Genomic DNA, 54,780 nt, shown 5'->3' on the forward strand with positions numbered 1-54,780 from the left:
CGCCCGGCGGTCAAGCTCTACTGCGAGCCGGAAATCCATGCGGCCCAGGCCGGGCAGTCCGTCCTGACCCGTTCGGCGCGGCTGCCGCGGGAGGTCGGTCGCCTGGAGTTCAAGGCCTTCGACGCCATGCCCTCGGTGGAGCTGCTGACCGCCTGCTGTCACCTGCTGACCGGCATCTGCCTGGCCGACGACCTGCGCGGTCGCAGCGAGCAGCCGGATCTGGCCCTGTACCGGCGGGCCGCGCTGGCCGCCTTCGACGACCGCGGGATTCGCGATGGCGCGCGCCGGCTGCTGGACTCCGCCGCCGCCGCCCTCGACCGCGCCGGCGACGACACCGCGGTGATGTCTCTGCTGCCCCTGGCGCATCTGCTCGCCAGCCGCAGCACCCCGGCCCACGCCCTGCGCGCCAGCGGCCGGATGTACCACCCGGGCGGGCTGTCGAGCACCCTGGAGCGACCGCGGGCTTCGGCGTGATGGCCATGGCGAGCACGGCGGATCGACCGGTCGCCGTTGTCGCGGCCGGGCAGGATGGGAAGAGGTTCTACGGGCGGAATCGAAAGCGCTCCCCGCCGGACGGCGGGGAGCTGGCGGGAATCAGGCTGCGGAGGCCTTCCTGAGGATATCGGCCATCTGGTCTTTGAGGCCCAGCTTTTCCTTCTTCAGCTTTTCGATCTCCTCCGGCGTACCCGGCTCGATATGGGCCTCCATGTTCTTGATGCGCTGATCGAGTTCGTTGTGCGCGTCGAACAGGCGGGTGAAATGCGCATCTTCGGTCTTCAGACGGGTGATCAGATCGCGGTATTCGGGAAACATCGGAACTCCTGGATTCTTGGCTGTTGCTGACAAGGCAGATGCATGGGCTATCCATGCCGGAGAGCACCGCGGCGCCGGGTGAACGGTGACACAGGTCTCAATCGCATCCTGACAGCCGGGAGCCTGGGGGCTATTGATCGGCGTCATGCCGCCGGGGGAATCGGAGCGGCCCGCCCGGTGGCGCACGATCGCCCCGCCGTACCGGCACGGGCTATCCCGCGACGTGCCATACGAGCGAGGCGACAAACGAACCCCAGCCCAGCCATTTGAACGCCTTCGCGAACGCCCGGTATTTCTGCTCGTTGTTCCGTTCGTCGTAGTGATCCACCACGACGGAGAGCATGACAAGGCAGCCGCAGACGAACGCCGCATACATCAGCAGTGCCGGTTCATCGTGCAGGTGCACGCCCGACGTTCTTTTGCCCGGGATATAGAGATCGTTCACCTGGAGTCCGTAGCCGCCATACAAGAGCAGGCCCGAGGACAGAACGATATTTATCAGTCTTTCCCCGAGCGGGATTCTATTTGGCAAGTAATCCATTCGCGCTCCCTGCGTATCTCAAGTGACCGAATCCAAACTATTCCCGCGCTCGCCCCGACCGACCGTCAGCTGGAAAACACATATTGTCCCTTGATCTTCTTCGGCGAAATGAAAGAGAAGTCGGGGAATATCTTCTGGCGGACATACCAGACATAGCCCAGCATGCCGACGCTCATCGCCAAAGCCACGGACGTCACGGCGGGACTCGACGAGAATCCTTCGAGCTGCCGGGGAAGATTGATGATGGCGAGCAGGATGTAGGCGTTGTAGGCGCCGGCCATGTGCTTGTAGAAGCCGAATGCGAACAGCAATGGCACGAGAGCGCACAGTGCGGCGAAGATCAGCTGGGCGTTGGGCCCGATCTGCGCGCCGATGCCGAAGCCGGCGAGCAGGGCGAACACGGCCTGGATGAACATGAGGGTGATCAATACGTTGATCTTGCGATCGTGCAGATCGCAGAGATAGGGGTCGGCGTATGACGCGATGAGATGGGCGAGCTGATTGTCCTTGAGCCCTTTGCCCGAAAGTTTGGCGAATACTTCCGGCTTGGGAACGCCCGATGAAATCAGTTCTTTCACCTGGGCTTTGATTTCTTTCTTGTTCATTGCAAGCGATGCCTCCGTGGCAGAAGAGCGAACTCCGAAAAAGCGGACTTTTCCGGGAAAAATCGAATTCGGCGCTATCCGTATAAGTTGCTAAGGAAGATTCATCCGCCCAAAGAGGAAGTGCGCATCCTCGTTATAGGGCGAAGACGATGTTCAATTGGACACGGATCGATAATGGCATTTTGCCAAAACATTGAAGCCCAACCCGTTCACATCTCGACCGATAACCACTGCCGGCCGGCTCCGCAGATACGGCCGCAGCGGGCAGGTCATCCACAGAGCGACGCCGGCAGCGTCGGGGGAACGGAAAGCTGGACGAGTGGACCCGACGAGCCGCAGCCGCCGGGTCCGCCAGCGGCCCTATTTCAACAGCGTCATGTATTCGACATCGCTGCCGTAGCTGGCCAGCTTCGTGCGGATGGAGTCGCACGCCTCGACCGCCTGGAAACCGTACTGCCGCCAGTAGGGCATGGAGCCCTGCACGGCGATCAGGCTGGCGCGCTCGACCTTCAGGCGCTCGAAGGTCTCCAGGAAGGCCGCGACCAGGGCCTGGCCGACGCCGCTCCCGCGCGCCACGGGGGCGATGGCCAGGTCGTGGAGATAGAGGCAGTCGGGGCTTTCCGGCAGTTCGCAGACCTGCATGTCCAGGCGCGGCGGCGTGGAGAAATGCCAGGGGATGGAGAACAGGTAGCCGACGACTTCGCCGCCGCGCGAGGCGACGAAGCAGGTGGCGGGCGAGGCCCGCAATTTGGCGACGAACGAGGATTCCGACTCGGGGACCAGTTCCGTGTAACAGACGGACTGGATTCTCAGCACATCCGCCAGGTCCGAATATTCCATGGACCTGACGACGACATCATTTGCAAAGCTAGGCATTACCGACCACTTGAACCGACAAATCCACTCATTATATCCCGGCGGAAGCGGTCGGCGCCGCGCCTCCTAGCCCATCGCCCCCCGATGCCGCCGCTCCGTACTGCGCGGCCGCCGCGCCTGGCCGTAGAAGCGGCGCTTCACCGCCTCGGAAGCGGCCGCGTAGAGCAGGGTGATCAGCAGGATGGTGGCCAGTAGCGGGGCCGGCAGGGGCACCAGATCGAACCAGGCGCCGGCCGGCGTGTAGGGCAGGAGCACGGTCGCCAGCATCACCGCCACCGTGCTCGAGAGCAGCAGGCGGCCGGGGCGGCTACGGTAGAACGGCTTGTAGGTGCGCACCACGAAGATGATGGCCAGCTCGGTGAGCAGGGACTCGATGAACCAGCCGCTGCGGAACAGCTCCGGCCGCTCGCCGACGAAGTAGAACAGCACGCCGAAGGTCAGCACGTCGAAGGCCGAGCTGACCAGGCCGAACACCACCATGAAGTTGCGCACCTCGCGGATGTTCCAGTGGTGCGGGGTGCGTTCCCATTCGCGGTCGACGTTGTCGCCGGCGATGCCCATGGCCGGGACGTCGGAGAGGAAGTTGTTGAGCAGTATCTGCTTGGCCAGGAGCGGCAGGAACGGCAGGAACATCGAGGCCAGGGCCATGCTGATCATGTTGCCGAAGTTGGCGCTGGTGGTGATGAAGATGTACTTGAGGGTGTTGGCGAAGGTGTGCCGGCCCTCGTCGATACCCTGACGCAGCAGGTCCAGATCGTGGCGCAGGAGGACGAAGTCGGCGGCCTCCTTGGCCACGTCCACCGCCTGGTCCACCGAGACGCCGACGTCCGCCGCGTGCAGCGCCGGAGCGTCGTTGATGCCGTCGCCGAGGAAGCCGACCACGTGGCCGGTCTTCTGCAGGGCGAGGATGATGCGCTCCTTCTGGTTCGGATCGACCTCGGCGAACAGCGCCACCTGCGGCACCAGGTTGAACAGCTCGTCGTCCTTCATCTGCAGCAGTTCGCCGCCGGTGATCACCCGCTCGACCGGGATGCCCACCGCCTCGGCCACGTGCCGGGCGACCAGGCGGTTGTCGCCGGTGATGATCTTCACCGCCACGCCCTGCCGGCCGAGGGCCTGCAGGGTGTCGCGCACGCCGGGCTCCGGCGGGTCGAAGAACAGCAGGAAGCCGGCGAAGGCCAGTTCGCTCTCGTCGGCCTCGGCGTAGCGCGGCTTGGCCGCCACCCGCCGGCTGGCCAGGCCGAGCACGCGGTAGCCCTGCTCGCTCCAGCGGGCGAAGCGGGCCTGGATGTCGGCCAGCGCCGCCTCGTCCAGCGGCGCCGCGGCGTCCGCCTCGCCGATCCGCGTGCAGCGCTCCAGCACCTTGTCCAGGGCGCCCTTGACGATCATCAGCGGCGCGCCGTCCGCGCCCTCGACGACCACGCCGAGGCGCTTGCGCACGAAGTCGTAGGGGATCTCGTCGAGCTTGCGCCAGGCGCCCAGGTCCAGACGCTCCTCCTCGGCCTTGGCCACCAGCGCGGCGTCGAGGGCGTTGGCCAGCCCGCTCTGCAGGCGGGCGTTGAGGCTGGCCAGCAGCAGGCAACCGGCCGAAGGTTGTCCCCGGGCGTCCAGCGCCCCGTCCAGCTGCACCACGCCGCGGGTCAGGGTGCCGGTCTTGTCGGTGCAGAGCACGTCCATGGCGCCGAGGTTCTCGATGGCATTCAGATGGCGCACGATCACCCCGCGCTCGGCCATGCGCTGCGCGCCCTTGGCCAGGGTGATGCCGAGGATCGCCGGCAGCAACTCGGGGGACAGGCCGACGGCCAGGGCGATGGCGAACAACAGGGTGTCCACGGTCGGCCGGCCGAGCAGGATGTTCGCCGCCAGCACGCCGACCACGATCAGCAGCATGACCTGCAGCAGCAGCGTGCCGAAGTGGCGCAGGCCGCGCTCGAACTCGGTTTCCGGCGGGCGCAGGCTCAGGCTGCGGGCGATCCGCCCGTACTCGCTGGCGCTGCCGGTCGCCACCGCCAGCAGGGTCGCCGTGCCGCTGCGCAGGGAGCTGCCGGTGAACAGGCAGTTGCGCCGCTCGGCCAGACTGGCGTCGGCGGCGGCCAGCCCCGGCTCCTTCTCCACCGGAAAGGTCTCGCCGGTGAGCAGACCCTGGCTGACGAAGCAGTCGCGGGCCTCCAGCACCAGCCCGTCGGCGGGGATCAGGCTGCCGGCGGCCAGCTCGACCACGTCGCCCGGCACCACCTCGCTGGCCGGGATCTCCAGCGTCCGGCCGTCGCGGCGCACCCGGGCGGTGATCGCCACGCGCCGGCGCAGCCGCTCCAGGGCATGGGAGGCGCGGTATTCCTGAACGGCGCCGAGCAGCGCGCTGACCAGCACGATGGCCAGCACGATGCCCGCGTCCAGCCAGTCGCGGACCACCAGGGAAACGACGCTGGCGAAGATCAGGATCAGCACCAGCGGGCTGCGCAGCTGCTCGAGGAACATCCGCGGCATGCCCTGCGCGTGGCGCTCGAGGCGCTCCTCGTCGACGCCCTGGCGGCTCGCCGCGGCCTCGCCGGAAAGACCCTCCGGGCCGCTCTCCAGGGCAGCGAAGGCCTGCGCCGGCGTCCAACTCCACCAGGCCCCGGCCGGCGCGCTGCGCCGCTCGACCGCCTGGCCGCGCAGTGCGCGGCGGGAGATCAGCATGCCGGGCAGCATCGGCGCCCAGAAGCTCAGTCCGCGGAACAGCAGGGTGGCCGACAGCGCCACCGGCAGCGGCACCCCGGCCCAGCTCAGGGTGGTCACCGCCGCCGCCTCGAACACGCCGAGGCCGCCCGGGGTCACGCCGATGCTGCGCAGCACGCTGGCCAGCATGAAGCCGGCGAACACCCCGCTCCAGGGCACCGCCTCGCCCAGCGAGCGCACCAGCGCCCAGAGCGTGCTGCCGTCGAGCAGGATGATGCTCAGGTCGAGGCTGGCGGTCAGGGCCAGCAGACGCGGATTGCGGGTCAGCCGGGGATCGGCCTGCTCCAGCTGGGCCAGGCCGCGCTCGACCCAGGCGCGCCCGGCGAAGCGCCGCAGACCGGCCGGCAGGCGGCGCCCGGCGAGCAGCGCGGCGGCCAGCGCCACGCTCAGGCTACCCAGGGCGAACAGAGTGCAGGCGATGACCAGCAGGGGCGTGGCGTGCCCCTCGACGACCACGATGCCGAGCGCCGCGGCCAGCGCCAGCACGTAGGCGAGCAGGTAGGAGCATAGGCTGACCACCAGACAGGCCATCACCACCGGGCGCGAGATGCCCTGGCGCTGGAAGGCCGCGGTGGCCGCCAGGGTGCCGCTCAGCCCGTAGGTGGGCAGGGCCTGGTCGACGAACAGCTTCATCAGGCCCAGCTTGCAGGCGCGCAGCAGCGGCAGGCGGGCCCGGCCGGCATGCGCCACGCTCCGGTAGATCTGTCCCTGGGCCAGATAGGTCAGCGCCTGCAGCACCAGGGCGAGGACGAACCAGCGCGGTTCGACCTGGCCGAGCAGCCGGGCGAAGGATTCGGCCTCGGTCAGATGCAGGGCCACCGCCACCACGGCCGCCAGGGTGGCCGCGCCGAACAGCCAGGAAACCCAGAGCAGCCGTTGCGGGTGCCGCGAACCCTGGCCGAAAACGCCGGCGGACGCATCCATGATGTCGGAACTGGGCATGACTTCCTCGCTGCGGATGAAGAGCGGGCGGCGCACCGCTTCGCGCCGGCCTGCGCTCGAACGTGCCGGCTGCCGGCCCCGGCGGGGCAGGCGGCAGCGGGCTCGGCTAGACTAGCACGCCGCGCCGGCCCGGTTCAGACGCGGCCCGCGGGCACGTCGGTAGCTAACCGCCATCACCCGCGCTACTCTGTGGCGCCCCGCAGTCGACCAAGCCGTTTTCCGATGCTGCCCCCCGAATCCCGGCCCGCCACCGCCCCAGAGCGCAACGCCATCCGCGCCCTCATCGTCGACGACGACGAACCGCTCCAGCAACTGCTCTGCGGCTATCTCGAACGCTACAACATCGACAGTCGCGGCGTGGCCGGGGGCGAGGCCATGCGCGCGGCGCTGGCCGAGGGAGACATCGACATCGTCGTGCTCGACCTGATGCTGCCGGGCGAAGACGGCCTGTCGCTGTGCCGCTGGCTGCGCCGCGAATCGAAGATTCCGATCCTCATGCTGACCGCCCGCTGCGAGCCGGCCGACCGGGTGCTCGGCCTGGAGCTGGGCGCCGACGACTACATGTCCAAGCCGTTCGAGCCGCGCGAGCTGGTGGCGCGCATCCACTCCATCCTGCGCCGGGTGCGCCACGGCCATCAGCCGGCGCCCCACGACCGCACTTACCAGCGCATCCGTTTCGACGGCTGGGTGCTCGACGGCGTGCTGCGCCAGCTGCACTCGCCGGAGGGCGTCCTGGTGCCGCTGTCGAACGCCGAGTTCCGCCTGCTCTGGGTCTTCCTCGAACGGCCGCGGCGGGTGCTCAACCGCGAGCAGTTGCTGGACGCGGCCCGCGGGCGCGCCATCGAGGCCTTCGACCGCAGCATCGACCTGCTGGTCTCGCGCATCCGCCAGAAGCTCGGCGACGACCCGCGCACGCCGCGCCTGATCAAGACCGTGCGCGGCGAAGGCTACCTGTTCGACGCCCGGGACATCGGCTGATGAAACGCCTGGACACGCTGTTCGCGCGGCTGTTCCTGGTCTTTCTCGGCCTGATCGTGCTGGCCCATGCCCTCGCCTTCGTCTGGCTCGAACATTACGGCCCCCAGCGCCACCCGCATCCCCATCCGCCGCCCCCGCCGGCCATGCTGCCGCCCGGCGCGCTGCCCTTCGGCCCGCCGCCTCCCGGCGAACCGCCGCCCCCGCACAAGCCGCCGGGCCTGCCGCTGCCGCGCGGCGCGCCCCTGGTGTTCCAGCTGATCGCGCTGGTGGCCGCTGCCTGGATCGGCGCACGCCTGCTGGCCCGCCCGGTGAGCCGGCTGGGCGAGGCCGCCCGCGGCCTGAGCGACGACCTGGACAGCCCGCCGCTGGCCGAGAGCGGCCCGGCCGAGGCGCGCCAGGCGGCCTCCGCCTTCAACCGCATGCGCGAGCGCATCCGCGAGCAGATGCAGGAACGCAGCCGCATGCTAATGGCGGTCTCCCACGACCTGCGCACGCCCCTGGCGCGCCTGCGCCTGCGCGCGGAGGAGATCGACAACCCGGCGCTGCGCGAACGCTTCCTCCTGGATCTGGGGGAGATGCGCGGCCTGCTGGACGCCACCCTGCGCTATCTGCACCAGGAACGCGGCGAGGAGCCGCTGCAGCGGCTGGACGTGCAGGCGCTGGCCGAGTCCCTGGCGGAGAACGCCCGCGAGGACGGCGCCCAGGCGAGCGTCGAGGGCCGCTGCGCGCCCATCGAGGCGCGTCCGCTGGCCCTGACCTCGGCCCTGACCAACCTGCTGGAGAACGCCCTGCGCTATGCCGGCGAGGCGTGCATCCGCCTGGAGGACGACGACCGGCGGCTGCGCATCCTGGTCGTCGACCACGGCCCGGGCATCCCGCCCGAGGCGCGCGAGCGGGTGTTCGAGCCGTTCTTCCGCCTCGAACAGTCGCGCAACCGCAACTCCGGCGGCGTCGGCCTCGGGCTCGCCATCGCCCGGGCCGCTCTGCGCCGACAGGGCGGCGAGTTGCACGTCGAGGAAACCCCGGGCGGCGGCCTGACCGCCGTGCTGGAACTGCCCAGGCGCTCCGTGTAAGCGATTCGATACAAAGCCGCCAAGCCCAGGACACAATCGCCGTCGAGGCTGCACGAACCGGAATCCGTCATTCCGGTTCAGCCAACCTCAGAGGTGAAAACGATGAGCATCAGCGGGGTAAACAGCAGTTACTCCAACTACTACAGCGGTCTCGACAGCCTGAGATCGCTGACCAAGAGCGCCACTTCCGCCACCGAGAGCGACAATCCGCTGCAGCAGCTGTTCAGCAAGCTGGACAGCGACGGCGACGGCAGCATCAGCAGCGACGAACTGAACAGCGCCCTCTCCAGCGCCAGCTCCGGTTCGGATTCCGACAGCGACGGCGACGACATCGACGTCGGCGCCCTGCTCAGCATGATCGACAGCAACCGCGACGGCAGCCTCAGCCTGAACGAGCTGGGCGACGCCATGGCCGCCGGCGGACAGCCGCCGCAGGGCGCCCCGCTCGATTCGAGCGCACTGGTCAGCGCCCTGGACAGCGACGGCGATGGCAGCATCAGCAGCGACGAACTGGCCAGCGCCACCTCCAGCAGCGGGCTGAGCGACACCAGCAGCAGCGATCTGTTCAGCGCCCTGGACGCCAACGGCGACGGCAGTATCAGCAGCGACGAGCTGGACAGCGTCCTGCAGGCCAGTGCACCGCCGAAACCCGACGATCAGGACAGCGGCCAGGCCTACCGGCAACTGGCCGAGGCCCTGCAGCAGTACCAGAGCGTCGGCTCGTACCTCACGCAGAGCACCGGCAGCACCATCAGCATCGCCGCCTGACGAGGATGGCAGCCGGAGTCCGCGGCAGCGGGCCCCGGCCTTGGGCGCGTCCTGGCGGCGCGCCCGGTCGGACGCTCAGGTCCGGTCGATGCCCTTCTTCAGCGAGTCCTTCACGTCGCCTTTCACCTGCTGGGTTTCGCCCTTGATCTCCTGGGCCTCGCCCTCGCGCTGCATGCTCGCGTCATCGGTGGCTCCGCCGATGCCCTTCTTCATCTTGCCGACGGCCTCGTTGGCGCCGCCCTTCATCTTGTCCGAGGTACTGCCCATTTTTCCTCTCCTGCTCGAAATGAGTGGCACTTGGGTTGACGGCAACGGGAGGCAGGAGTTCGGGGCCAGTGGGACGAGCGGTAGCGGGATTCCCGGCGGGGTCGTTTTAAGCCTGGATTCAGCAGGTCGCCCTACCCTGACGCCATTATCCCGAGATTACGGAGCCGCTTCGATGAAACCCCTTTTCCTCGCCCTGCTGATCGCCTCGCTGCCGGCCTCCGCCGCGCTGGCCGCGGGAGGCTACACCGGGCCGGGCGCCGCCCGGCCGGCCACCACGGTGGCGGCCGCCCGCGGAGCCGCCGACGAAACCCCGGTGGTGCTGGAGGGCGAGATCGTGCAGCGCCTGAAGGGCGACACCTACGAGTTCCGCGACGCCACCGGCACCGTCAAGGTCGAGATCGACGACGAGGACTGGCCGGACCGGGCGGTCGACGACCAGACCCGGGTCAGGCTGACCGGCGAAATGGAGAGCGAGCTGCTGCAGCACGTGATCGACGTCGAGCGCGTCGAGGTGCTGGATTGAGCGGCCCTCCGCCCTCCCCTCCGCTTCAGGCGATCACGTCGGTGGCCAGCAGGGTGGTCACGCCGGTGAGCTCGATGGCCAGCTCGGGGGTGCTGTCGCCGTCCACGTTGCCGTAGAGCACCTCGTCGACGAACTGCAGCTGGCCGGGGGCGCCGAACTGCTGGCCGGGCGGGATGAGGGTGGTGAAAGCGTCGTCGCCCGGGGCGGTCAGGTTGGCATCCAGTTGCGACAGGTCGAGCTTGTCGCTGCCCGAAACGAAGTCGGTGATGACGTCGCCGGTGGCGCGATCCGCCCCGGTCTCGGCAAGGTCGTAGAAGACGAACAGGTCCTTACCGGCGCCGCCGCTCATCACGTCGCGGCCGACCTGACCGCGCAGGGTGTCGTCGCCGTCGCCGCCGTAGAGCCGGTCGTCGCCCGGCCAGCCGTTCAGGTAGTCGTTGCCCGGCCCGCCCTGGAGGATGTCGTTGTCCACGTCGCCGAACAGGGTGTCGTCGTCCTCGCCGCCGTCCAGCCAGCCGACGCCGGGGCCGCCGTCCAGCCAGTCCTTGCCCGGGCCGCCGGAGAGGTAGTCGTTGCCCGCATCGCCGTAGAGCTGGTCGATGCCGGGACCGCCTTCCAGCCAGTCGTCGCCGTCGCCGCCGCTGATCGTATCGAGCCCGTCGTAGCCGCTGATCCAATCGGGACGGATGGTGCCGTTGAGGGTGTTGTTGCCGCTGGTGCCGCGAATGTCAGCCATCGTTCAACTCTCCCTACTGCAAGGAATGGTCGCTGGCAGCCACGGGCGGAACCCGCGCCGGCCGTTCGCTGCCGCTGGCAGCAAGCATAGTCGGGCAGCGGTGGCCCGTGGCGGCGCCTACACTTGGCGGTCAGACGTCCCCTGGGACGCAGGCGCGGCTCGCGGAGCTCGGGCGCGGTCCGGGCGGCATCGGGAGGAATGGAGGATGAGCCGGCAAGATCGCGCCCTGCGCCGCTGGCTGTCGCCGAAAGGCCTGCTCCTGGCCGGTGCGCTCTACGCCCTGGCGAGCGTCTTGGCGCAGCTCCTCGCCGGCGCCCTGGGCCGGCCCGGCGACGCCGCGCTGCGGGCGTCGGCCGATCTGCTGGTGCTGCTCGGCCTGGCCTTCGCCCTGCTGCAGACCGCCACCCGCTGGGACAACCGCCTGGTGCGCTACCGCTGGCTGTCCGGCGTCCTCGGCATGGCGGCGATCGGCCTCGTCCGCGGCATCGCCGGGCCCGCGCCGGCCGGCGCCCCGCTGTCGGTCGCCGTCTGGGCCGCGGCCGCCGCCCTGCTGTTGCACTGCGTCGGGCCGTACTTCACCACCGCGCTGGTCGCCCGGGTCGTGTGGGCCAGCGTGGCGGCCCAGGCGCTCGCCCACCTGGCCTGGCTGGCCGACCGCCCCGGCCTGCGGCCTTTGACCGACGGCGGCGAGTTGCTCGCCCTGCTCTGCTACGGCCTGGGCATGCTGCTGGCACGCCTGTCGCACCTGGACCAGCGCGCCGCCCGCCATGACCGCCTGCAGTGCTGGGCCGCCGGGGCGGCGGTACGGCCGCGGGTATGCTTTCCCTACAACGCGCAGATCCATCAGATCTGGCATTCCCTGCCGATCGCCGTGGCCCTGGCCCGGCGCCATCCGGAGATCGAGGTGCACGTCGCCGGCTCGCGGCGCAATCTGGCCGTCGCCCGCCGCCTGGTGCGCGAGCGGGCGGGCGACGCGCCGCTGCGCTTCGACCGGCTGTACCATCCCCTGTTCGTCCGCCTGCGCCACCCGAGCGGCGCCGTCGGCGGCAAGACGCTGATCCTCTGGGCGAACCGCCTGTACTTCTCCGGCTTCGACGCCATCGTCACGCCGGAACACACCTCGACCCACCTGCGCAAGTTCTGCCCGGCCCACCTGCAGTTCATCGGCACCAAGCACGGCGCCGGCGACCGCGAGGCCGGCTTCTCGCCGGAGACCGCGCTGTTCGACTTCCTCCTGCTGGGCGGGGAGAAGCAGGCCGAGCGCCTGCTCGAACTGGGCTATGCCGCGCCCGGGCGTTACGTCACCGGCATCTACGCCAAGCTCGACTGGGCCCTGCAGCACGAGCCGAAGATCCGGCTGTTCGACAACGACCGGCCGACCGTGCTCTACAACCCCCACTTCGACCCGAGCCTGTCCTCCTGGCCGCTGATCGGCCGCCGGGTGCTCGACCACTTCGCCCGCAGCACCCGCTACAACCTGGTGTTCGCCCCACACATCCGCCTGTTCGACGCACCGACCCGGGCCAAGTACGCGGCTTTCCGCGACTACTGCAAGCTCGCGCACATGCGCATCGACCTGGGCAGCGAGCGCTGCGTGGACATGACCTACACCCTGGGCGCGGACCTCTACCTGGGCGACGTCAGCAGCCAGGTGGTCGAGTTCCTGACCCGGCCGCGGCCCTGCCTGTTCCTCAACCCGCGCCGCCTCGCCTGGCAGGACGATCCCAGCTTCCGCTTCTGGCACCTGGGGCTGGTGCTGGAGGAGGTCGGCGAGCTGGACGCGGCCCTGGAGCGTGCGGTGCGCATCCATCCCGAACTCGCCCGGCGCCAGCGCGACTATCTGCGCGACAGCCTCGGTCTGGTGGAGCCGGGACAGAGCGGAGCCAGGGGCGCCGATGCTATAGTGGCGTATCTACGCCAGACAGGAGCCGGGAGGCTCGTGGATCAGGAGACGACGGGGGACCGATGAAGACCGAGAAGGACAAGATGCTGGGGGGCGAACTGTACGATCCGCAGGACCCGCAGCTGACCGCCGCGCGTCGGCGCGCCCGGCTCCTGCTCAAGGAGCTCAACGACAGCCGCGACGACCCGCGCGAAGAGCGCACCGGCCTGATCCGGGAGCTCATTCCCGACTGCGGCAAGGGCGTCTGGATCGAACCGCCGTTCTTCTGCGACTACGGCAGCAACATCAGCCTCGGCGACCAGGTCTACTTCAACTTCAACTGCGTCGTCCTCGACGTGGCGCCGGTGCGCATCGGCGCGCGGGTGCTGTTCGGCCCGGCGGTGCAGATCTACGCCGCCACCCACCCGCTGAGCGCCGCCGAGCGCCGCACCGGGCTGGAGCTCGGCCGTCCCATCGAGATCGGCGATGACGCCTGGATCGGCGGCGGCACCGTCATCTGCCCCGGCGTGCGCATCGGCGCGCGGGCGGTGATCGGCGCCGGCAGCGTGGTGACCCGGGACATCCCGGCGGACGTGGTCGCCGCCGGCAACCCCTGCCGGGTCCTGCGCGCCCTCGACGAATAACCGCCGCGCGGCGCTCAGTCGTCGCGGGTCAGCACTTCCAGCAGCTCGATCTCGAAGATCAGGTTCGAGTTCGGTTTGATGTGCGCGCCGATCTGCCGCTCGCCGTAGGCCAGGTGGGCCGGCACGAAGAGCTTGCGCTTGCCGCCCACCTTCATGCCCATCAGCCCCTGGTCCCAGCCCTTGATCACCCTTCCGGTGCCGATGACGCACTGGAAGGGCTTGCCGCGGTCGTAGGAGGAATCGAACTGGGTGCCGTCCTCCAGATAGCCCGCGTACTGGGTGGTGATCAGGGCGCCCTTGACCGCTTCCTTGCCGTCGCCCAGCCGGATGTCCACAACCTGCAATTCGCTGCTCATCGCTCTCTCTCGTTCATGCGGCGACCGTCGAGCGCCGCCGGGGCGTGGTTTTTCTCAGGAAATCCCCGCCCTGGCAAGCCGATTGCGCGCCGCGGCTCACCAGCGGTCGCGGTGGCGCTGCTCGCGGGCCTCGAGCCGGCGCTCGTAGGCCATCTCCCGCTCGGCGGCGCGGCGCCGCTCCATGTCCCAGTGGCGCTCCATGGCGCGGTGACGTTCCATGGCCCGATGGCGCTCGGCGGCCTCCCACTCGGCGCGGCGGTACTCGCGACCCCGGTAATGCTGGTAATGGCCGAAGTCGCGGCGGTCGTGGTCCCAGTCGCGGTCGCGGTCGCGGTCGCGGTCGCGGTCACGCTCCCAGCGGCGGTCATGATCGCGGTCACGGTCGTGATCGTAGGCCAGCAGGTTGCCCTCCGGGGTGCCCACCGCCCAGGGATTGCCGGCGCGCGGCGCGGCGGCCTCGGCAGCGGCGAGCGGGGTGTTGCGGCTTTCCAGTGCGGCCGATGCGGAGCCGGCGGCGAAAGCGAACAAGCCAACGAGCACCATCCTGGAAATACGGCGTTTCATCTTCTAGGCAACCCCTATCGAAATGACGGACACGGCCCGCGGGGGCCCTGTCCGGCCGCCTCGCTGCCGTACCGCTTATGACCGCCGCCTGGTACGGAAGTTCTGGTTTTTTAATGGCTTGGCGCCAAGAAATTGCCATTACTGACGCAGCGGCGCCGGATGGCGTCGAGGCGGGACGCTATTCACAGGGCAAGGACACGATGGCGCGTCCGGTTGCGCCTGCTGCCCGGCCGGGTGGAATTTGCTATGGTGCGCCGCCGTTCCGCCCCGTCCCCGAGAAACCAGCCATGCCCGCCGAGCATCCCCGCAGCGCGCCAGCGGCGCGCCCCCTGAGCCGCAGCGACTTCAAGACCCTCTCGCTCTCCGCCCTGGGCGGCGCGCTGGAGTTCTACGACTTCATCATCTTCGTGTTCTTCGCGGCGGTGGTCGGCAAGCTGTTCTTCCCCGCCGAGATGCCCGACTGGCTGCGCCAGCTGCAGACCTTCGGCATCTTCGCCGCCGGCTACCTGGCGCGGCCCCTGGGCGGCATCGTCATGGCCCACTTCGGCGACCTGCTCGGGCGCAAGCGCATGTTCAGCCTGAGCATCTTCATGATGGCCGTGCCGACCCTGTGCATGGGCCTCCTGCCGACCTACGCGCAGATCGGCGTCTGGGCGCCGCTGGCATTGCTGGCGCTGCGCGTGGTGCAGGGCGCGGCGATCGGCGGCGAGGTGCCGGGGGCCTGGGTGTTCGTCGCCGAGCACGTGCCCGAGCGGCGCATCGGCTTCGCCTGCAGCACCCTGACCGCCGGCCTCACCGCCGGCATCCTGCTCGGCTCGCTGACCGCCAGCGCGATCAACCGCGCCTTCAGCGCCGAGGAGCTGGCAGCCTGGGCCTGGCGCGTGCCTTTCCTGCTCGGTGGGGTGTTCGGCCTGGTCTCGGTCTACCTGCGCCGCTGGCTGCACGAGACCCCGGTGTTCGCCGAGCTGCAGCTGCGCCAGTCGCTGGCCGAGGAGCTGCCGCTCAAGGCGGTGATGCGCGCGCACCGCCCGGCGGTGCTGCTGTCGATGCTGCTGACCTGGGTGCTGTCGGCCGGCATCGTGGTGGTGATCCTGATGACCCCGACCCTGCTGCAGACCCAGCACGGCTTCGCTCCCGCCGAGGCGCTGGAGGCCAACGGCCTGGCCATTGTCGGCCTGTCCCTCGGCTGCATCCTCGCCGGCCTGGCGGCGGACCGCTTCGGCGCCGGGCCGACCTTCGTGGTCGGCGGCCTGGCGCTGCTGGCCAGCTCCGCAGCCTTCTACGCCGGCATCGGCGAGCACCGCGACCTGCTGCTGCCGCTCTACGGCCTGGCCGGCCTGTGCGTCGGCACCATCGGCGCCATCCCCATGGTGATGGTCAAGGCGTTCCCGGCGGCGGTGCGCTTCTCCGGGCTGTCCTTCTCCTACAACCTGGCCTACGCCATCTGCGGCGGTCTGACGCCGATCCTGGTCAGCCTGCTGCTGAAGTGGAGCCCGCTGGGCCCGGCCTACTACGTCGGCGCGCTGTGCCTGCTGTTCGTCGTCACCGGCGCCGGGCTGTGGCGGCGCGATGCGGCGGCGCTGGCACCGGCCGGCTGATCCGGGGCGACCGCCCGGCCCGCGGCGCTGAACTTTGCCGGCGGCGCCTTCTCAGAGCAGACAGGGGCAGCACAGCCCAACGCCCTGCCGGGAGGGAGGTCGCATGAGACCCAGCATTGCCGAGAGCGTGGTCGTCGTCACCGGCGCGTCGAGCGGGATCGGCCGGGCCACGGCCCACGCCTTCGCCGAGCAGGGCGCCCGGCTGCTGCTCGCCGCGCGACGTTCGGAGATGCTCGAGGAGGTGGCGGCGGAATGCCGCGATCTGGGCGCCACCGCCCTGGCCGTGCCCACCGACGTGACCCGCGAGGAGGAGGTGGAGCACCTGGCGCACCTGGCCGTGGAGCGCTTCGGCCATCTCGACGTGTGGTTCAACAACGCCGGGGTCGGCGTCTTCGGCCGGCTGGAGGAGATCCCCACGGAGGTCTGGCGGCGAGTCATCGAGACCAACGTCTTCGGCTACCTGTACGGCGCCAGGGCGGCGATCCGCCAGTTCCGCGCCCAGGGCCACGGCGTGCTGATCAACAACGCCTCCATCGTCGGGCGCCTGGCCAAGCCGGACTCGACCGCCTACGCCACCAGCAAGTTCGCCGTGCGCGGCTTCTCCGAGAGCCTGCGCCAGGAATTGCTGAACCAGCCGGACATCCGCGTCTGCACCCTGCTGCCGGCGGTGATCGACACCCCCTTCTTCGAGCACGCCGGCAACTTCAGCCACCAGCGGGTGCGCGCCGCGCCGCCGGTCTACGCCCCGGAGAAGGTCGCCCGCACCGTGCTCGGCCTGGTCCGCCGGCCGCGCGCCGAAGTCATCGTCGGCGGCGCCGGCCATCTGGGCAGCCTGCTCAAGCGCCTCGCCCCGTCGCTGATGACCCGCCTCAACGCCAGGACGCTGCATCGCGGCTTCCTCGCCGAGGAGCCGAGCGAGCCGACCCCCGGCACGCTGTTCGAGCCGATGCGCGACGGGCACACGGTCTACGGCGGCTGGCGCCGGGGGCTGAACCGCGGCGGCGTGCCGTCGCTGCTGGCACTGGCGCTGATCGGCATTCCGCTCGGCCTGCTGGCCTGGCGCCGCTACGGCGCCGGTCGCCGGCGCTAGTGGGGGAGTCCGCCATGGGCGAACGGCTGACGCTGATCCTGTCCGGGGGCAACGCCCTCGGCGCCTACCAGGCCGGCGCCTACGAGACGCTGCACGCGGAGGGCCTGCATCCCGCGGAGATCGTCGCCGTCTCCACCGGGGCGATCAACGCCGCCCTGATCGCCGGCAGCCCGCCGCAGGAACGGCTGGAGCGCCTGCGCCGCTTCTGGGCCGCCGCCGCCCAGGACGCGCCGCTCTGGGCCCTGGGGCTGGGCTACTGGTCCGCGGCCTGGGACCTGAGCCGGATGCGCGCCCTGCAGGCCTCCCTGCTCGGCAGCCCGGCGGCCTACCGTCCGCGCTTTCCCGGCGCCGTCTCGATACTGCCCGGCATGCACGGGGACTGCAGCCTCTACGACATGACCCCGCTGCGCGAGAGCCTCAAGCGGGCGGTCGACTTCGGCCGGCTGAACAGCGGGGAGGTGCGGGTGACCGTGGTCACCGCGGACGTCGACAGCGGCGAAGAGGTGCGCTTCGACTCCTACGAGACGCCGATCGGAATCGACCATCTGGTCGCCAGCTGCGGCTTCATCCCCTTCTTCCCGCCGCAGCGGATCGACGGCCGCCTGCTGGGCGACGGCGGCCTGGCGGCGAACCTGCCGCTGCAGGCGGCCCTGGAGGAGCCCGCGGCGGACGACCGGCTGTGCATCGCGCTGGACCTGTTCCATCGCCGGCACCCGCGCGACGAGCCCCTGCCGAGCGTCACCCAGGCCCTCGACCGGCAGCTGGAGCTGATCCTGTCCAATCAGTCGTGGCAGGCGCTGGACGACCTGCGCCGGCGCCACGCTTTGCGCCGCCAGCTGCGTCTGCTCACCGAGTGGGTGCCGGCGGAGCAGCGTGAGGCCGCCACCCTGGCGCCGGCCCTGGCGGAGGCGGCGAAGTCCGACGGCGCCGTCACTCTGCTGCTGCTCAGCCATGCCGGCGTGCCGCACGATGCCGGGCTGCGCGCCTTCGACTTCTCCCGGCCGGTGCTGGCCGAACGCTGGGCCAGCGGCCGGGCGGACATGGCCAGCGCCCTGCGCCACCTAGGCGGGCAGCGCGCCGCCGCCGGCGAGTTCGTGGTGCATGCCTTCAACGGCAGCCAACCGGAAGCGGCCGGCGACCGGGGCGCGGCCTGAGCGTGGCTCTCAGCCCTCTTCCGCCGTCTTGCCGTCCAGCAGATCCGCCAGCACCTCCGGCTTCTTGCCGAACGCCTTGGCGAAGACCTCCCGGTGCCGGGCCACGTAGATGCCCAACTCCTCCGCCTGCTCCTCCTTCAGGGAGGGCACCGCCTTGTGGAAGACCGCCGTCAGGTGCTCGGCCAGTTCCAGCATCTTGTCGTAGGCATCCGCCTCTGCTTTATCCATGAACAAGCGCTCCAGATCCCGGCTGCTGCGGTACAGCGTCTCTACTGCCATTCACTTCACTCCTACCTCTAGATGGGCGCGCGGGCGGCGGCCCGCTCGAATGCTGGGGCCGCCGGCCGGCGGATACTGGTTATATATACAGATCAAGTATAGGGCGGATGCAAGCCAGACGCCATCCCCGCAGGGGAAATCGCGGCCGGGAAGGTGGCGCCGGCTCCCGCGCAGCGGAGCGGGAGCCGGTCGGTCGGATGGGAATCAGCGTGGGTTGGGTTGGTCGTCCCGCTCGGCGTGGTCGGGATCGACGTCGGTCATGTCGCGCTCGACCACCGACTCGTCGCCGGAGTCCAGCGGGATGTGGTCATCACTGGACGGCAGCTCGTCGATGCCCGGCTCGTGCTCGGGGTTCAGGTCGGTGCGCCCCGGGCTCAGCGGGCCGGGCGAGCCCGGATAGGGGGTCACTTTTTCCTCGCGTTCGCTGTTCATAGGCACCTCTCGCAGCCGTACGGAACAAAGGCCTCGAGAGGTTGGAGGCCGGCGGCCCCCGGGCGTTCGGGCTACGCGCGACCGACCGTCCGGACGCCGCGCACCGTTCGTCCGCGACCCGGGCGAAGCGGAGGAACCGCCCCCTGCCGCTTCGACTCGAACGATTATTTACACGTCAGAGAAGTAATCCATGACGAATCACATCATCCACTTCACCGGCCCCATCAACTCCTCCACCTGCGGCCAGCTGATCGGCAAGTGCACCCAGGCCATCAAGCAGGATGCCACCGAGATCACCCTGAAGATCGCCACCATGGGCGGCGAATGCAGCTACGGGTTCTCCCTGTACAACTTCCTGATGTCGCTGCCCATCCCGGTGAACACCCACAACCTCGGCACCGTCGAGTCCATGGGCAACATCATCTTCCTCGCCGGCCGACGACGCACCGCCTGCCGCTACAGCAAGTTCCTCTTCCATCCCTTCCACTGGACCATCCACGGCGCGGTGGACCACGCCCGGATGTCCGAGTACGCCATGAGCCTGGACCTCGACCGGGAGCTCTACACGGACATCGTCAACGAGCGCACCCAGGGCTCGGCCGAGTGCCTGCACGTCTCCGAGTACCTGACGGCCTCCCCGCGCATCGTCCATTCCGACGAAGCCATCGCCTGCGGACTGATCCACGCGGTGGACGAGCTGATCATGCCGGCGGACGCGATCAACTGGTGCGTGCACTCCTGAGGCGCCGCCGGCCGGGGCGACGGGCGGAACCGATGGCGCGGCGCCCGGCGATCTAGAGTTACCCCCATCGCGGCGGCATGGCCTGCCGCTGCCGGATCTCCCGAACCGATTAGACGAGGTATTCCCTTGGCCAACCGGATCGATCCCCGCCGCCGCCGCCTGCTGCAAGGCACGGCCGCCGCCCTGACCGTGCTCGGCGCGGGCCGGCTCGCCGAATCCATGGGGCTCTTCCACAAGGACGAGGGCGAGCCGGACAAAGGCCGCTTCCCGCCGCCCGGCCGCGTCCCGTCCAAGGACACCGAGCTGACGCCGCAGATGTTCGGCGCCGCGGGCGACGGCGAGCACGACGACACCGCAGCGCTGCAGGCCTGGGCCGATGCCATCTGCGGGCGCGGCGCCGACGTGCCGGTGGCGGCGCGCATCGACGGCCGCTACAAGACCAGCGCCACCATCACCTTCAGCGCCCGCAAGAACGCCCCGCAGCTCACCCTGCGCAGCGCCTGCGACATCCGCCCGACTCCGGCGGTGACCGGCGACTGCCTGGTGTTCGACGGGCTGAACTTCATGACCCAGGTCGGCCACCTGCGGGTGACCTGCTCCGGGCGCCCGGCCTACGGGACCCGGGCCACGCGCCACGGCGTGGTGATCGTCGCCGCCCGCTCGACCTGGGACGTGCTCGACGTGGGCTACGCCCGGCTGGACGGCATCCGCATCCAGGACGGCTCCAGCCTGACCAGCATCAAGAAGGCCCTGGTCCACTACTGCGGCTCGTCGCCGCTGCCGCCCATCGGCTACAGCCTGGACTTCGACTCCCGCAGCGACGCCGGCAGCAACGGCAATCCGGGCCAGACCAGCACGCTGCACATCGCCTCCGGCGACATCGACCAGCTGATCCCCGACGAGAGCTTCCTGACCTACGGCACCCCGCCGCGCGCCCATCAGGTGGCCGCCGTCGACGCCAAGGCGCGCACCGTCACGGTCAAGCCCTGGCTGCCCATCGGGGTCGATAGCGGTACCGTCGGCGTAGTCTGCGGCGCCGGGGTGCGCCTGACCGGCGGCAACGCCTCCAAGTGCCAGCTCGACCTGGTCGACGCCATGGGCGTCGGCATCGGCATCCACCAGAGCGCGCTCTACCCGGCCACGGTCACCAACCTGGTGGCCCAGTCCTGCGGCATCGGCTACCTGATCGGCACCATCGGTCGGGCCAGCCTCGGCGGGGTGCTCAGCTCCTCCTACTACGAGGGCAACGTGCTCGATCTGGTCTGCGCCACCCTGGCCGGCAACTGCAGCCACGCCATCGGCGAGTACGTCAGCCTGGATTTCGGCAAGGTCGTGCAGATCTCCGCGAAGAACAAGGCGGTGCCCCAGCAGATCGATTCCGCACCGCTGAACGCCGGAGTGAAGCTGTGGATAGATGACCTCGGCGGCTACGTCAGCGTGATCAACCCGTACCTGAACGACAAGCGCTTCAACAACGCCCCGACCATCGACCTGAACATCCCGGACAACTACCACCGGCTGTTCTACTGGGACACCCGCCACATCACCGTGATCGGCACCGGCGCCAACGGCGCGCCCACCGGGGCCGTCACCCTCAAGGCGCCGGAGGGCCAACGCATCAACGGCGGCGGCAACAGCCAGCAGTTCGCCGGCCCCTTCAGCCGCTCGCCGAGCTTCGCCTGCGTGCTGCGCGGCAACGACTGGACGGTGACCAAGATCGAATAGGCTAGCGCGGCGCCGGGAAAAGCTGTGGACAACTCCGTGGATAACTCAGCGGACCCGACGCCGGAGCACCAGCACGCCCTCGACGACCAGCACCAGGATCGCCGCCCAGATCGCCCCGTAGGTGAGCCACTTGTCCCGGGCGATGCTCTCGCCGATCAGCAGCGATACGCCGACCAGCATCACCGGCTCGGCGTAGGACAGCAGGCCGAACAGCGTCAGGTTCAGCTTGCGCGCGGCGAGCATCATCAGGGCCAGGGCCAGGGCGCTGAGGGCGCCCAGACCGAGGATCAGCAGCAGCGGCCTCGGCGTCGCCACCACCCAGTGCAGGGTCTGCGCGTCGCGCAGGACGAAGGCCAGGCTCACGGGGAGGCTCAGGGTCATGTCGAACCACAGCCCGCCCAGGTTGTCGGTGCCGTTCCGGCGCCGCAGGCAGAAATACAGCGGATAGCCCAGGGCCACGACGAAGGCCGGCCAGGACAGCGTCTGCGCCATCGCCAGCTCGTTGCCCACCCCGACGGCGGCGAGCAGGCAGGCGACGGCCTGGAAACGGCTGATCGGCTCCCCGAACACCAGCCGCCCGGACAGCACCAGGGTCAGCGGCAGCAGGAAGTAACCGAGGGAAACGTCCAGCCCCTTGCCGTTGACCGGCGCCCAGAGGAACAGCCAGAGCTGCACGCCCAGTAGCGCCGAGGTGAGCGGCAGCTGGCCGGCGAACCAGGGAGTCCTCAGGGCGCGACCGGCGATCGCCGCGACCTCGCGCCACTTGCCGCCGGCGATCAGCAGCAGCGTCAGGCAGGGCACGGTCAGCAGGATGCGCCAGCCGTAGATCTGCTCGCCGTTCAACGGCTGCAGCAGCGTGGAGTAGTAGTACAGGGCCGCGAACAGCGCCGAGGCCGTCAGCGAATAGCAGAAGTCCAGATTTCTCGTGCCGGATGGGCGCATGGGGTATTCCGGTTGAAACGGCGAAAACCGCCTGACTGCAGGAGGGGGATGGGAGGCTCGGATGGCCGCCGGCCGATCCGCCGGGAAGGGGCGGCGGCCGCGGCCCCGTCACGCCTGCAGGTTTCGGGCCATCGGCCGGACCCGGTGGAATCTAACTGCCGATCGTATCGACGGAGTCCGCCTTCCGATCGGCCGTCCCCTGCGCCGCCACGACGCGGTTGCGGCCGCTGCGCTTGGCCTCGTAGAGCATCTCGTCCGCCACCTTGAGCGCCTGCCCGACGTCGCCGCCGTGCTCCGGCCAGCGCGCGACCCCGAGGGAAACGGTGATGTGCCCGACCGGCTCCATGGCGGCCTGTTCGACCCCACGGCGCAGACGCTCGGCGACCTGGCGGGCGATGTCCAGCTCGGCACCGGGCAGCAGGACGACGAACTCCTCTCCCCCCATACGGCAGAGCACATCGCCCTCCCGCGAATTGGCCCGCATGATGCCTGCGAGCAGCTTCAGCACCTCGTCGCCGACATCGTGCCCGTAGGTGTCGTTGACGTTCTTGAAGTGGTCGATATCCAGCGCCACGATCGCGAACGGCTGCCGCTCCGCCTTCCAGGCCGAGAGGGCCATCTCCATGCCGCGGCGATTGTTCAGGCCGGTCAGCGGATCGACCTGCGCATCCTGGCGCAGCTTGCTGATGTTCCGGTTGATCAGGCCGATCCCGATCAGCAGGGCGCGCTTCAGCTCGGAGGACTCGAAATACCAGGAACGGATGCGCTGGATCTGCACGGCGCTGTCCGGGCGGTCGATGCCCCGGGCCCCTTCGGCGAGTTGCCGCAACGGCCGGGAAATCAGCCTGGCGAACACCCAGATGAACAGCACGATGATCACCGCCAGCGGCAGCGTATTGAGCACCACGTTTTCCATCAGCACGTCCAGAGCCGCCAGCGTGGCCAGCGTGGGCCGCTGGGCGACGACGCCCCAGCCGGTGGAGGGCACGATGGCATAGCCGGCCAGCATGTCGACGCCCTGGCTGTTGTGCAGACGCATCTGCCCCGACTCGCGGCGGAGCACGGCATCGATGACGGGGTTCGCGCCCACCTGCGTGCCGACCCGGTCGCCCTCCTGGTGATAGAGCAGACGGCGCTGATCGTCCACGACGTAGAGATAGGAGCCGTCGCGGTAGTAATGCTCGCCCAGCAGGCTGTTCAGGATGCTCTTCTGCTTCAGGTAGATGGAGCCGCCCACGTAGCCCAGGTATTGCCCGGCGGCGTCGAAGACCGGAGTCGAGATGAAGACGATCAGGTTCCCGGCCGCCGAGACGTAGGGCTGGCTGATCAGCGGGCGGCGTTCGCGCAGGGCCGCCACGGCGCCCGGAGAGTCCAGCTGCCGGCCCACCAAGGCCAGACTGTTGGGCGAGGTGGCGCGAACGATGCCCTGCCCGTCGACGACGGCCACCGAGTTGAAACTGTCCGTCTGCAGCCGGATGCGCTCCGATTCGTCGAACAGCAGGGCGTCGTCGGCGAAGCGATTCGCCAGGCGCGCCGCGCTGTATTGCAGCTGCTGCACCGCGGAGTGGATGAAGTTCTCCGTGCTGGCGGCCAGCTTGGTGGCGTAGGCGTGATTGCTCTCGAGGGTGTTGTCGATCAGCTGCTGGCGCTGGACTTTGTAGCTGGCATGGAAGCCATTCACCATGGCGAAGATGGCGCTGGCCAGGGCCAGAGCAATGATCAGCAGGCGCAAGTCCACGCACATCGTGCGCGAATCGCCTTTCGAGTCCCGAACTTCCACACGCTCCCCCAAGAGTCCGACCACGGCGAGCCGCGCACTCTACACACAAAGGATCGGGCCATACAGCCTTTGCCCGTGCGAGGCCCTGTCGCCGGCTCTTGCATGGCCGCGACATCGATAATGGAACCACGTTCGACTATCTTTCCGCCCGATATCCCCGGCGATGGCGGATTCGACAGGCGTCGCCGGAGGGTCGGATATCGGCGGGGAAGCGGCGGGCCGGATCGCCGCGCAGCCTGCGCGACCCGGCCCGTCGAAGGCGAAGCTAGAGCTCCATGAAACGCAGCAGGCGCCGCTTCAGGCGCTCGTTCTCGGCGCGCAGGCGGTTCACCTCGTCGAGCAGGTCGAGGGCCACGGCCACCGCCTGCCAATCCAGCTCCAGCTCGCGCTGCAGGCGCAGGGCCTGACGCAGCCGGCCCAGGGCGGCATCGTCGAAGCGCCAGGCGTCGGGGCTGCCGCCGCCCGGTTCGACGATGCCGTGTTCGACGATCTCGATCAGGCTGTCGGCGGGCACTTCCACCAGCTGGCAGCATTCTTCCAGGGTCAGTTGCACGGTCAGGGTCGTCGTCATGCTTGCTTGCTCCATTGGCTACGCGGGTCGAAGCCCGCCGCATCGCGCAGCTGCGCCCAGAGTTGACGGGCGTTCTCGTCGCTGCGCGGCGGCATCACCACCTTCAGCACGGCATACAGGTCGCCGGCCGCGTGCTTGCTCTGCAGCCCCTTGCCCTTGATGCGCAGGCGCTGGCCGGTCTGGCTGTCCGCCGGGATGGTCAGGTTGATGCGCCCGGACAGAGTCGGCACCTCGACCCGCGCGCCCAGCGCCGCCTCCCAGGGCGCCAGGGGCACGGTGACGATCAGGTCGTGGCCGTCGACGTCGAACACCGGGTGCGGCACTAGGCGGACGACCAGGTACAGGTCGCCGTTCGGCCCGCCGGCACTGCCCTGCCCGCCCTGGCCCTTGACCCGGATGCGCTCGCCGTCGGCGACGCCCGCGGGAATCTTCACGTTGAGGCTCTTGTGCTGGTCCGGCTGGCGCCGTCCGTGCTCGTCGTAGTTCGGCAGCACGTACTCCACCGGCTTGGTCTGCTCGGCCAGGGTCTCCTCGAGGAAGACCGGCATCTCCAGCTCGATGTCCCGCCCCCGGCGCGGCGGCCGCGCGCGGTGGTGGGCGCCCGGCTGACCGCCGAAGATCGACTCGAAGAAATCCGAGAAGTCGCTGCCGCCGAAATGCTCGTGCTGGCCGCCGAAGCCGCCCGCGTGCTGCCAGCCCGGCGGCACCTCGAAGTTCTCCCCGGCGCGACCGTACTGGCGCAACTGGTCGTACTCGGCGCGCTTCTTGGCGTCGCCGAGCACCTCGTAGGCCTCGGCCACCTCCTTGAACTTGTCCTCCGCCCCGGCCTCCTTGTTCATGTCCGGGTGGTACTTGCGCGCCAGCCGGCGGTAGGCCGTCTTGATCGTCTTCTCGTCGGCGGTGGGCTCCACCCCGAGCATCGCGTAATAGTCCTTGAACTCCATGGAAGCTACCTTGGTGTTGGGTTGCTATCAGTCTAGGCCGCCGGGCGGACCGAGTGTTGATCCAGATGGGGAGCGCAGGCCGATCGAGCCGTCTCCGTCCTATCACTCCCGCCGAATATCACTATCGGCGACAGACATTGTTCGTCTTCCGATCGTGCCAGTAGCCTCCGAAGCCATTGGAAAATCAATGCCGAAATGGAAGCTGGAAGTGAAACCGTCTTATCTGCCATTGCTATCCGTGCTGCTGCCCGCACTCTGTGCCACCGCCGCCGTGGCCGCCCCCGAAGCCCAGACCGCCGCTGAAAACGAGCCGGACATCGCCAGGGTCATCTCCGTCGAGGAGGAAACGCCGCACCCGCTGGCTCCGCCCGTCTGCGAAGTCATCGACGTCAAGATGACCTACCTGGATTCCTCCGGCCAGACCCGAATCCACACCTACCGCAAGCTCGCCCCGGCCTGCAGCAGGAGCTGAACCGCTCGCCCAAAGGCGTCGGCGCCCGGCCGCCGGAGCGGCTGGACACGATCAAGCCGCCCCGCTTTTGCCGTTTCTTGGCCCGCGACCTAGACTGGCGCTGTCCAGTTGCCAGTTCGTTTGGGGTAGGGAATGCCCAGGCTCGCTCAGATTGCCCTTGTGGCCATGCTGCTCGCCGGCTGCGCCGGCCAATCCGTGCCCGTACCGCGACCGGAGACGGCGCAGAGCGCCGGCGTGGGCATGGAGCTGAAAGTGCGCCTGTACGGTCTGGCCACCTATCGGGCAGACGGTGCGTTTTTCGTCAGAAGCTGCCCGGACGCCAGCGCGGCATGCGAGGAGCGACCGATCGGCTCGAACTACGGCAAGGATGGGCGCCTCTATCTGCTGAACGCCGAGCCCGGCGAATACCGGGCGGTCGCCGCGGCCTTTCGCTCGGGCGCGCCGGGCGATCAGAGCCTGTATTTCGCCTACTTTCCCAGCGCCATGGCAGAGGCCTCGAAAGTGCAGGTCCGGCCCGGACAGCTCGCCTACGCAGGAAGCTACCTGCTGTCCGCCGCTCCCGGACTATGCCCCGACAAGGCCGAGCCGTCCCAGTTGAAGTACGCGGAGATGATCGAGCCGGGCACCCCGAAGTGCGGATTCTTCAAGACGCTGCTGCACAAGATGGCGACCGGCGACTACCTATTCATCGGCGGCACGGCCTATCCGGTCGGCACCCAAACCTTTCACTATCGGGGCACCACCTTCGAAAGACGGGCCGAGCCCGCCGATGCGAGCGAATTCAGGAATGCAGCCCGGAGCGACCTGACAGGCGCAGGATGGGATATCGACAACTGAGCCCGGACTGGGCCGGGACAAGAGAAAAGCAGCGGCTGCATTCCGATAGCAGGCGCGGCTTGTAGCGCGACAAAGTTGAAGCCTGGCGTAGGGTGGAAAACTGCGAAGCGTTTTCCACCGGTGCCCTCCGGGCTGCCTGGCAGATCGGTGGACAAGGCTGCGCCGTTATCCACCCTACTTGCTGGACTCCCTACATGCGCCGCAGGAGCGACTCGATCAAAGCGGCGCGACGCAAGCTGTCGCCGCGCAGGGCGATAGTGGGCCCACGCAACGACCGAGGAGACGAACCATGCAGGCCGCACTGCTACAACAACTGAGCGAACGCTACCCGGAGGTCTACGGCGAACTCCAGGAAGCCGACTGCGGCGACGGCTGGTTCGCCATCCTCGACGCCCTGGGCGAAGCGCTCGCCTACTGCGCCGAGGTCGATAACCGCCACCCGCCGCAGGTGCTGTCGTGCAAGCAGAAGTTCGGCCGACTGGTCTTCGGCAAGCTGCATCTACCACTCCAGGACCGCCGCACCTTCGAGATCGCCACGGCCATGAGCCTCAGAACTTGCGAACACTGCGGCGGCCCGCTGGGCACGGCCCAGGTCCATGCGCGCTGCGTATGCTCTGCCTAGACGGGCACAATGTTCTGAAACCGAGCCTGTCGACACCCGGCAGTAGGAAACAGAGGCTGCCGAGTCATGAGCCCCATGCGGGAGCGTGGAAACGATCACAACCGCGAAGCGTTTTCCACCGGTGGCCTCCGGACTGCCTGGCAGATTGGTGGGCAAGGCTACGCCGTTGTCCACCCTACTTGCTGAGGCTTCTGGCGTCACTGGTCATCGGGAAAAATCCCGATCATGCCTATTGTATTGCCGGATTAATAACAAGACACACTAGAACTTGTAAGTAACCTGGACGCGATTATATGTAAACGCTTGATTCCCAGGGTTTAGACCGTTTTTCCCGCCGCTAGAGCGCTCCCAGCGATCACGAATGGATAGTCCATTGAGAACTCCACGGAAGTTATATGTCAAGTCAGCATGAACGTCGTGACTATCGCCAAAATAGTCAGTCACATATTTTGCGTAGGCCGTGGTAAATTGCAGCTTATTATCGAGCATATTATAGGTAAATTTTGCTTTCCATGCATGCCCTGGACCCATCTCAACCAAGCCACGAATCATCGAGGTTGTATATAGCGGATCCGATGCATAGCCCACAGTAAACGGAGAAACCAAAGCCCCACCGCCAACGGCATTACGACTCCCCTCCAACTTGTTGTAATAAATATCGAATCGGCCATTTGGTATCAACAAGCCAGCATCCAAGCCCCAAGCATTGGCTTTAACCTTATCACCACCGACTACAGTATTAACCCTTGCGGTGGAATCCGTTAAATAGTTATTTGCCCCACCGGTTTCATGTGCGTACTGGGCACCAATTACAGGATCGAAGCCCGCTCCTGTTTTAAACGTATAGGACCCATCGATATAACCCAGGTGAGCAAAGTTCTGGAAATCATAAAGCCAAGCTTGCGTTTTGAGTCCGCCAATTGCGTAGGTAGTTCCTGCCGCATAAGTTCCATTATCATGCCTTGCATTTGAGGGCAGAGTACCATTCCCTCCGAACATATGATTATCTTCGTATCCAGCAGGATAATAAAGGTTATCGCGCTCGTATGAGCTCGATGTACGACTACGCCAAGAGAACTCTCTTAGCAAGGTAATGTTCCAATCCTTGACTGGTGTAAACGTAGCTGTAACAGCATTATATGACGCTGGAACCACCCGGATGTCGCTACCCGACATCCACGGAGTATTTAAATATTGGTACCCCCCTTTCAAAGTCAACCAATCCCGCTTGTATTGCAAATAAGCCTGGGTTACAGCGGCATAAGAGCTTCTATCCCCCATCAGGGTAGTATCAACCTTGGTGGGGTTATCGTCTTTAGAACCTAAGTCACTCACTCCCGCCAGAGACGCACCGATACTAAACCCATGGAACGATCCGGTAGTTCCATTTAGCAGCAATGCACTTGACAGCGCATGCTGATCGGGTCTGTTGTCTTTCCCGTCGTAAATCCTATTAAAGTTATACAGACGCAACTCACCGTCCACATGACCTTTCGTGATGACATCTGAAATAGCCCCTTCCTCGCTTTGAGCACCAGCCTCAGCAGTTACTCCAAGAAAGATTAAAGACAAGGCAAAATACTTAGAAAAACTTAAATTCATGAATTCTCCCTTGAAAGGCATGCGGCTGGATGAACTTAAGCATGCTGTCTATCTATTTGTGCTTTCGTATTGCCGGATTAACGGCAGCTGTAGATGGCAGGAGGGGCTATCCAATTGCGTACAGTTAATACTACAGCACACAAGGAAGCTCAACATTATTCCTTATGAACATGAACTCCCAACATCATCTCCATCAATTCCCGACACCATCTCCACAAAATCTCAACAATTGTGAAAACAGCTTTAGTCAGAGCTTTCTGAAACCCCATCAAGTACCTAAACAAGATTAATCGATATGTTTCACCGTAGCCGGACAACACCTGATGTATATGGCTACAGAGTGACCGGACGCTCTGGTAGGCGCTCAGTGGCAGCCATTCGTACTTGATCTTCCGCCACAACATCTCGATCGGATTGAGCTCCGGCGAGTAGGTGGGCAGGAAAACCACATGGATGCGCAGTGCCCTTCATTCCAGTCGTTTGCGTTGAAACAAGGCCGGGCGGTGAATACGGGCATTGTCGAGCACGACAATCGCAAAGGCCTCGGACGACTTCTGCTCGACCGACCACCTCGGTCGTCACGGTCGCAGTCGTTGTGTAATGGATCAGCCGAACCTGACGACTCAGAAACCCCAACACCGTAAGTATCTCCCGGCAAAGCCGGGGCTTTATTCTGTTAGCCCCTCAAAGGGGAAAAGTACTGGTGGTCGGGGTTTATGGAGCGCTTACGATTATTCCGATGGCTTCCACGCTCCTGAGTAGAAACCAAACCTTCGGACGCTCCGCGCCCGGCGGCAGGAGCGGCTTGTAATGCGGCAAAGTTGAAGCCTGGCGTAGGATGGAAAACCGCGAAGCGTTTTCCACCGATGACCTCCGGGCTGCCTGACAGATTGGTGGACAAGGCTGCGCCGTTGTCCACCCTACTTGCTGCTCTGCGCCGCACTGCTCGGCCTTGAGGGCTGAGGTCGCCGAGAAGTAACTCCCGTTCCGATGGCTCCCATGCTTCTGCGTAGGAGCCAAACCTCTGGCTGCTCCGCCCCCGGCGGCGGGAGCGGCTTGTAACGCGACAAAGCTGAAGCCTGCTGTAGGGTGGAAAACCGCGAAGCGTTTTCCACCAGTGACCGCCGCGCTGCCTGACAGATTGATGGACAAGGCTGCGCCGTTGTCCATCCTACTTGCTTGCTGAACCTTAGACGCTCCCCATCCAGCCGCAGGAGCAGCCTGGAGTACGTGCCCACGCGGGAGCGTAGGCACGATCAAACTCGTGCTCGTTACGTATGCGCCATTGAAGGATAATGGCAAAGTGGGGCGGGCGACTCATGGGGCGACTTTCCACCTTTCCCGAGATGGGGTGGTGGACAAGGTCGCTCCTTTGTTCGTCTTATTGCGTTTTCTTGTTGGACGACACTGAGGGTTTAAATGAAAAAAATAGAAGTGATCTTTGATGCCGTTAGGTCTCTTGGGCTTAATCCGGTAATTGATACTGACGGAGACATCGAATTTAAAAATAATTTTGGAACGTTTTATATATATTATGATGAAGAAGATGGATTCTTTAGCTTGGTTTTCCCCTCTTTTTATGAGACCGATAGTCTAGCAAAGAAAAATGAGGCTCTTCTTGCATGCAACGAAGTCAATGAAAAGATAAAGGTGGTAAAACTTTACATCTATAAGGATGACGTTTTTGCCTCGGCCGAGGCTTTTTATCCTGGAGATCAAGGCGTTAAGAATTTAATAGACAAATACCTGAAGGCAACCTATGCCGCATTGAAATTATTCTCTGAAAATATAAGTGCGTTCGGTAATGCTCCGGAGAAATAGCCATGTCCGATGCACAAAAGGAAAAGACTAGCGGTAGCGCCATTGGTGGTGGAGCTACGGCAGCAAGCAGCGGAACATTGATTATCATGATTGCTAATAGCCTACCCCAAGACTCCCTATATAAAATAGCACTGCTGCATGCTGCGCCAACGATCACGGTGATTATAGGAGCGATCGCCACTTACTTAATAAGCTGGGTAAAGCAACATCTTGCGAGGAGGGAGTTAGAGGACGCCGTCAGCGACGCAAAGAGTTATATGGTTGAGATGTTGAAGAATCCAGAGACATCTGATGGCCATAAAAACAACATACGGCAAAAATTGGAGCAACTTGAGTCTGTTACTGTGGAATCCAAGTTGTCCGCAGTGAAAAAGTTTGCTGACGGAAGCAAGATTACAAATTATTGACCTAATATTAAATTCAGCTTTGTCTTGGCGAGATGTAGGTTTTTATTTTTATGGTTTTTTTTTGCAACCATAGGTGGTTGATCCTGGAAAAAGTCCCGACCGATCTGCTGAAATGTCATCCCCTACTGAACCTAAGCCCCGCCGCATGCCCCAGATGAGCTTTTCTGATGCCGAGTACGCCGGCAAACGCAAACAGACTCGGCGCGAGCACTTTCTGGTGGAGATGGAGCAAGTGGTGCCATGGGGCGGACTGCTGTTGCTGATCAAGCCGTACTACCCCAAGGCCGACAATGGGCGTCCACCGTATCCGCTGGAAACCATGCTGCGCATCCATCTGTTGCAGAACTGGTTCGCCCTCAGCGACCGGGCGATGGAGGAAGCGCTGTACGAGATTACCTCGCAGCGTCAGTTCGCCAAGCTATCGCTGACCCAGGACAGCATTCCGGAAGACACGGCGATCATGAACTTCCGCCAACTGCTGGAGAAGCATGGTCTGGTGGTAGGTATCTTGGCCGTGATCAACGGGCACCTGGATGACCAGTGGCTTTCACTGCGCCAAGGCACCTTCGTCGATGCCACCATCATTCATGCGCCGAGTTCGACCAAAACCAAGAAGGCAAACGCGCCCCGGAAAGGCACCCGACGAAGAAGGTCAGCCGCTACCATTTCGGCATGAAGGCGCACATCGGTGTGGATGCTGACTCCGGTCTAGTGCACAGCGTAGAGGGTACAGCAGCCAACGTGGCCGATGTCACCCAGGTCGACCGACTGCTGCACGGTGAGGAGAACGGGGTCTGTGCCGAGGCGGGCTATACCGGCGTGGAGAAGCGTCCCGAGCATGGAGGGCGTGAGGTTATCTGGCAGATCGCAAGCACTTGAGTAAAAGCAGCGCCCTGTACAAGCGCGAGATCGAAAAGGCCAAGGCGCAGGTGCGGGCCAGGTCGAGCACCCGTTCCGAGTGATCAAGCGCCAGTTTGGCCACACCAAGGTGCGTTTCTGCAGCCTGGCCAAGAACACGGAGCAACTGGTCACCTTGTTCGCCCTGTCGAATCCATGGATAGTGCATCGACAGTTGCTGGCTGATGATGTAGGAAAGGTACGCCTGTAAAACGCAGAAACCAGGGCGAAACCCTGGTTTCTTGTGAATGTCTGCCTCGTGGATTGGGCTGAAAAACGATCAGATCTCCAATCGGCTGCTCGTGACTGACTTGTTCGGAGTTTCCCTAGTGATAGGGAACTATCTCCTCGCCCCCCTCACCCCATCCGCCAATTCCCGACACAACCCCAGCACGCCGTCGATGGCCTGCTCGCCGGAGTCGGCCTTGGCGATGCGGTCGATCAGGGCGGAGCCGACCACCACGCCATCGGCCAGGCGGGCGATGGTGGCGGCGTGTTCCGGGCTGCGGATGCCGAAGCCGACGCAGACCGGCAGGTCGGTGTGGCGCTTGAGGCGGGCGACGGCCTGTTCGACGTGCTCGACGGTGGCCGAGCCGGCCCCGGTGACGCCGGCCACGGAGACGTAGTAGACGAAGCCGGAGCTGCCTTCGAGCACGGTGGGCAGGCGGGCGTCGCCGGTGGTCGGGGTGGTCAGGCGGATGAAGTCGATGCCGGCGGCCTGGGCCGGGTCGCAGAGGTCTTCGTTGTGCTCCGGCGGCAGGTCGACCACGATCAGGCCGTCGACGCCGGCGGCCTTGGCGTCCTCGACGAAGCGCGCTACGCCGTAGTGGTGGATGGGGTTGAAGTAGCCCATCAGCACCAGCGGGGTGTGCGCGTCGTCCCGGCGGAACTCGCGGACCATCTGCAGGGTTTTCAGCATGTTCTGCTTGCCGGCCAGGGCGCGCAGGTTGGCCAGCTGGATCGCCGGGCCGTCGGCCATCGGGTCGGTGAAGGGCATGCCCAGTTCGATCACGTCGGCACCGGCCTTGGGCAGGCCCTTGAGGATCGCCAGCGAGGTGTCGTAGCTCGGGTCGCCGGCGGTGACGAAGGTGACCAGGGCGGCGCGGCCCTCTTGCTTCAGCTCGGCGAAGCGGGTCTGCAGACGGCTCATATTCTTTCCTCCTGTTCGGCAAAGTGGTGCATGACGGTCTGCATGTCCTTGTCGCCGCGGCCGGAGAGGTTGACCACCAGCAGGTGGTCCTGCGGCAGGCCGGGGGCGCGCTTGAACACTTCGGCCAGGGCGTGGGACGACTCCAGCGCCGGGATGATGCCTTCCAGGCGGCAGCACTGGTGGAAGGCGTCAAGGGCTTCCTGGTCGGTGATCGAGGTGTACTCGACGCGGCCGACGTCGTGCAGCCAGGCGTGCTCCGGGCCGATGCCGGGGTAGTCGAGGCCGGCGGAGATGGAGTGGGCGTCGATGATCTGGCCGTCGTCGTCCTGCAGCAGGAAGGTGCGGTTGCCGTGCAGCACGCCCGGCTCGCCGCCGTTCAGGCTGGCGGCGTGCTTGCCGGTGGCGATGCCCAGACCCGCGGCCTCGACGCCGACGATCTTGACGCTCGGCTCGTCGAGGAACGGGTGGAACAGGCCCATGGCGTTGGAGCCGCCGCCGATGCAGGCGACCAGGGAGTCGGGCAGGCGCCCCTCCTTCTCCAGCATCTGCTCGCGGGTTTCCTTGCCGATCACCGCCTGGAAGTCGCGGACCATGGCCGGGTACGGGTGCGGGCCGGCGACGGTGCCGATCAGGTAGAAGGTGGAGTCGACGTTGGTCACCCAGTCGCGCAGGGCTTCGTTCATGGCGTCCTTGAGGGTGCCGGTGCCGGCGGTGACCGGGATCACCTCGGCGCCGAGCAGCTTCATGCGGAAGACGTTGGCCTGCTGCCGGTCGATGTCGGTGGTGCCCATGTAGATCACGCACTGCAGGCCGAAGCGCGCGGCCACGGTGGCGGTGGCCACGCCGTGCATGCCGGCGCCGGTCTCGGCGATGATGCGCTTCTTGCCCATGCGCCGGGCCAGGAGGATCTGGCCGATGCAGTTGTTGATCTTGTGCGCGCCGGTGTGGTTCAGCTCCTCGCGCTTGAGGTAGATCTTCGCGCCGCCGCAGAACTCGGTGAGGCGCTCGGCGAAATACAGCGGGCTCGGCCGACCGACGTAGTCGCGCTGGAAGTAGGCCAGCTCTTCGAGGAACTGCGGATCGTTCTTGGCCTTCTCGTATTCGGCGGCCAGAGCGTGGATCAGCGGCATCAGGGTTTCGGCGACGTACTGGCCGCCGAAACGGCCGAACAGCCCTTTGGCGTCCGGGCCGGTGCGGTATGAGGTCATGGTGGGCTCCTGGGATGGATCGTGCGGCGGGGGCCGGCCGGGCCGGCGTGCCGCGATACTGGCAGGTTAGGCCATCCCCCGGGCGCCGAAAAGCGATAAGATCGCCGCAATCCGTCAGAAAAACTCACAGATGCCATGAGCCGCGACCTGCCCTCCCTGAATGCCCTGCGCGCCTTCGAGGCGACCGCCCGTCTGAACGGCGTAAGCCAGGCGGCGAAGGAGCTGAACGTGACCCACGGGGCGATCAGCCGGCAGCTCAAGAGCCTCGAAGCCGAGCTCGGCACGGCCCTGTTCGTCAAGGAAGGACGCGGCCTAAAACTCACCGATGCCGGGATGCTGCTGCGCGAGGCGGCCGGCGAGGCCTTCGCCCGCCTGCAAAGCGCCTGCGCCGAACTGAAGCGCCGCACCGGCGAGGCGCCGTTCGTCCTCGGCTGCCCCGGCAGCTTGCTGGTGCGCTGGTTCATCCCGCGCCTGGATCGCCTCAACCGCGAGCTGCCGGAGCTGCGCCTGCAGCTCTCCACCGGCGAGGGCGACCTCGACCCGCGCCGACCGGGGCTGGACGCCAGCCTGCTGTTCGCCGAGCCGCCATGGCCGGCGGACATGCGCGTGCACGAGCTGGCGGTGGAGCGCATCGGCCCGGTGCTCAGCCCGCGCTATGGCGGCTTCGGGGCGCTCAGCCGGGCCGCGCCCGAGGCCCTGCTCGGCGAGGCGCTGCTGTACCCGGAATCGCGCCCGCAGGCCTGGCCCGCCTGGGCCGCCAGCCAGGGCCTGGCGCCCGATGCGCTCGCCTACGGCGCCGGCTTCGAGCACCTCTATTACCTGCTGGAGGCGGCGCTGGCCGGCCTCGGCGTGGCCATCGCGCCGCAGCAGCTGGTGGCCGACGACCTGGCCGCCGGCCGGCTGGTGGCGCCCTGGGGCTTCGCCGAGACCCCGGCGCGCCTGGCCCTGTGGGTGCCGGCACGGCTGGCCGACCGCCGCGCCGAACGCCTGGCCGAGTGGCTGAGGAAAGAGCTGTAGGAGCGAATCCGTTTGCGACCGGGAGCATCCGGCGTCGCCGATATCGCGGATGAATCCGCTCCTGCGCGGCAGCCGCGGCTCCGGCAGTCATCCGGCCGTGCAGTCTGCCCGGGGCTGTGCCTTACTTGTCGCCAGCAATCCTCGGCGAAGGTGCGGACCATGAACATATCCAGGCGCTGGCGGCTCGGTTGGACATTCACGGCGATCCTCGTGCTGCTCGCCGGCTGCAGCTCCGCCTCGCGGAGCGAACACGGCCCCGAGAGCGGTACCAGGGTGCGGGAGGAGATGGCGGTTTCCGAGGATCTGGCGGACAAGGCCGCCGGCACCTATCGGGGCGCCATCGTCTCGAACCGCAAGGACGCCACGCGCAGCGACACCACGGTGACGATCACCCGACTTGAGCGGGACCGGGTGCGCGTCTCGTCGAGCAACAGCCGTCTGGGCAGCGTGGAGGTCCGGCTCAAGCGGAAGGAGAAACAGATCGTCCACGACGGCGGCGATACGCCGTTCGCCCTGGATCTGGATTCGAATCCGCCCATGCTGCTGTACAGCCCGCACCAGAAGGCGGCCTTCAGCGGCCGCAAGCTGTGAGGGGAACCGGCTGACGCCGCGCGAGGCGAGAAGAGAAGTCTCCGCGCGGCGCCCGCGTCTCAGCCGGCCAGGGCCGAGCGCTTCTTCTCCATCCCGTAGCCGTGGGGGTTCTTCACCTGCCAGCGCCAGGCGTCGCGCAGCATGCAGGTCAGGTCGCGCTCGGCGCGCCAGCCCAGTTCGCGCTCGGCCTTGCCGGGGTCGGCCCAGCACTGGGCGACGTCGCCGGGACGGCGGGCGGCGATGCGGTACGGCAGTGGCCGCCCGCTCACCCGCTCGAAGGCGCGGATCATCTCCAGCACCGAATGGCCGCGACCGGTGCCGAGGTTCCAGACCGACGCACCCGGGGTGTCCGCCAGCCGCTGCAGGGCCATGAGATGGCCGCGGGCCAGGTCGACCACGTGGATATAGTCGCGCACGCCGGTGCCGTCGGCGGTCGGGTAGTCGTCGCCGTAGACGCTCAGGCGCTTCAGCCGGCCGATGGCGACCTGCAGCATGTAGGGCAGCAGGTTGTTGGGGATGCCGTCGGGGTCTTCGCCGATCAGCCCGGAGGGATGCGCGCCGATGGGGTTGAAGTAGCGCAGGATGGCGATGGACCAGCGCGGATCGGACTGCGCCAGCCCCTTGAGGACGTTCTCCGCCATCAGCTTGGACTGGCCGTAGGGGTTGGTCGGGATGCCGGTGGGCGCGTCCTCGCGGATCGGCATGCTCACCGATTCGCCGTAGACGGTGGCGGAGGAGCTGAACACCAGGCGGAACACCCCGGCGCGGCCCATCGCCCGGCACAGGGCGATGCTGCCGGCGACGTTGGTCTCGAAGTAGCGCAGGGGTTCGCGCACGCTCTCGCCCACCGCCTTGAGCCCGGCGAAGTGCAGCACGGCCTCGATCGGATGCTGCTGGAACAGGCGGTCGAGCAGCCGGCGGTTGCGGACGTCGCCCTGGACGAACGCCAGACTTCGCCCGGCGAGCCGCTCCAGCCGCGGCAGCACCTGCGCCGAACTGTTGCACAGATTGTCCAGCACCAGCACCTCATGGCCGGCCCCGAGCAGCTCGAGGACCGCATGGGAGCCGATGTAACCCGCACCTCCGGTTACCAGGATCATGGTTACCTCCGAATGGGAGAGGACAGCGTTCGGTCCCCGCAGGCTACCGGCGGCGGTCGGCACAAGCCGCCGCTGCCGGCTGGCCGGGCAACCCCGCAAGACCGGGGGTGGCCGGGCGCCGGGGACCGGATTCGATCGGGCTGAAAGCGGATCGTCCACAGAAATACCGAGGACAGGCAGGCACAGGAGTTCCATGTCTTCCGCCGGGCTGCAGGGGCCGCCACCCCTGGGCTGTACGGGTGCCGAACCGGCCGGCGGGAGGGCCGGAACCGGCGCATCCGACGCCGGTCCACCTTCCCATTACCCGGCTCGGACGCCCACCGGGCGGTGCTGTCGAGCCGACTCCGGAGACCGGGAAACCGCCGCGGTCCGGCCCTGCGCCGCCGGTCGGCGACATTCCCCTACTGGGACGAGGTACGGCATGAGCTGGGCAGGCCCCTTCCAATACGATCTCGGCAAATCAGGCCGGCCGGCGCCGGCGCGGCAACGGAGCTACCCGGCGGACGCGCCCACCCTGCTGTGCCTGTCGCACCTGCGCTGGAGCTTCGTCTACCAGCGTCCGCAACACCTGATGACGCGCTTCGCCGAGGACTGGCCGGTGCTGTTCTTCGAGGAGCCGATCGCCAGCGAGCGCGCCGAACCCTGGCTGGAGGAGCGCGAGGAGGAAGGCGTGCGGGTGCTGGTGCCGCGCCTGCCGCCGGACTGCACCGCAGCGGCGGCGGAGGACGCCCAGCGGCGCCTGATCGACGACTACCTGGCGCGCAACCCGCCGGCACGCCTGCTGCTCTGGTACTACACGCCGATGGCGCTGGGCTTCAGCGAGCACCTGGAAGCCGCCGCGGTGGTCTACGACTGCATGGACGAGCTGTCCGCCTTCCTTGGCGCGCCGCCCGCGCTGATCGAGCGCGAGAACCGGCTGCTGGAGCGCGCCGACCTGGTGTTCACCGGCGGCTACAGCCTGTGGCAGGCCAAGTCCCGGCGGCACGCCAACGTCCACGCCTTCCCCAGCAGCGTCGACCTCGACCACTTCGCCCGCGCCCGCGAGGAGCAGTCGGACCCGCCCGACCAGGCGGAGATCCCGCACCCGCGCCTGGGCTTCTACGGGGTGATCGACGAGCGCTTCGACCTCGCCCTGCTCGACGAGGTGGCGCGGCGGCGGCCCGACTGGCAGTTCGTCATGCTCGGCCCGGTGGCGAAGATCGACCCGGCCCGGCTGCCGCGGCGGAACAACCTGCACTTCCTCGGCGGCAAGGTCTACGACGAGCTGCCGCGCTACCTGGCCGGCTGGGACGTGGCGCTGATGCCCTTCGCGCTGAACGACGCGACGCGCTTCATCAGCCCGACCAAGACCCCGGAATACCTGGCCGGCGGCCGCCCGGTGGTGTCCACGCCGATCGCCGACGTGGTGCGCGGCTACGGCGACAGCGGCCTGGTGCGTTTCGCCGCCAGCCCCACGGCGTTCGTCGGCGCCTGCGCCGCCGCCCTGGCCGATGCCCGCGATCGGGCTACCCTCTGCCGACGGGCCGACGCCCTGCTGGCCGGCATGTCCTGGGACGACACCCGGGCGCGGATGAAGGAGAGGATCGAATGGCTGATGAGCTGAGTTCACGTGGCGACTACGACTACCTGATCGTCGGCGCCGGCTTCGCCGGCAGCGTGCTGGCCGAGCGCCTGGCCGCGGGCCTGGGCAAGCGCGTGCTGCTGATCGACCGCCGCCCGCACATCGGCGGCAACGCCTACGACCAGCTCGACGACCACGGCATCCTGGTGCACCGCTACGGCCCGCACATCTTCCACACCAACGCACCGCGCATCGTCGAGTACCTGTCGCGCTTCACCGCCTGGCGGCCCTACGAGCACCGTGTGCTGGCCGAGGTGGACGGCCAGCGGGTGCCGATCCCGATCAACCGCACCACCCTCAACCGGCTCTACGGCCTCGAGCTGGACGAGCAGCAGGCGGGGGCCTTCCTCGCCGCCCGCGCCGAGCCGGTGGCCAAGATCCGCACCAGCGAGGACGTGGTGGTCAGCCAGATCGGCCGCGAGCTGTACGAGAAGTTCTTCCGCGGCTATACCCGCAAGCAGTGGGGCCTGGACCCGGCGCAGCTGGACCGCTCGGTGACCGCGCGGGTGCCGACCCGCACCGACGACGACGACCGCTACTTCACCGATTCCTTCCAGCAGATGCCGCTGCACGGCTACACGCGGATGTTCGAGCGGATGCTCGACCACCCCAACATCGAGGTCCGGCTGTCCACCGATCTCCGCCAGCTCGACCAGCAGGTGCGCTACCGGCAGATGGTCTACACCGGGCCGATCGACGAGTACTTCGGCCACTGCTACGGCCCCCTGCCCTACCGCTCGCTGCGCTTTCGCCACGAGACCCTGGACCGCGAGCAGCTGCAGCCGGTGGCGGTGGTCAACTACCCGGACGAGCAGGTGCCCTGGACGCGCATCACCGAGTACAAGCACCTCACCGGCCAGCGCCACGCCAAGACCAGCGTCACCTACGAGTACCCCTGCGCCGAGGGCGAGCCCTACTACCCGATCCCGCGGCCGGAGAACGCCGCGCTGTACAAGCGCTACCAGGAGCTGGCCGACGCCATTCCGAGGGTCACCTTCCTGGGCCGGCTCGGCACCTACAGGTACTACAATATGGACCAGGTGGTCGGCCAGGCCCTGGCGCTGTACCAGCGCATCGAGGCGGCCGAACCCGCCCCGCGGCGCGCGGCCGGCTCCGGCCGCGCCGCCCGAACCCGACGGCGCCCGTCCTGTCCGGGCAAGTGACCGCGCGGCGCCCGGCGCCAGCGCCTCATCCAACCAGAAGCAGCGGGATGCGATGTACCGACCCAGCCTGTTCGCCAGCTTCTTCCAGGGCGGCTTCGAGTGCTCCAGCCATCGTCGTCACGACGGCCGGCGCCTCGACCTGATCGCCGCCACCGGCCACGACCGCCATGCGGCCGCGGACTACGCCCTCATGGTCGAGCACGACCTGCTCACCGTGCGCGACGGCCTGCGCTGGCACCTGATCGAGCGCAGCCCCGGGGTCTACGACTGGTCGAGCTTCCTGCCCATGCTGCGGGCCTCCCGCCGGCTGGGCCTGCAGGTGATCTGGGACGTCTGCCACTATGGCTGGCCGGACGACCTGGACATCTGGCGGCCGGCCTTCGTCGAGCGCTTCGCGCGCTTCGCCGCCGCCGCCGCCCGGCTGCTGCGCGACGAGGGCGTCGAGCGGCCCTTCTACTCGCCGATCAACGAGATCTCCTACTGGGCCTGGGCCGGCGGCGACCAGGCGATGTTCAACCCCATGACCCGCGGCCGCGCCCAGGAACTCAAGCACCAGCTGGTGCGCGCCAACATCGCCGCGATCGAGGCGATCCGCACGGTCGAGCCGTGCGCCCGCTTCGTCCAGGTCGACCCGGTGATCCAGGTCCTGCCGCTGCCGGGCCGTCCGGAGAGTGGGGAAACCGCCGAGGCCCACCGCGTGGCCATGTACGAGGCCTGGGACCTGCTCACCGGGCGCGCCTGGCCGGGCCTGGGCGGGCGGCCCGAGTACCTGGACATCCTCGGCATCAACTATTACTCGGACAACCAGTGGTTTCTGGGCGGCGAGACCGTGCGCGTCGGCCATCCGGCCTACCGGCCGTTCCAGGGCATCCTCGCCGAGCTCTACCGGCGCTACCGCCGGCCGATCCTGATCGCCGAGACTGGTGCCGAGGGCGAGGCCCGCGCGCCCTGGCTGCGCTACGTCGCCGCGGAAACCTTCGCCGCCATGCAGCGCGACGTGCCGGTGGAAGGCATCTGCCTCTACCCGGTGCAGGACTACCCCGGCTGGAGCAACGAGCGGCACTGCCCGACCGGCCTGATCGGGGTGCCCGACAGCCATGGTCGGCGCGAACTCTACGTCCCGCTGCAGACCGAGCTGCTGGCCCGGCAGGCGGCGCTGGCGCGCCTGCTGGACGATCAACCGAACTCCCCCCATCACCTGCCATGAATCCCAAACCCAAGAAGACCGCCACCCGGCGCAAGCCCAAGCCGCTGATCCTCCCCGGCCAGCCGGTGCCCTTCCTCTGGCGCTACCTGCGCCTGCGGCCCTGGCACTTCGGCTTCATGTTCCTGCTGATCTTCTCCGCCTCCAGCTGCGCGGTGGCGGTGCAGTACGGCATGAAGCTCCTGGTCGACGCCCTGGCCAGCAACGACCGCCAGCACGCCGACGTGTGGACGCCGCTGGCTTTGTTCCTCACCCTGATCGTCGCCGAGAACGGCCTCTGGCGCATGAGCGGCTGGCTCGGCTGCCGCACCGTGGTGTCGAGCTGCGTGGACATCCGCGTCGAGCTGTTCCGCTACCTCACCGGCCACCCGATGCGCTACTTCAACGAGCACTTCGCCGGCGCCCTGGGCAACCGCATCACCGCCACCGGGATGGCCGCGGGCAACCTCTACGGCGGCTTCGCCTGGAAGATCATGCCGCCTCTGGTGGACTTCTTCGGCGCGGTGGTGGTGCTGTTCACCGTCGACTGGCGCATGGCCGTGTCGCTGATCGTCGCGGTGCTGCTGGTGGCCATCCTGATCACCGCCTACGGCATCCGCGGGCGGACCAAGCACCAGCGCTACGCCGCCCAGGCCGCCCAGGTCGGCGGCGAGCTGGTGGACGCGGTGTCCAACGTCTGGACCATCAAGGCCTTCTCCGCCCGCGACCGCGAGAGCGACCGCCTGGCGCAGAGGATCGGCCGCGAGGCGCGCGCCCACCGCGGCAGCTGGATGTACATGGAGAAGACCCGCGTGCTGCACGACGTCTGCCTGTCGCTGATGGCCGCCGGCATGCTGGTCTGGGCCATCCTGCTGTGGCGCGCCGGCAGCGTCACCGCCGGCGACGTGGTGCTGGTCAGCACCCTGACCTTCCGCATCCTCAACGGCTCGCGCGACCTGGCCCTGGCCCTGGTGGACGCCGTGCAGCAGCTCGGCGCCATCGCCGACACCCTGCGCGTGATCGTCCGTCCCCACGACCTGAAGGACACCCACCTGCCGCTGCCGGAGGTGGACGGCACCATCGACCTGATCGACGTGAGCTACAGCTACCCGGACGGCCGCCAGGTGTTCAGCCACCTCAACCTGCACATCCCGGCCGGGCAGAAAGTCGGCCTGGTCGGCCCCAGCGGCGCCGGCAAGTCGACCCTGGTGCAGCTGATCCAGCGCCTGGACGACGTCAGGGAGGGCTGCATCCTGATCGACGGCCACGACATCCGCCAGGTCAGCGTCGACAGCCTGCGCCAGATGATCGCCGTGGTGCCGCAGGAGACCGCCCTGTTCGCCCGCAGCATCCGCGAGAACATCCGCTACGGCCGGCCGGACGCCAACAACCGCGAGGTCGAGGAGGCGGCGCGGCTGGCCTACTGCGACAGCTTCATCCGCGAGCTGCGCTACGGCTACGACACCCATGTCGGCGAACGCGGCGCGCGCCTCTCCGGCGGCCAAAGGCAGCGCCTGGGGATCGCCCGGGCCTTCCTCAAGGACTCGCCGATCCTGATCCTCGACGAGGCCACCTCGGCCCTCGACACCCGCTCCGAGGCGGAGATCCAGGTGGCCCTGGCCGACCTGGTGCGCGGCCGCACGGTGCTGGCGGTGGCGCACCGGCTGTCCACCGTGGCCAACTTCGACCGCATCCTGGTGCTGCAGGGCGGCAGGATCGTCGAGGACGGCCCGCCGGCCGAGCTGCTCAAGCGCGACGGCCTGTACGCTGCGCTGTGGAAGATGCAGGCCCACGGCTTCATGCACGACCCGGAGCTGCCGCCGGAGGTGCACTGAGATGCGCCGCGAGCCGGTGGATTCCTCCTGCCTGCGCGCCCTGGGCTACGACGAGCAGAGCCGGGTGCTGGAAGTGGAGTTCCACAGCGGCGGGCTCTACCGCTTCGAACAGGTGCCGCCGGAGGCGGTGCGCGCGCTGCGCGCGGCCAACTCCCTGGGCCGCCACTTCAACCGCGTGTTCAAGACCTATGCTTTCCCCTACCGCCGCCTCGACCGCGGCTGAACCCCACGCACCGGAGAAGGCCATGTCCGACCACCACACCTACAAGAAGATCGAGCTCGTCGGCTCCTCGCGCAGTAGCATCGAGGAGGCCATCGACAACGCCCTGGCCGAGGCCGCCAAGACCCTGTCGCACCTGGAATGGTTCGAGGTGATCGACACCCGCGGCCACGTGGTCGACGGCAAGGTCGGACACTACCAGGTCACCCTGAAGGTGGGCTTTCGCATCGCCGACAGCTGACGTTCCTGCCGTGCCGGCCGGGCGGTCGCCCAGGCTCCGTTTTTCTGGTTTAGCCTCAACGTCTTACCCGCCGCCGGCGGCTCAAGGAGCGCTCCATGCCACGCTTGGCAGACACCCCCTTTTCCGTCCTCGAACTGGCGCCGATCCGCGACGACGGCGGCCCGGCCGAGGCCCTGCACAACGCCCTGGTGCTCGCCCGTTATGCGGACATGCTCGGCTTCACCCGGTTCTGGGTGGCCGAGCACCACAACATGCCGGGCATCGCCAGTTCGGCCACCGCCGTGCTGGTCGGCCACCTCGCCGCCGGTACCACGCGCATCCGCGTCGGCTCCGGCGGCATCATGCTGCCCAACCATGCGCCGCTGGTGATCGCCGAGCAGTTCGGCACCCTCGCCACCCTCTATCCGGGGCGCATCGACCTGGGCCTCGGCCGCGCGCCGGGCTGCGACCCGCTCACCGCCCGCGCCCTGCGCCGCGACCGCCTGGGCAGCGCCGACGACTTCCCGCAGGACGTGGAGGAGCTGCAGCGCCTGCTCGGCCCGGCGCAACCCGACCAGCCGGTGATCGCCATGCCCGGGGTCGACACCAACGTGCCGATCTGGCTGCTCGGCTCCAGCCTGTTCAGCGCCCGGCTGGCGGCGCAGAAGGGCCTGCCCTTCGCCTTCGCCTCGCACTTCGCGCCGCGCTACCTGCACGAGGCGCTGCGCGTCTACCGGGAGAACTTCCGCCCCTCGCCGGCGCTGGACAAGCCCTACGTGATGCTCGGCGTGCCGATGGTCGCCGCGCCGACCGACGAGGAGGCCGAGTTCCTCGCCACCACCCTCTACCGCCGCGTGCTGGCGCTGATCCGCGGGCAGAGCACGGTGCTGCGCCCGCCGGTGGAGTCCATGGCCGGCCAGTGGCTGCCCCACGAGAAGGAGGCGGTCGGCGAATTCCTCGGCCTGGCGGTGGTCGGCAGCCCGGAGAAGGTCCGTGCGCGCCTGGGGGTGATCCTCGAGCAGACCGAAGCCGACGAGCTGATCTTCACCTGCGACCTCTACGAACAGGCCGACCGCCTGCGCGCCTTCGAGATCCTCGCCGGCTTTCGCTGAGAAGCGGCCCGCGATCCGCCCCGCGTCGGGCGCGCCTACGGGCACCGAAGCCCGGCCCTGCGGCCTTTGCCGCCAGGGCCGCCGTAGGAGCCGATTCATCGGCGATCCCCGTCACTGCCCAGGCATCGCGAATGAATTCGCTCCCACCGGAACGTTGCCGACGGCTCAGCGCCCCGGACCGGCGCCGGCCCGTTCGGTCGCGGCGGTGGAGGTCGGCGTCAGCAGGTCGCGGCAGTCCACCAGGCGGGCCGGCCGGAAGACCTCGAGCAGGTAGTCGCGCAGCTCCGGGTCGACGCTCGGCTGGTAGACCTTCTCCGGGGCGAGCAGGGATTTGCGGAAATTCCAGTCGACGACGTAGCTGCCGCTGAGCGCGGCATCGAAGGCGGCGCGGCTGGGGAACGGGGTGAAATCGAGGACGCAGCGCTGGTCGGCGTGCATCTGCACCCGGGCGAGGAACTGGGGCAGGGATTCCCGCCGCTCGTAGGGCGCCATGCCGGGGAGCAGCAGCTTCACCCCGTCGCCGTAATAGAGGTAGACATCGGCCACCACGTTCGGCCCCAGCGACGGCACACCGAAGACGAAGACCACCCGGGCGTCGGTCGCCGGGCGCAAGCGGTAGTCGGCCAGGCCCGCCCAGGGCGCCTGGAAGGTGCCGCTGCGCAGGGCCTGCAACGCCTGCGGCAGCAGCGAGCCGTGCAGCACCAGTATGGAAAACAGCCCGCAGGCCAGGAGGCCGATCACCGGCTGGCGGTCTTGCTCCCGGTTGCGCAGCCAGAGCCCGGCCAGCGCGGCCATGACGAACACCACGCCGTAGCCGAGGGTGCGCGAGCCGAACAGGTCGAACTGGGTGGACACCCGCAGGCCGTAGGCCACGAGCAGGTAGCCGATGCCGCAGAGCAGCAGGAACAGACAGGCGCGGTCGGCCGGCTCCCCGCTGCTGCCGGCGAAGCGCACGGCACGGAAGGACAGGGCGAGGAACACCAGGAAGGACGCCGCCACCGCCAGCGCGTTCTTGGCCAGCGCCTGCACGAAGACCAGCGAGAGGTAGGCCAGGGACTCCGGCGCCGGTATCCGCTCGAGGCCCGAGCCGTAGCCGGTGACGGCGGCGTTGAAGCTGTAGTAGCCGAAGAAGAACGCGCCGGCGACCAGGAAGGCCGGCAGCGACTTCAGCGCGACGCGCCGGCCGAAGGCCAGCCAGGTGGCGAGGAACAGGACCGAGGCGAAGGGGCCGAAGAAATAGCGCGACAGGCAGCCGATCAGCAGGAACAGCGACAGCAGGACCGCGTAGCCGTAGCCCCGCTCCTGCCGGGCCAGGCGCGCCACGCAGAACAGGGTGCCGCAGCAGGCGAAGAGGAACAGGTTCTCCGACCAGGTGTAGCGGTACAGGTGCAGGGTCAGCGGGTTGAGCACGGCCAGGGCGGCCGCCGGCAGGTTGCGCAGGGCGTCGGCCAGCAGCAGGAAGCCCCCGGAGAGCAGCAGGAAGTTGACGAGCTTGCTGCCGACCAGCAGGCTGCCGATGTCCGCCGACGGCGCGCTCAGGGCGATGGCCATGGGGTAGCCGCAGGGGAACACGGCGAAGTACTCCCCGGACAGCGAACAGCCATGGCCCTGGCGCAGGGCCTGGGCCACGTGCAGGTACTTCCAGGAATCCGGGGTGATGAAGCCGAAGGCCGCGGCGAGCAGGGCCGTCAGCAGCAGGATCAGGATCACCGTCAGGTAACAGAGCACTCGTGCGCGGGTCATCTTGCTTCCCTCCCGATCGTGGATGGGCCCGGGCGCCGGACCGCCCCTCACCGGCCGGACCGGCTGCCCGATAGCGCCAGGACACCGATCCCCACGGCGAACCATAGGGTCGCCAGACGGATCAGCACGGTCGCGGCGATGGCGTCGGCCGCGGCCATGCCCTGCCACGCCAGCAGGGCGACCATCACCGCCTCGGCGCCGCCCAGGCCGCCGGGCATGAAGCTCAGGGCGCCGGCGAGCATGGCCAGGGCGTAGACGAAGAGCGCGAAGGCCAGCGGCACCTGCGCGCCCATCCCGCGCAGCACCCCGTAGAAGGCCAGGGCCTCGGCGCCCCAGGCGAGCAGACCGAGCAGCGTGGCGGCCAGCAGCAGGCCGGGCCGGTGGCAGCGCCGCGCCGCCTGCAGGACCCAGAGGGCCTGGCGAGTCAGCGTGGCCAGCCGCCCCGACGTCCCGCCCAGCGGCGCCAGCAGCCGCTCCAGCAGGCGGCCCTGGCTCAGGGCCGCCAGACAGACCAGCCCTAGGACCAGGCCGGCGACGATCAGCGGCCGGGCGTCCGGATGGCGGCCGAGGCCGAACAGGGCCAGCAGCGCCACGGCGCAGAGATCGGACAGGCGCTCGCTGAAGAAGGCGGCGAAGCTCTGCGCGTAGGGCACCCCCCAGGGCTTGAGCAGCACCCCGCGCAGGGCCTCGCCGGCCTTGCCGGGGGTGGTGGTCAGGGCGAAGCCGGCCAGGTAGATGCGCAGGCTCGGCCGCCACGCCAGCCTCTGGCCGAGGGCGCCGAGGTAAAGCTGCCAGCGCAGGAAGCGCAGCCCGTAGTTGGCCAGCGCCAGCAGCAGGGCCAGGCCGATGCCGGAGGCGCCGACCCGGGCCGCCGCACGGACGACCTCCGCCCAGCCGCCCCACAGGGAGAAGCCCAGGTAGCCGGCGGCCGCCAGCAGCACCGAGAGGATCAGGGCGCGGTAGCGCCAGCCGGAGAGGTGCAGGGCCTGGCTCACAGGTTCAGCCTCTTGAACAGCGGCTGCGGGATGCTGCGGATGGCCAGCATGATCGGCGCCCAGAAGCCCGGCGCGTAGAGGGTCGAGCTGCCGCGCTCGATGCGCGAGACGATGCGCCGGGCGACCTGCTCGGGGCTCGCCAGCAGCGCCGCCGGCAGCGGCAGGCCGCGGGTCATGGGCGTGTCGACGAAGCCCGGCTTGATCGTGACCACCTGCACCCCGGCCCGGAACAGCCGCGCCCGCAGCCCTTCGCAGAAGGTCGAGACCGCCGCCTTGGCCGCGCCATAGAGGTAGTTGGAGGGACGCCCACGGTCGCCGGCCACCGAGGAGATCACCGCCAGGGTGCCGCAGCCCTGGGTCTCCAGCTGGCCGGCCAGGCGGATCAGCAGGGCGACGACCGAGCCGCCGTTGTTGGCGAACTCCCGCATGGCCAGCGCCACGTCCTGCTCGCAGGCCTTCTGGTCGGGCAGCGTGCCGTGGGCGATCAGGGCCAGATCGATCTGCCCCAGGCTTTCCAGGCAGCGTTCGAGCATGGCCGGATGGGCGTCCAGATCGGTGGCGTCCATCCGGTAGGTGGTCACCGCCGCGGCACCGCGGGCGCGCAGGTCGGCGGCGGTCTGCTCGAGCTTCTCCGGGTTGCGCCCGACCAGGAAGAAGGCGTCGCCCTGCGCCGCCCAGAGACGGGCGCAGGCCGCCGCGATGGTGGAAGTGGCGCCGATGATCAGGATGTTCTTCATGTCAGTACCAGTGGATGCGGAATTTCCGCTCGGGGTTGTCCTGGCGATAGCGCTGCAGCACGCCCTGCAGCTTCCCCGCGGCAGCGGCGTCGGTGGCGTAGAGGGCCACGGTGTCGCTGGCCGCGGAGACCCTCGGGATGGTCAGCCGGAGCTCGGCCACCTTGATCCAGTCGGCCGGCCGCTGCGGGAACCAGGCGTCGTAGACGAAGGCGTACCGGACGCCCTTGGCCGCCATCAGCCGCCCGATCCACTCCGCGCCCGCTCCGGACTGGCGCAGCCTGAGCGCCTCCAGGCTGCCGAGGCCCCACAGGTCGAGGACGTAGCGCTGCGAGCGCAGCGAAACGAGGCCGAGGTCGTTCACCGCCACCGGCTCGTCCAGCCGCCGGACGATGTCGGCCGTGGCGTACTGCTGGTTGTGGATGGCCGCGGAGGCGAACGGCGTGCTCAGGGTGGCGTAGACCAACCCGGCGAAGGCCACCGGCAGCAGGCCGAAGGCCACTGCGGCGCGCCGGCCGTCGAGACGGCTGACGGCGACGTAGACGAAGAAGATTCCGACGAAGGTCAGCCAGTAGATCTCGTAGCGCCCGCCCATCCGCCCGAAGAACAGGTGCAGGAAGGTCGCAGAGAGCAGCAGCAGCACCAGGGCCCGCCGCCGGTGCAGGTAGGCGCAGAGCAGCAGCACGGCCAGCACCAGCCAGCCGTACTTCTTGAACTGCTCGACGGCGTTGAAGACCACGGACGAGACGCCGTGGGTATCCAGCTTCAGCAGCACGGAGGAAGGCAGGTAGCCGAGCCCCAGGTGCCGGAGGAACAGCGAGAAGAGCGCGACCGCCAGCGCCAGCAGCGCGCCGACGACGACCGGCTTCGCCCCCTCCCCCTTCAGGACCAGGTAGGCCAGGGTAGGAACGGAAACGGCCAGCCCTTCGTAGCGGACCAGCGGCAGCACGAGCAGCGCCAGGTAGAGGGAGAAGGCCGGCGCGCGCCCCTGGAACTCCCGGCCGATGACGCCCCGGGCGATGAGCGCGACCAGCAGGATCTGCAGGCTGTGCTCCATGCCGCTGAAGATCAGCCCGTAGAAGTTGGTCGCGAGCAGGCAGCCGCCCAGGATGACGATCCGCCAGCGGTGGCCGACGTCGCGCAGCAGGTCGTCGAGGATCAGCAGGGTGCCGAAGGCGAACGCCAGGTTCAGCAGCAGCGGCGCGTACTCCACGGCGGCGTCGCCCAGCGCGGCGAACGGCGCCAGCAGGAACGGCCAGAGGATGCTGGAGGACGGCGCCGAGTACTCGTCGGCGTTGATGCCGTAGTGCCCGGCGAAGATGTTCTTCGCCAGCTTGATGTGGATGTAGGGGTCGTCCAGGGTGTAGACCAGCTCGCCGCCGTTGCTCAGCAGCATGGAGGCGAACAGCGCCGCCACCGGGATCAGGAAGAGGAACACCACGACCGGGGCGGATGCCCGCACCCGGCCGAGCGCGCTGCGGATTGCCTGGTTCATTGCCGGGTCACCCTTTGCCAGAAGCGGGACTCGAGGGTCGGGTCGCGCAGCGCCTCCAGCCGCTCCCAGGCCGGGTAGGCGCGGCGGAAGTCGCTGCCGCTCATGTGCGCGTCCTTGGCCGGGTAGAGCCGTCCGCCGGCCTCGCGGACGATGGCGTCCAGGCGGGCGAACAGCCGCCCGAGCGCGGCGCGCTGCGGGAAGTCCAGCGCCAGCGAGGTGCCCGGCAGCGGGAAGGACAGCAGCCCCGGCGAGGGGACGTCGCCGCAGCGCTTGAGCACGGCGAGGAAGGAGCCCTGCCCGGACTCGCCGATGGCCCGCAGCAGCTCGCCCACCGCCGGCTCGGCGCCGGCCTCGGGGATCACGCACTGGTACTGCTGGAAGCCCGGCCGGCCGTAGATGCGGTTCCAGTTCAGCAGGCGGTCCAGCGGGTAGAAGAACGGCTGGTAGCCGCAGCGCAGGCGGCTCGGCGCGGCCGGCTGGCGGCGCCAGTGCAGCTCGTTGAAGGCGCGCAGGGACAGGCGGTTGATCAGCGACACCGGCGGCGTCAGCGGCACCCGCAGCCGGGTCGGCTCCTCCACCTCCAGACGGCCGTAGCGGGCGTGCTCGCCGACGCTGTAGATCCCGCGGCCGGTGCGGCTGCCGCAGGCCAGGCAGTCGATCCAGGCGACGCCGTACTCGTGCCGCTCGTCCAGTTCGGCGGACAGGGCGAAGAACTCGGCGAGGCCGCCGAAGCGCTGCTGCCGGCCTTCGATGCGGCTGGCGCGGATCGGGATCAGGCGGATCTCCGCCCAGACGATCACCCCGGTCAGGCCCAGGCCTCCGACGGTGGCGGCGAACAGCTCGGGGTTCTCCCCGGGCGAGCAGGTCAGCAGTCCCTCGCCGTGGCGCAGCAGGCCGAAGCGCAGCAGCTGGCTGCCGAAGGTGCCGCGCCGATGGTGGTTCTTGCCGTGCACGTCGTTGGCGATGGCGCCGCCCAGGGTGGCGAACTGGGTGCCCGGGGTGACCGCCAGGAACCAGCCGCGGGGAATGGCTGCGGCGAGGACTTCGCCCAGGGTCGCGCCGGCCTCGGCGCGGACCACCCCGGCCTGCCAGTCGGCCTCGATGAGGCGGTTCAGGCCGCGGGCCTGCAGCACGTGGTCGCTGGCCGCCAGGCAGCTGTCGCCGTAGCTGCGGCCGTTGCCGAAGGCCAGGGTGCTGCCCTGGCTGCGGACCAGCCGTTCCAGGGCGGCCGCCAGCTCGTCGCGCCAGTGGCAGGCGTGCCCGGTCTGCGGCAGGCGGGGATAGCGGCCCCAGGAATAGAGCGGCCCGCTCATGTCGCCGCCCAGAACACCAGGCCGAACAGCGCGCAGACCATCAGGCTGACTCGGTCGCGCACGGCGAACAGCACCGGGTCCTCGTGCATCAGGCCGCGGAAGGTGATCATCCACACCCGGGTGATCCAGAACAGCAGCAGCGGACAGGCCAGCCAGAGCAGAAACGGCCGGGAATAGAGCGCGGCGGTGGTCTGGTCCTGGGTGTAGAGCGCCAGCACCATCACCGCCATGTAGCCGGAGGCGGCGCCCAGGGTGGAGAACATCTCCAGGTCGTCCGGCGAGTAACCGCGCCCGCCGGTCCGCCCACTGCGCCCCTGACGCCGCGCCTCGCGCAGCTCGGCGTAGCGCTTGACCATGGCCAGGCTGAGGAAGATGAAGGTGGCGAAGGCCAGCATCCAGAAGGTCAACGCCAGGCCGAGGGCCGCCGCCCCGGCGACGATGCGCAGGGTGTAGAGCAGCGCCAGGACGATCACGTCCACCGCCATGCGCCGCTTCAGCGCCAGCGAATAAGCCAGGGTCAGCCCGTAGTAGGCCAGCAGCACGCCGGCGAACGCCCAGGGCAGCAGCCAGAGGGCGCCGGCGAAGGCCAGCCCGAGCAGCAGTGGGAAGGCTACCAGTCCGGACTCGATGGACAGCCGCCCGGCGGCGAACGGCCGGTGGCGCTTGGCCTCGTGTCGGCGGTCGTCGGCCAGGTCGAGCAGGTCGTTGAGCAGGTAGACGCTGGAGGCGCACAGGCCGAAGCAGAGGAAGGCCAGCAGGGCCTGCCAGATCAGCGCCAGGTTGCCCAGCTGGTGCGCCGCCAGCAGCGGCACGAAGATCAGCAGGTTCTTCGCCCACTGGTGCAGGCGCATCGCCCGCAGCCAGTCGCGCAGCCTTGCCGGGTTCGAGCGGATCACCCGCTCGACGTTGCCGCGGGCCTTGGCGCGGCGCTCGACCCCGCTCTCCGGGTTGATCACGTAGGCCTGGCGGGCCGCCGCCCAGACCGGGATGTCGTCGCGGGAGTTGCCGGCGTAGTCGAAACCGCCCTCGCCGTAGTGCTCGACCAGCAGGTCGCGCTTGCGCCGGGCCGACAGGTTGAGGTCGGCGCGGGTGGCCAGCACCTGGTCGAACAGCTTGAGGTGCTCGGCGATGCGCTCGGCCAGGCTGTGATGGCAGGCGGTGGCCAGCACCACGGTGCGCCCGGCGCGGCGCTCGGCCTCGATCAGTTCGATCACCGCCGGATCGTAGGGCAGCACGCTGACGTCCAGCTGGGTGGCGCAGGCCAGGTTTTCCTTCAGCGCCGCCTTGCCCCGGGCCAGCCAGGCGACCGGCTTGAGCAGGCGCAGCGGCTGGCTGCGCACGAAGGCCATGCCGGTTTCCAGCAGCAGATTGGAGCGAAGCAGCGTGCCGTCGAGATCGACGACCAGGGGTGGGATAGCCATGGCGACACTTCCCGGAATGTGCCGGTATCCCTTCCAGCGGGTGAATCCAGGAAAGCCTACGAACGAAAGTCGGGACTGCGGCGCACTCTCAGGCTTTCAACGCCTTAAAAGTAATACCGAATGGGGGGATTGCGACCTCTCCTGACCAAAGGCACGGCTGGCAGCGGGCCAGAACAGGAAAAAAAAAGGGAGCCTTTCGGCTCCCGAAACTTACCGCCTTGAAAAACTCGGGGGATACGCCGGCCTCAGCCGGCGATCTCGATCAGCACCTCGCCCGGGTTGACCCGGTCGCCCTTGGCCACGTGGACCGCCTTGACGGTGCCGGCGATCGGCGCTTGCACCTCGGTCTCCATCTTCATCGCTTCGGTGATCAGCACCGCCTGGCCGGCCTTGACCGTGTCGCCTTCCTTGACCAGGACGTCGACGATGTTGCCCGGCATGCTGGTGCTGACGTCGCCCGGCGCGCTGGCCTGCTTGCGCTTGCCGGTGCCACCGGCGACGAACTCGTTGAGCGGCTCGAACACCACCTCTTCCGGCACGCCGTCGATGGACAGGAAGAAGTGACGCTTGCCCTCGCCGCGGATGCCGACGCCGGTGATGTCAACCCGGTAGCTCTCGCCGTGCACGTCGATGACGAACTCGGTCGGCACGCCCTCGCGGGAGGCGCTGGCGCCCGGGGTCGGGATCGGCAGCAGGGCCTCGGGCTGCAGGGTGCCGGCCTCGCGCTCCTCGAGGAACTTGCGGCCGATGTCGGGGAACATGGCGTAGGTCAGCACGTCCTCCTCGCTCTTGGCCAGCGCGCCGATCTCGGTGCGCAGGCGGGCCATTTCCGGCTTGAGCAGGTCGGCCGGACGCACGTCGATGACCTCCTCGCTGCCGATGGCCTGGAAGCGCAGGTGCTCGTTGACCTCGCCTGGGGCACGGCCGTAGCGGCCCTGCAGGTACAGCTTGACCTCGTTGGTGATGGTCTTGTAACGCGCGCCGGCGAGCACGTTGAACACCGCCTGGGTGCCGACGATCTGCGAGGTCGGGGTGACCAGCGGCGGGAAGCCGAGATCGGCACGCACCTTCGGGATCTCCTCGAACACCTCGTTGATGCGGTGCAGGGCGCCCTGCTCCTTCAGCTGGTTGGCCAGGTTGGACATCATGCCGCCCGGCACCTGGTTGACCTGCACGCGGGTGTCGATGCCGGTGAACTCGCTCTCGAACTGGTGGTACTTCTTGCGCACGTTGTAGAAGTACAGGCCGATCTCCTGCAGCAGCTCCAGGTCCAGACCGGTGTCGTAGGGGGTGCCGCGCAGGGCGGCGACCATCGACTCGGTGCCCGGGTGGCTGGTGCCCCAGGCGAAGCTGGAGATGGCGGTGTCGATGTGGTCGGCGCCGGCTTCCACGCCCTTGAGCTGGCACATGGCGCCCAGGCCCGCGGTGTCGTGGGTATGGAGGAACACCGGCAGGTCGATCTCGGCCTTCAGCGCGCCGACCAGTTCGGCGGTGGCGAAGGGAGTCAGGAGGCCGGCCATGTCCTTGATGGCGATCGAGTCGACGCCCTTCTCCTGCATGCGCTTGGCCAGCTCGACGAACGAGGCGGTGGTGTGCACCGGGCTGGTGGTGTAGCTGATGGTGCCCTGGGCGTGCTTGCCGGCGGCCTTGACCGCCTCGATGGCGGTACGCAGGTTACGCACGTCGTTCATCGCGTCGAAGATGCGGAACACGTCGATGCCGTTGACCGCGGCCTTGGCAACGAAGGCCTTGACCACGTCGTCGCTGTAGTGGCGATAGCCGAGCAGGTTCTGCCCGCGCAGGAGCATCTGCAGGCGGGTGTTGGGCAGCGCGGCGCGCAGCTTGCGCAGACGCTCCCACGGGTCTTCCTTGAGGAAGCGCACGCAGGCGTCGAAGGTGGCGCCGCCCCAGACTTCCAGGGACCAGAAGCCGACTTTGTCCAGCTTGTCGCAGATCGGCAGCATGTCCTCAAGGCGCATGCGGGTGGCGATCAGCGACTGGTGGGCGTCACGCAGGATGGTGTCGGTGACGTGGATCTTCTTGTTCATTCAGCAATCCTCTTGGCCAGCGGCGGGTTAGAGCCCGGCATGGGCGGCGATGGCGGCGGCGATGGCCAGAGCCAGCTCGCCAGGCCTGCGCTTGATCGAGTAGTTGAGCAGTTCCTGGTGTTCGTCGACGAAACTGGTGTTGAACTGCCCGCTGCGGAAATCCGGGTTGCGCAGGATCTCCTGGTAGTAGGGCGCGGTGGTCCTCACACCCTGCACGCGCATGTCGTCCAGGGCGCGCGCGCCGCGGGCCAGAGCCTCTTCCCAGGTCAGCGCCCAGACGATCAGCTTCAGGCACATGGAGTCGTAGTACGGCGGAATGGTGTAGCCGGTGTAGATCGCCGTGTCGGTGCGCACGCCGGGGCCGCCCGGAGCGTAGTAGCGGGTGATCTTGCCGAAGCTGGGCAGGAAGT

Annotated in this window: 54 protein-coding genes and 1 pseudogene (2 of these 55 running past the window's edge); 27 read left to right on the plus strand and 28 right to left on the minus strand. The window is 68.0% G+C overall.

Going from position 1 to position 54,780, the window contains the following annotated elements:
- Positions 1–474: the end of a glutamate-cysteine ligase family protein gene (locus ACFOJE_RS13850; RefSeq protein ID WP_377814973.1), read on the plus strand. Its footprint begins 675 nt before the window's first position; only the last 474 of its 1,149 coding nucleotides appear in the window; the start codon falls outside the window, past its left edge; the stop codon is at positions 472–474.
- A gap of 120 nt (positions 475–594) precedes the next feature.
- On the opposite strand, the gene ACFOJE_RS13855 is transcribed toward ACFOJE_RS13850, so the two are convergent.
- The 5 genes from ACFOJE_RS13855 to mgtA all read right to left on the minus strand — a co-directional run bounded on the left by ACFOJE_RS13855 (position 595) and on the right by mgtA (position 6,495).
- Complete coding sequence (locus ACFOJE_RS13855; RefSeq protein WP_377814974.1) at positions 595–813, minus strand: YdcH family protein; 219 nt, start codon at positions 811–813, stop codon at positions 595–597.
- A gap of 211 nt (positions 814–1,024) precedes the next feature.
- Positions 1,025–1,354 carry a hypothetical protein gene (locus tag ACFOJE_RS13860; protein ID WP_377814975.1) on the minus strand — a complete coding sequence of 110 codons (330 nt, stop codon included), beginning with the start codon at positions 1,352–1,354 and terminating at the stop codon, positions 1,025–1,027.
- Between the two features lie 65 nt (positions 1,355–1,419).
- Positions 1,420–1,959 (minus strand): hypothetical protein, encoded by a 540-nt coding sequence (locus tag ACFOJE_RS13865; protein ID WP_377814976.1) that lies wholly within the window; start codon positions 1,957–1,959, stop codon positions 1,420–1,422.
- A gap of 360 nt (positions 1,960–2,319) precedes the next feature.
- The gene (locus tag ACFOJE_RS13870) at positions 2,320–2,799 is read right to left on the minus strand and encodes a GNAT family N-acetyltransferase (RefSeq protein ID WP_377814977.1); all 480 of its coding nucleotides are present in this window, start codon (positions 2,797–2,799) and stop codon (positions 2,320–2,322) included.
- 102 nt (positions 2,800–2,901) lie between these two features.
- Positions 2,902–6,495 carry a magnesium-translocating P-type ATPase gene (gene mgtA, locus ACFOJE_RS13875; RefSeq protein ID WP_377814978.1) on the minus strand — a complete coding sequence of 1,198 codons (3,594 nt, stop codon included), beginning with the start codon at positions 6,493–6,495 and terminating at the stop codon, positions 2,902–2,904.
- A 222-nt stretch (positions 6,496–6,717) separates the two neighbouring features.
- Here mgtA and ACFOJE_RS13880 point away from each other — a divergent pair, with 222 nt between their 5' ends.
- The 3 genes from ACFOJE_RS13880 to xopAW all read left to right on the plus strand — a co-directional run bounded on the left by ACFOJE_RS13880 (position 6,718) and on the right by xopAW (position 9,314).
- Complete coding sequence (locus ACFOJE_RS13880; RefSeq protein WP_377814979.1) at positions 6,718–7,473, plus strand: response regulator; 756 nt, start codon at positions 6,718–6,720, stop codon at positions 7,471–7,473.
- Entirely contained in the window at positions 7,470–8,546 is a 1,077-nt protein-coding gene (locus ACFOJE_RS13885) for an ATP-binding protein (protein ID WP_377815059.1), read from the plus strand. Before ACFOJE_RS13880 ends, ACFOJE_RS13885 begins: the two co-directional genes overlap by 4 nt.
- A 102-nt stretch (positions 8,547–8,648) precedes the next feature.
- The gene (gene xopAW, locus ACFOJE_RS13890) at positions 8,649–9,314 is read left to right on the plus strand and encodes a XopAW family type III secretion system calcium-binding effector (RefSeq protein ID WP_377814980.1); all 666 of its coding nucleotides are present in this window, start codon (positions 8,649–8,651) and stop codon (positions 9,312–9,314) included.
- 75 nt (positions 9,315–9,389) lie between these two features.
- Here xopAW and ACFOJE_RS13895 read toward each other — a convergent pair whose 3' ends face one another.
- Complete coding sequence (locus tag ACFOJE_RS13895) at positions 9,390–9,581, minus strand: CsbD family protein (RefSeq protein WP_377814981.1); 192 nt, start codon at positions 9,579–9,581, stop codon at positions 9,390–9,392.
- A 172-nt stretch (positions 9,582–9,753) separates the two neighbouring features.
- On the opposite strand from ACFOJE_RS13895, the gene ACFOJE_RS13900 reads away from it, so the two are divergent.
- Positions 9,754–10,104 (plus strand): NirD/YgiW/YdeI family stress tolerance protein, encoded by a 351-nt coding sequence (locus ACFOJE_RS13900; protein ID WP_377814982.1) that lies wholly within the window; start codon positions 9,754–9,756, stop codon positions 10,102–10,104.
- A gap of 25 nt (positions 10,105–10,129) precedes the next feature.
- Here ACFOJE_RS13900 and ACFOJE_RS13905 read toward each other — a convergent pair whose 3' ends face one another.
- Positions 10,130–10,840, minus strand: a complete 711-nt coding sequence (locus tag ACFOJE_RS13905; protein WP_377814984.1) for a calcium-binding protein — start codon at positions 10,838–10,840, stop codon at positions 10,130–10,132.
- Positions 10,841–11,045: 205 nt separating this feature from the next.
- Here ACFOJE_RS13905 and ACFOJE_RS13910 point away from each other — a divergent pair, with 205 nt between their 5' ends.
- Entirely contained in the window at positions 11,046–12,809 is a 1,764-nt protein-coding gene (locus tag ACFOJE_RS13910; RefSeq protein ID WP_377814985.1) for a hypothetical protein, read from the plus strand.
- Complete coding sequence (locus ACFOJE_RS13915; RefSeq protein WP_377814986.1) at positions 12,806–13,366, plus strand: sugar O-acetyltransferase; 561 nt, start codon at positions 12,806–12,808, stop codon at positions 13,364–13,366. The genes ACFOJE_RS13910 and ACFOJE_RS13915 overlap by 4 nt, the downstream gene beginning before the upstream one ends.
- A 14-nt stretch (positions 13,367–13,380) precedes the next feature.
- Here the strand turns inward: ACFOJE_RS13915 and ACFOJE_RS13920 are convergent, their stop codons facing one another.
- Together ACFOJE_RS13920 and ACFOJE_RS13925 are read right to left on the minus strand one after the other, a co-directional pair.
- Positions 13,381–13,722 carry an FKBP-type peptidyl-prolyl cis-trans isomerase gene (locus ACFOJE_RS13920; protein WP_377814987.1) on the minus strand — a complete coding sequence of 114 codons (342 nt, stop codon included), beginning with the start codon at positions 13,720–13,722 and terminating at the stop codon, positions 13,381–13,383.
- Positions 13,723–13,818: 96 nt separating this feature from the next.
- Positions 13,819–14,250 (minus strand): hypothetical protein, encoded by a 432-nt coding sequence (locus ACFOJE_RS13925; protein ID WP_377814988.1) that lies wholly within the window; start codon positions 14,248–14,250, stop codon positions 13,819–13,821.
- 323 nt (positions 14,251–14,573) lie between these two features.
- Between ACFOJE_RS13925 and ACFOJE_RS13930 the strand changes: the two genes are divergently transcribed.
- From ACFOJE_RS13930 to ACFOJE_RS13940, 3 genes are all read left to right on the plus strand, one after another.
- Entirely contained in the window at positions 14,574–15,884 is a 1,311-nt protein-coding gene (locus ACFOJE_RS13930; RefSeq protein WP_377814989.1) for an MFS transporter, read from the plus strand.
- A gap of 103 nt (positions 15,885–15,987) precedes the next feature.
- Entirely contained in the window at positions 15,988–16,974 is a 987-nt protein-coding gene (locus tag ACFOJE_RS13935; protein WP_377814990.1) for an SDR family oxidoreductase, read from the plus strand.
- A 14-nt stretch (positions 16,975–16,988) separates the two neighbouring features.
- Complete coding sequence (locus tag ACFOJE_RS13940) at positions 16,989–18,128, plus strand: patatin-like phospholipase family protein (protein ID WP_377814991.1); 1,140 nt, start codon at positions 16,989–16,991, stop codon at positions 18,126–18,128.
- Between the two features lie 9 nt (positions 18,129–18,137).
- Here the strand turns inward: ACFOJE_RS13940 and ACFOJE_RS13945 are convergent, their stop codons facing one another.
- Positions 18,138–18,407: a YebG family protein gene (locus ACFOJE_RS13945; RefSeq protein WP_377814992.1), complete on the minus strand. Its 270-nt coding sequence runs from the start codon at positions 18,405–18,407 to the stop codon at positions 18,138–18,140.
- Positions 18,408–18,611: 204 nt separating this feature from the next.
- Positions 18,612–18,839, minus strand: coding sequence for a hypothetical protein (locus ACFOJE_RS13950; RefSeq protein ID WP_377814993.1), 228 nt, complete (start codon positions 18,837–18,839; stop codon positions 18,612–18,614).
- 190 nt (positions 18,840–19,029) lie between these two features.
- Between ACFOJE_RS13950 and ACFOJE_RS13955 the strand changes: the two genes are divergently transcribed.
- Both ACFOJE_RS13955 and ACFOJE_RS13960 read left to right on the plus strand, forming a co-directional pair.
- Positions 19,030–19,581, plus strand: a complete 552-nt coding sequence (locus ACFOJE_RS13955) for an ATP-dependent Clp protease proteolytic subunit (protein ID WP_377814994.1) — start codon at positions 19,030–19,032, stop codon at positions 19,579–19,581.
- Positions 19,582–19,707: 126 nt separating this feature from the next.
- On the plus strand, positions 19,708–21,306 hold the full coding sequence (locus tag ACFOJE_RS13960) for a hypothetical protein (RefSeq protein ID WP_377814995.1): 1,599 nt from the start codon (positions 19,708–19,710) through the stop codon (positions 21,304–21,306).
- Between the two features lie 45 nt (positions 21,307–21,351).
- Here ACFOJE_RS13960 and rarD read toward each other — a convergent pair whose 3' ends face one another.
- From rarD to cbpA, 4 genes are all read right to left on the minus strand, one after another.
- Complete coding sequence (gene rarD / locus ACFOJE_RS13965) at positions 21,352–22,248, minus strand: EamA family transporter RarD (protein WP_377814996.1); 897 nt, start codon at positions 22,246–22,248, stop codon at positions 21,352–21,354.
- Between the two features lie 151 nt (positions 22,249–22,399).
- A complete protein-coding gene (locus tag ACFOJE_RS13970; RefSeq protein WP_377814997.1) occupies positions 22,400–23,992 on the minus strand; it encodes a sensor domain-containing diguanylate cyclase in 1,593 nt (530 codons plus the stop codon).
- Positions 23,993–24,293: 301 nt separating this feature from the next.
- Positions 24,294–24,599, minus strand: a complete 306-nt coding sequence (locus ACFOJE_RS13975) for a chaperone modulator CbpM (RefSeq protein WP_377814998.1) — start codon at positions 24,597–24,599, stop codon at positions 24,294–24,296.
- A complete protein-coding gene (gene cbpA, locus ACFOJE_RS13980; protein ID WP_377814999.1) occupies positions 24,596–25,543 on the minus strand; it encodes a curved DNA-binding protein in 948 nt (315 codons plus the stop codon). The genes ACFOJE_RS13975 and cbpA overlap by 4 nt, the downstream gene beginning before the upstream one ends.
- A 208-nt stretch (positions 25,544–25,751) precedes the next feature.
- On the opposite strand from cbpA, the gene ACFOJE_RS13985 reads away from it, so the two are divergent.
- The 3 genes from ACFOJE_RS13985 (at position 25,752) to ACFOJE_RS13995 (ending at position 27,474) form a co-directional block, all read left to right on the plus strand.
- Entirely contained in the window at positions 25,752–26,015 is a 264-nt protein-coding gene (locus ACFOJE_RS13985) for a DUF2790 domain-containing protein (protein ID WP_377815001.1), read from the plus strand.
- Between the two features lie 132 nt (positions 26,016–26,147).
- Positions 26,148–26,852 (plus strand): hypothetical protein, encoded by a 705-nt coding sequence (locus ACFOJE_RS13990; protein WP_377815002.1) that lies wholly within the window; start codon positions 26,148–26,150, stop codon positions 26,850–26,852.
- A 289-nt stretch (positions 26,853–27,141) separates the two neighbouring features.
- Positions 27,142–27,474 (plus strand): hypothetical protein, encoded by a 333-nt coding sequence (locus ACFOJE_RS13995; protein WP_377815003.1) that lies wholly within the window; start codon positions 27,142–27,144, stop codon positions 27,472–27,474.
- Positions 27,475–27,735: 261 nt separating this feature from the next.
- On the opposite strand, the gene ACFOJE_RS14000 is transcribed toward ACFOJE_RS13995, so the two are convergent.
- Both ACFOJE_RS14000 and ACFOJE_RS14005 read right to left on the minus strand, forming a co-directional pair.
- Entirely contained in the window at positions 27,736–29,076 is a 1,341-nt protein-coding gene (locus ACFOJE_RS14000) for a hypothetical protein (protein ID WP_377815004.1), read from the minus strand.
- A gap of 155 nt (positions 29,077–29,231) precedes the next feature.
- Positions 29,232–29,525 (minus strand): transposase, encoded by a 294-nt coding sequence (locus ACFOJE_RS14005; protein ID WP_377815005.1) that lies wholly within the window; start codon positions 29,523–29,525, stop codon positions 29,232–29,234.
- A 970-nt stretch (positions 29,526–30,495) separates the two neighbouring features.
- On the opposite strand from ACFOJE_RS14005, the gene ACFOJE_RS14010 reads away from it, so the two are divergent.
- The 3 genes and pseudogenes from ACFOJE_RS14010 (at position 30,496) to ACFOJE_RS14020 (ending at position 32,412) form a co-directional block, all read left to right on the plus strand.
- Positions 30,496–30,897 carry a hypothetical protein gene (locus ACFOJE_RS14010; protein ID WP_377815006.1) on the plus strand — a complete coding sequence of 134 codons (402 nt, stop codon included), beginning with the start codon at positions 30,496–30,498 and terminating at the stop codon, positions 30,895–30,897.
- Between the two features lie 2 nt (positions 30,898–30,899).
- On the plus strand, positions 30,900–31,304 hold the full coding sequence (locus ACFOJE_RS14015) for a hypothetical protein (RefSeq protein WP_377815007.1): 405 nt from the start codon (positions 30,900–30,902) through the stop codon (positions 31,302–31,304).
- Positions 31,305–31,449: 145 nt separating this feature from the next.
- Positions 31,450–32,412: pseudogene (locus ACFOJE_RS14020) on the plus strand (IS5 family transposase).
- A 129-nt stretch (positions 32,413–32,541) separates the two neighbouring features.
- Here ACFOJE_RS14020 and trpA read toward each other — a convergent pair.
- Together trpA and trpB are read right to left on the minus strand one after the other, a co-directional pair.
- Positions 32,542–33,351 carry a tryptophan synthase subunit alpha gene (gene trpA, locus ACFOJE_RS14025; RefSeq protein ID WP_377815008.1) on the minus strand — a complete coding sequence of 270 codons (810 nt, stop codon included), beginning with the start codon at positions 33,349–33,351 and terminating at the stop codon, positions 32,542–32,544.
- Positions 33,348–34,559: a tryptophan synthase subunit beta gene (gene trpB / locus ACFOJE_RS14030; RefSeq protein WP_377815009.1), complete on the minus strand. Its 1,212-nt coding sequence runs from the start codon at positions 34,557–34,559 to the stop codon at positions 33,348–33,350. Before trpB ends, trpA begins: the two co-directional genes overlap by 4 nt.
- Positions 34,560–34,694: 135 nt before the next feature.
- On the opposite strand from trpB, the gene ACFOJE_RS14035 reads away from it, so the two are divergent.
- On the plus strand, positions 34,695–35,576 hold the full coding sequence (locus ACFOJE_RS14035) for a LysR family transcriptional regulator (protein ID WP_377815010.1): 882 nt from the start codon (positions 34,695–34,697) through the stop codon (positions 35,574–35,576).
- Between the two features lie 159 nt (positions 35,577–35,735).
- Positions 35,736–36,167, plus strand: a complete 432-nt coding sequence (locus ACFOJE_RS14040; RefSeq protein WP_377815011.1) for a hypothetical protein — start codon at positions 35,736–35,738, stop codon at positions 36,165–36,167.
- Between the two features lie 59 nt (positions 36,168–36,226).
- Here the strand turns inward: ACFOJE_RS14040 and galE are convergent, their stop codons facing one another.
- Positions 36,227–37,267: a UDP-glucose 4-epimerase GalE gene (gene galE / locus ACFOJE_RS14045; protein ID WP_377815012.1), complete on the minus strand. Its 1,041-nt coding sequence runs from the start codon at positions 37,265–37,267 to the stop codon at positions 36,227–36,229.
- Between the two features lie 421 nt (positions 37,268–37,688).
- Between galE and ACFOJE_RS14050 the strand changes: the two genes are divergently transcribed.
- The 7 genes from ACFOJE_RS14050 (at position 37,689) to ACFOJE_RS14080 (ending at position 44,621) form a co-directional block, all read left to right on the plus strand.
- Complete coding sequence (locus ACFOJE_RS14050) at positions 37,689–38,870, plus strand: glycosyltransferase family 1 protein (protein ID WP_377815013.1); 1,182 nt, start codon at positions 37,689–37,691, stop codon at positions 38,868–38,870.
- Positions 38,855–40,051, plus strand: coding sequence for a UDP-galactopyranose mutase (gene glf / locus ACFOJE_RS14055; protein WP_377815014.1), 1,197 nt, complete (start codon positions 38,855–38,857; stop codon positions 40,049–40,051). The genes ACFOJE_RS14050 and glf overlap by 16 nt, the downstream gene beginning before the upstream one ends.
- Positions 40,052–40,103: 52 nt before the next feature.
- Positions 40,104–41,258, plus strand: a complete 1,155-nt coding sequence (locus ACFOJE_RS14060) for a beta-glucosidase (protein WP_377815015.1) — start codon at positions 40,104–40,106, stop codon at positions 41,256–41,258.
- The gene (locus tag ACFOJE_RS14065) at positions 41,255–43,069 is read left to right on the plus strand and encodes an ABC transporter ATP-binding protein (protein WP_377815016.1); all 1,815 of its coding nucleotides are present in this window, start codon (positions 41,255–41,257) and stop codon (positions 43,067–43,069) included. Before ACFOJE_RS14060 ends, ACFOJE_RS14065 begins: the two co-directional genes overlap by 4 nt.
- Position 43,070: 1 nt before the next feature.
- A complete protein-coding gene (locus ACFOJE_RS14070) occupies positions 43,071–43,292 on the plus strand; it encodes a KTSC domain-containing protein (protein ID WP_377815018.1) in 222 nt (73 codons plus the stop codon).
- 22 nt (positions 43,293–43,314) lie between these two features.
- Positions 43,315–43,530 (plus strand): dodecin, encoded by a 216-nt coding sequence (locus tag ACFOJE_RS14075; RefSeq protein ID WP_377815020.1) that lies wholly within the window; start codon positions 43,315–43,317, stop codon positions 43,528–43,530.
- Between the two features lie 95 nt (positions 43,531–43,625).
- Complete coding sequence (locus ACFOJE_RS14080) at positions 43,626–44,621, plus strand: LLM class flavin-dependent oxidoreductase (protein ID WP_377815021.1); 996 nt, start codon at positions 43,626–43,628, stop codon at positions 44,619–44,621.
- Positions 44,622–44,786: 165 nt separating this feature from the next.
- Here the strand turns inward: ACFOJE_RS14080 and ACFOJE_RS14085 are convergent, their stop codons facing one another.
- The 8 genes from ACFOJE_RS14085 to ACFOJE_RS14120 form a co-directional block, all read right to left on the minus strand.
- Positions 44,787–46,364, minus strand: coding sequence for a hypothetical protein (locus ACFOJE_RS14085; RefSeq protein WP_377815022.1), 1,578 nt, complete (start codon positions 46,362–46,364; stop codon positions 44,787–44,789).
- Between the two features lie 47 nt (positions 46,365–46,411).
- The gene (locus ACFOJE_RS14090; RefSeq protein ID WP_377815023.1) at positions 46,412–47,359 is read right to left on the minus strand and encodes a lysylphosphatidylglycerol synthase transmembrane domain-containing protein; all 948 of its coding nucleotides are present in this window, start codon (positions 47,357–47,359) and stop codon (positions 46,412–46,414) included.
- On the minus strand, positions 47,356–48,096 hold the full coding sequence (locus ACFOJE_RS14095) for an SDR family oxidoreductase (RefSeq protein WP_377815024.1): 741 nt from the start codon (positions 48,094–48,096) through the stop codon (positions 47,356–47,358). Before ACFOJE_RS14095 ends, ACFOJE_RS14090 begins: the two co-directional genes overlap by 4 nt.
- A 1-nt stretch (position 48,097) precedes the next feature.
- The gene (locus ACFOJE_RS14100) at positions 48,098–49,588 is read right to left on the minus strand and encodes a hypothetical protein (protein WP_377815025.1); all 1,491 of its coding nucleotides are present in this window, start codon (positions 49,586–49,588) and stop codon (positions 48,098–48,100) included.
- Positions 49,585–50,901 carry an FAD-binding oxidoreductase gene (locus ACFOJE_RS14105; RefSeq protein WP_377815026.1) on the minus strand — a complete coding sequence of 439 codons (1,317 nt, stop codon included), beginning with the start codon at positions 50,899–50,901 and terminating at the stop codon, positions 49,585–49,587. The genes ACFOJE_RS14100 and ACFOJE_RS14105 overlap by 4 nt, the downstream gene beginning before the upstream one ends.
- Positions 50,898–52,322 (minus strand): UbiA family prenyltransferase, encoded by a 1,425-nt coding sequence (locus ACFOJE_RS14110; protein WP_377815027.1) that lies wholly within the window; start codon positions 52,320–52,322, stop codon positions 50,898–50,900. Before ACFOJE_RS14110 ends, ACFOJE_RS14105 begins: the two co-directional genes overlap by 4 nt.
- A 245-nt stretch (positions 52,323–52,567) precedes the next feature.
- On the minus strand, positions 52,568–54,370 hold the full coding sequence (gene oadA, locus ACFOJE_RS14115; RefSeq protein ID WP_377815028.1) for a sodium-extruding oxaloacetate decarboxylase subunit alpha: 1,803 nt from the start codon (positions 54,368–54,370) through the stop codon (positions 52,568–52,570).
- A 27-nt stretch (positions 54,371–54,397) separates the two neighbouring features.
- A protein-coding gene (locus ACFOJE_RS14120) for an acetyl-CoA carboxylase biotin carboxylase subunit (RefSeq protein ID WP_377815029.1) crosses the window boundary here: on the minus strand, positions 54,398–54,780 show its end. The gene runs 1,033 nt beyond the window's last position; 383 of the gene's 1,416 nt are visible here — the last part of the coding sequence; its start codon lies beyond the right edge, outside the window; the stop codon is at positions 54,398–54,400.

The sequence above is a fragment of the Azotobacter bryophylli genome (assembly GCF_042643485.1).
Classification (GTDB): domain Bacteria; phylum Pseudomonadota; class Gammaproteobacteria; order Pseudomonadales; family Pseudomonadaceae; genus Azotobacter; species Azotobacter bryophylli.

What these genes read in the sequence shown, in the direction of transcription:
- xopAW (WP_377814980.1), top strand. Translation starts at nt 8,649, where the DNA reads ATGAGCATCAGCGGGGTAAACAGCAGTTACTCCAACTACTACAGCGGT.
- ACFOJE_RS14105 (WP_377815026.1), bottom strand. Translation starts at nt 50,901, where the DNA reads ATGAGCGGGCCGCTCTATTCCTGGGGCCGCTATCCCCGCCTGCCGCAG.
- mgtA (WP_377814978.1), bottom strand. Translation starts at nt 6,495, where the DNA reads ATGCCCAGTTCCGACATCATGGATGCGTCCGCCGGCGTTTTCGGCCAG.
- ACFOJE_RS14110 (WP_377815027.1), bottom strand. Translation starts at nt 52,322, where the DNA reads ATGGCTATCCCACCCCTGGTCGTCGATCTCGACGGCACGCTGCTTCGC.
- oadA (WP_377815028.1), bottom strand. Translation starts at nt 54,370, where the DNA reads ATGAACAAGAAGATCCACGTCACCGACACCATCCTGCGTGACGCCCAC.
- ACFOJE_RS13950 (WP_377814993.1), bottom strand. Translation starts at nt 18,839, where the DNA reads ATGAACAGCGAACGCGAGGAAAAAGTGACCCCCTATCCGGGCTCGCCC.
- ACFOJE_RS13880 (WP_377814979.1), top strand. Translation starts at nt 6,718, where the DNA reads ATGCTGCCCCCCGAATCCCGGCCCGCCACCGCCCCAGAGCGCAACGCC.
- ACFOJE_RS14000 (WP_377815004.1), bottom strand. Translation starts at nt 29,076, where the DNA reads ATGAATTTAAGTTTTTCTAAGTATTTTGCCTTGTCTTTAATCTTTCTT.
- galE (WP_377815012.1), bottom strand. Translation starts at nt 37,267, where the DNA reads ATGATCCTGGTAACCGGAGGTGCGGGTTACATCGGCTCCCATGCGGTC.
- ACFOJE_RS13915 (WP_377814986.1), top strand. Translation starts at nt 12,806, where the DNA reads ATGAAGACCGAGAAGGACAAGATGCTGGGGGGCGAACTGTACGATCCG.
- ACFOJE_RS14060 (WP_377815015.1), top strand. Translation starts at nt 40,104, where the DNA reads ATGTACCGACCCAGCCTGTTCGCCAGCTTCTTCCAGGGCGGCTTCGAG.
- ACFOJE_RS14050 (WP_377815013.1), top strand. Translation starts at nt 37,689, where the DNA reads ATGAGCTGGGCAGGCCCCTTCCAATACGATCTCGGCAAATCAGGCCGG.
- trpB (WP_377815009.1), bottom strand. Translation starts at nt 34,559, where the DNA reads ATGACCTCATACCGCACCGGCCCGGACGCCAAAGGGCTGTTCGGCCGT.
- ACFOJE_RS13940 (WP_377814991.1), top strand. Translation starts at nt 16,989, where the DNA reads ATGGGCGAACGGCTGACGCTGATCCTGTCCGGGGGCAACGCCCTCGGC.
- ACFOJE_RS13945 (WP_377814992.1), bottom strand. Translation starts at nt 18,407, where the DNA reads ATGGCAGTAGAGACGCTGTACCGCAGCAGCCGGGATCTGGAGCGCTTG.
- ACFOJE_RS14015 (WP_377815007.1), top strand. Translation starts at nt 30,900, where the DNA reads ATGTCCGATGCACAAAAGGAAAAGACTAGCGGTAGCGCCATTGGTGGT.
- ACFOJE_RS13970 (WP_377814997.1), bottom strand. Translation starts at nt 23,992, where the DNA reads ATGTGCGTGGACTTGCGCCTGCTGATCATTGCTCTGGCCCTGGCCAGC.
- ACFOJE_RS13930 (WP_377814989.1), top strand. Translation starts at nt 14,574, where the DNA reads ATGCCCGCCGAGCATCCCCGCAGCGCGCCAGCGGCGCGCCCCCTGAGC.
- ACFOJE_RS14070 (WP_377815018.1), top strand. Translation starts at nt 43,071, where the DNA reads ATGCGCCGCGAGCCGGTGGATTCCTCCTGCCTGCGCGCCCTGGGCTAC.
- ACFOJE_RS13995 (WP_377815003.1), top strand. Translation starts at nt 27,142, where the DNA reads ATGCAGGCCGCACTGCTACAACAACTGAGCGAACGCTACCCGGAGGTC.
- ACFOJE_RS14035 (WP_377815010.1), top strand. Translation starts at nt 34,695, where the DNA reads ATGAGCCGCGACCTGCCCTCCCTGAATGCCCTGCGCGCCTTCGAGGCG.
- ACFOJE_RS13935 (WP_377814990.1), top strand. Translation starts at nt 15,988, where the DNA reads ATGAGACCCAGCATTGCCGAGAGCGTGGTCGTCGTCACCGGCGCGTCG.
- ACFOJE_RS13910 (WP_377814985.1), top strand. Translation starts at nt 11,046, where the DNA reads ATGAGCCGGCAAGATCGCGCCCTGCGCCGCTGGCTGTCGCCGAAAGGC.
- ACFOJE_RS14085 (WP_377815022.1), bottom strand. Translation starts at nt 46,364, where the DNA reads ATGACCCGCGCACGAGTGCTCTGTTACCTGACGGTGATCCTGATCCTG.
- ACFOJE_RS13860 (WP_377814975.1), bottom strand. Translation starts at nt 1,354, where the DNA reads ATGGATTACTTGCCAAATAGAATCCCGCTCGGGGAAAGACTGATAAAT.
- ACFOJE_RS13990 (WP_377815002.1), top strand. Translation starts at nt 26,148, where the DNA reads ATGCCCAGGCTCGCTCAGATTGCCCTTGTGGCCATGCTGCTCGCCGGC.
- ACFOJE_RS14075 (WP_377815020.1), top strand. Translation starts at nt 43,315, where the DNA reads ATGTCCGACCACCACACCTACAAGAAGATCGAGCTCGTCGGCTCCTCG.
- cbpA (WP_377814999.1), bottom strand. Translation starts at nt 25,543, where the DNA reads ATGGAGTTCAAGGACTATTACGCGATGCTCGGGGTGGAGCCCACCGCC.
- ACFOJE_RS13975 (WP_377814998.1), bottom strand. Translation starts at nt 24,599, where the DNA reads ATGACGACGACCCTGACCGTGCAACTGACCCTGGAAGAATGCTGCCAG.
- ACFOJE_RS13905 (WP_377814984.1), bottom strand. Translation starts at nt 10,840, where the DNA reads ATGGCTGACATTCGCGGCACCAGCGGCAACAACACCCTCAACGGCACC.
- ACFOJE_RS13900 (WP_377814982.1), top strand. Translation starts at nt 9,754, where the DNA reads ATGAAACCCCTTTTCCTCGCCCTGCTGATCGCCTCGCTGCCGGCCTCC.
- ACFOJE_RS13920 (WP_377814987.1), bottom strand. Translation starts at nt 13,722, where the DNA reads ATGAGCAGCGAATTGCAGGTTGTGGACATCCGGCTGGGCGACGGCAAG.
- trpA (WP_377815008.1), bottom strand. Translation starts at nt 33,351, where the DNA reads ATGAGCCGTCTGCAGACCCGCTTCGCCGAGCTGAAGCAAGAGGGCCGC.
- ACFOJE_RS13870 (WP_377814977.1), bottom strand. Translation starts at nt 2,799, where the DNA reads ATGGAATATTCGGACCTGGCGGATGTGCTGAGAATCCAGTCCGTCTGT.
- ACFOJE_RS14095 (WP_377815024.1), bottom strand. Translation starts at nt 48,096, where the DNA reads ATGAAGAACATCCTGATCATCGGCGCCACTTCCACCATCGCGGCGGCC.
- ACFOJE_RS14040 (WP_377815011.1), top strand. Translation starts at nt 35,736, where the DNA reads ATGAACATATCCAGGCGCTGGCGGCTCGGTTGGACATTCACGGCGATC.
- ACFOJE_RS14065 (WP_377815016.1), top strand. Translation starts at nt 41,255, where the DNA reads ATGAATCCCAAACCCAAGAAGACCGCCACCCGGCGCAAGCCCAAGCCG.
- ACFOJE_RS13955 (WP_377814994.1), top strand. Translation starts at nt 19,030, where the DNA reads ATGACGAATCACATCATCCACTTCACCGGCCCCATCAACTCCTCCACC.
- ACFOJE_RS13855 (WP_377814974.1), bottom strand. Translation starts at nt 813, where the DNA reads ATGTTTCCCGAATACCGCGATCTGATCACCCGTCTGAAGACCGAAGAT.
- ACFOJE_RS14010 (WP_377815006.1), top strand. Translation starts at nt 30,496, where the DNA reads ATGAAAAAAATAGAAGTGATCTTTGATGCCGTTAGGTCTCTTGGGCTT.
- ACFOJE_RS14100 (WP_377815025.1), bottom strand. Translation starts at nt 49,588, where the DNA reads ATGAACCAGGCAATCCGCAGCGCGCTCGGCCGGGTGCGGGCATCCGCC.
- glf (WP_377815014.1), top strand. Translation starts at nt 38,855, where the DNA reads ATGGCTGATGAGCTGAGTTCACGTGGCGACTACGACTACCTGATCGTC.
- ACFOJE_RS13895 (WP_377814981.1), bottom strand. Translation starts at nt 9,581, where the DNA reads ATGGGCAGTACCTCGGACAAGATGAAGGGCGGCGCCAACGAGGCCGTC.
- ACFOJE_RS14080 (WP_377815021.1), top strand. Translation starts at nt 43,626, where the DNA reads ATGCCACGCTTGGCAGACACCCCCTTTTCCGTCCTCGAACTGGCGCCG.
- rarD (WP_377814996.1), bottom strand. Translation starts at nt 22,248, where the DNA reads ATGCGCCCATCCGGCACGAGAAATCTGGACTTCTGCTATTCGCTGACG.
- ACFOJE_RS13865 (WP_377814976.1), bottom strand. Translation starts at nt 1,959, where the DNA reads ATGAACAAGAAAGAAATCAAAGCCCAGGTGAAAGAACTGATTTCATCG.